The 56651-nt window shown below is 62.6% G+C and carries 51 protein-coding genes and 1 pseudogene (1 of these 52 running past the window's edge); 27 read left to right on the top strand and 25 right to left on the bottom strand.

Annotated elements, in window-relative coordinates:
* A partial coding sequence (locus tag ACSSV3_RS06240) for an ATP-binding protein (RefSeq protein WP_354323039.1) occupies positions 1–1070 on the top strand: 1070 nt, incomplete at its 5' end.
* A complete protein-coding gene (locus tag ACSSV3_RS06245; RefSeq protein WP_354323040.1) occupies positions 1067–2923 on the top strand; it encodes a hypothetical protein in 1857 nt (618 codons plus the stop codon). The genes ACSSV3_RS06240 and ACSSV3_RS06245, both read left to right, overlap by 4 nt.
* A gap of 235 nt (positions 2924–3158) precedes the next feature.
* Here the strand turns inward: ACSSV3_RS06245 and ACSSV3_RS06250 are convergent, their stop codons facing one another.
* The gene (locus ACSSV3_RS06250; RefSeq protein WP_354323042.1) at positions 3159–3515 is read right to left on the bottom strand and encodes an ArsR/SmtB family transcription factor; all 357 of its coding nucleotides are present in this window, start codon (positions 3513–3515) and stop codon (positions 3159–3161) included.
* The gene (locus ACSSV3_RS06255) at positions 3515–4165 is read right to left on the bottom strand and encodes a peroxiredoxin (RefSeq protein ID WP_354323043.1); all 651 of its coding nucleotides are present in this window, start codon (positions 4163–4165) and stop codon (positions 3515–3517) included. Before ACSSV3_RS06255 ends, ACSSV3_RS06250 begins: the two co-directional genes overlap by 1 nt.
* A 74-nt stretch (positions 4166–4239) precedes the next feature.
* Between ACSSV3_RS06255 and ACSSV3_RS06260 the strand changes: the two genes are divergently transcribed.
* From ACSSV3_RS06260 to ACSSV3_RS06310, 11 genes and pseudogenes are all read left to right on the top strand, one after another.
* On the top strand, positions 4240–5172 hold the full coding sequence (locus ACSSV3_RS06260; protein ID WP_354323045.1) for an MBL fold metallo-hydrolase: 933 nt from the start codon (positions 4240–4242) through the stop codon (positions 5170–5172).
* Complete coding sequence (locus ACSSV3_RS06265) at positions 5169–5633, top strand: YeeE/YedE family protein (protein ID WP_354323046.1); 465 nt, start codon at positions 5169–5171, stop codon at positions 5631–5633. The genes ACSSV3_RS06260 and ACSSV3_RS06265 overlap by 4 nt, the downstream gene beginning before the upstream one ends.
* Positions 5630–6049 (top strand): DUF6691 family protein, encoded by a 420-nt coding sequence (locus ACSSV3_RS06270; RefSeq protein WP_454184769.1) that lies wholly within the window; start codon positions 5630–5632, stop codon positions 6047–6049. The genes ACSSV3_RS06265 and ACSSV3_RS06270 overlap by 4 nt, the downstream gene beginning before the upstream one ends.
* Entirely contained in the window at positions 6046–6468 is a 423-nt protein-coding gene (locus tag ACSSV3_RS06275) for a TIGR01244 family sulfur transferase (protein ID WP_354323048.1), read from the top strand. Before ACSSV3_RS06270 ends, ACSSV3_RS06275 begins: the two co-directional genes overlap by 4 nt.
* Positions 6469–6492: 24 nt before the next feature.
* Complete coding sequence (locus ACSSV3_RS06280) at positions 6493–7719, top strand: NAD(P)/FAD-dependent oxidoreductase (protein ID WP_354323049.1); 1227 nt, start codon at positions 6493–6495, stop codon at positions 7717–7719.
* A 7-nt stretch (positions 7720–7726) separates the two neighbouring features.
* Positions 7727–9484: a SulP family inorganic anion transporter gene (locus ACSSV3_RS06285; protein WP_354323051.1), complete on the top strand. Its 1758-nt coding sequence runs from the start codon at positions 7727–7729 to the stop codon at positions 9482–9484.
* 187 nt (positions 9485–9671) lie between these two features.
* Positions 9672–10301 (top strand): peroxiredoxin, encoded by a 630-nt coding sequence (locus ACSSV3_RS06290; RefSeq protein WP_354323052.1) that lies wholly within the window; start codon positions 9672–9674, stop codon positions 10299–10301.
* Positions 10302–10427: 126 nt separating this feature from the next.
* A pseudogene (locus tag ACSSV3_RS06295) lies at positions 10428–10565 on the top strand (cytochrome ubiquinol oxidase subunit I); the annotation flags it as partial.
* 85 nt (positions 10566–10650) lie between these two features.
* Positions 10651–13023, top strand: coding sequence for a hypothetical protein (locus ACSSV3_RS06300; protein ID WP_354323054.1), 2373 nt, complete (start codon positions 10651–10653; stop codon positions 13021–13023).
* Between the two features lie 110 nt (positions 13024–13133).
* Positions 13134–14300, top strand: a complete 1167-nt coding sequence (locus ACSSV3_RS06305; RefSeq protein ID WP_354323055.1) for an alpha-hydroxy-acid oxidizing protein — start codon at positions 13134–13136, stop codon at positions 14298–14300.
* A 101-nt stretch (positions 14301–14401) separates the two neighbouring features.
* Complete coding sequence (locus ACSSV3_RS06310) at positions 14402–14557, top strand: hypothetical protein (RefSeq protein ID WP_354323056.1); 156 nt, start codon at positions 14402–14404, stop codon at positions 14555–14557.
* A 16-nt stretch (positions 14558–14573) separates the two neighbouring features.
* Here the strand turns inward: ACSSV3_RS06310 and ACSSV3_RS06315 are convergent, their stop codons facing one another.
* Positions 14574–16049: an NAD-dependent succinate-semialdehyde dehydrogenase gene (locus ACSSV3_RS06315; RefSeq protein ID WP_354323058.1), complete on the bottom strand. Its 1476-nt coding sequence runs from the start codon at positions 16047–16049 to the stop codon at positions 14574–14576.
* A 94-nt stretch (positions 16050–16143) separates the two neighbouring features.
* Between ACSSV3_RS06315 and ald the strand changes: the two genes are divergently transcribed.
* Positions 16144–17232: an alanine dehydrogenase gene (gene ald / locus ACSSV3_RS06320; protein WP_354323059.1), complete on the top strand. Its 1089-nt coding sequence runs from the start codon at positions 16144–16146 to the stop codon at positions 17230–17232.
* Positions 17233–17468: 236 nt separating this feature from the next.
* On the opposite strand, the gene ACSSV3_RS06325 is transcribed toward ald, so the two are convergent.
* The 9 genes from ACSSV3_RS06325 to tsaD all read right to left on the bottom strand — a co-directional run bounded on the left by ACSSV3_RS06325 (position 17469) and on the right by tsaD (position 26989).
* A complete protein-coding gene (locus ACSSV3_RS06325) occupies positions 17469–18479 on the bottom strand; it encodes a fumarylacetoacetate hydrolase family protein (protein WP_354323060.1) in 1011 nt (336 codons plus the stop codon).
* Entirely contained in the window at positions 18476–19147 is a 672-nt protein-coding gene (maiA, locus tag ACSSV3_RS06330; protein ID WP_354323062.1) for a maleylacetoacetate isomerase, read from the bottom strand. Before maiA ends, ACSSV3_RS06325 begins: the two co-directional genes overlap by 4 nt.
* 103 nt (positions 19148–19250) lie before the next feature.
* Positions 19251–20492, bottom strand: a complete 1242-nt coding sequence (locus ACSSV3_RS06335) for an acyl-CoA dehydrogenase (protein WP_354323064.1) — start codon at positions 20490–20492, stop codon at positions 19251–19253.
* 77 nt (positions 20493–20569) lie between these two features.
* Complete coding sequence (locus ACSSV3_RS06340; protein WP_354323065.1) at positions 20570–20926, bottom strand: response regulator; 357 nt, start codon at positions 20924–20926, stop codon at positions 20570–20572.
* Between the two features lie 76 nt (positions 20927–21002).
* On the bottom strand, positions 21003–21512 hold the full coding sequence (locus ACSSV3_RS06345; protein ID WP_354323067.1) for a hypothetical protein: 510 nt from the start codon (positions 21510–21512) through the stop codon (positions 21003–21005).
* Positions 21513–21606: 94 nt separating this feature from the next.
* Entirely contained in the window at positions 21607–23262 is a 1656-nt protein-coding gene (locus tag ACSSV3_RS06350) for a vWA domain-containing protein (protein ID WP_354323069.1), read from the bottom strand.
* 75 nt (positions 23263–23337) lie between these two features.
* On the bottom strand, positions 23338–24882 hold the full coding sequence (locus ACSSV3_RS06355) for a lipopolysaccharide biosynthesis protein (protein ID WP_354323071.1): 1545 nt from the start codon (positions 24880–24882) through the stop codon (positions 23338–23340).
* The gene (locus ACSSV3_RS06360; RefSeq protein ID WP_354323072.1) at positions 24879–25895 is read right to left on the bottom strand and encodes an NAD(P)H-dependent glycerol-3-phosphate dehydrogenase; all 1017 of its coding nucleotides are present in this window, start codon (positions 25893–25895) and stop codon (positions 24879–24881) included. Before ACSSV3_RS06360 ends, ACSSV3_RS06355 begins: the two co-directional genes overlap by 4 nt.
* The gene (tsaD, locus tag ACSSV3_RS06365; RefSeq protein WP_354323073.1) at positions 25892–26989 is read right to left on the bottom strand and encodes a tRNA (adenosine(37)-N6)-threonylcarbamoyltransferase complex transferase subunit TsaD; all 1098 of its coding nucleotides are present in this window, start codon (positions 26987–26989) and stop codon (positions 25892–25894) included. Before tsaD ends, ACSSV3_RS06360 begins: the two co-directional genes overlap by 4 nt.
* Positions 26990–27033: 44 nt before the next feature.
* On the opposite strand from tsaD, the gene hemC reads away from it, so the two are divergent.
* From hemC to ACSSV3_RS06380, 3 genes are read left to right on the top strand one after another with little or no spacing between them, the layout of a single operon-like run.
* The gene (gene hemC, locus ACSSV3_RS06370; protein ID WP_354323075.1) at positions 27034–27975 is read left to right on the top strand and encodes a hydroxymethylbilane synthase; all 942 of its coding nucleotides are present in this window, start codon (positions 27034–27036) and stop codon (positions 27973–27975) included.
* On the top strand, positions 27972–28688 hold the full coding sequence (locus ACSSV3_RS06375) for a uroporphyrinogen-III synthase (RefSeq protein ID WP_354323077.1): 717 nt from the start codon (positions 27972–27974) through the stop codon (positions 28686–28688). The genes hemC and ACSSV3_RS06375 overlap by 4 nt, the downstream gene beginning before the upstream one ends.
* Positions 28689–28737: 49 nt before the next feature.
* Positions 28738–29643 carry a hypothetical protein gene (locus tag ACSSV3_RS06380; RefSeq protein WP_354323079.1) on the top strand — a complete coding sequence of 302 codons (906 nt, stop codon included), beginning with the start codon at positions 28738–28740 and terminating at the stop codon, positions 29641–29643.
* On the opposite strand, the gene ACSSV3_RS06385 is transcribed toward ACSSV3_RS06380, so the two are convergent.
* The gene (locus ACSSV3_RS06385) at positions 29633–30799 is read right to left on the bottom strand and encodes an FAD-dependent monooxygenase (protein WP_454184779.1); all 1167 of its coding nucleotides are present in this window, start codon (positions 30797–30799) and stop codon (positions 29633–29635) included. The genes ACSSV3_RS06380 and ACSSV3_RS06385 overlap by 11 nt on opposite strands.
* Positions 30800–30983: 184 nt before the next feature.
* On the opposite strand from ACSSV3_RS06385, the gene ACSSV3_RS06390 reads away from it, so the two are divergent.
* The gene (locus tag ACSSV3_RS06390) at positions 30984–33020 is read left to right on the top strand and encodes a protein-disulfide reductase DsbD family protein (protein WP_354323083.1); all 2037 of its coding nucleotides are present in this window, start codon (positions 30984–30986) and stop codon (positions 33018–33020) included.
* Here the strand turns inward: ACSSV3_RS06390 and ACSSV3_RS06395 are convergent.
* From ACSSV3_RS06395 to uvrB, 7 genes are all read right to left on the bottom strand, one after another.
* Positions 32938–33507 carry a hypothetical protein gene (locus ACSSV3_RS06395; RefSeq protein ID WP_354323085.1) on the bottom strand — a complete coding sequence of 190 codons (570 nt, stop codon included), beginning with the start codon at positions 33505–33507 and terminating at the stop codon, positions 32938–32940. The genes ACSSV3_RS06390 and ACSSV3_RS06395 overlap by 83 nt on opposite strands.
* A complete protein-coding gene (locus ACSSV3_RS06400; RefSeq protein WP_354323087.1) occupies positions 33507–35018 on the bottom strand; it encodes a S10 family peptidase in 1512 nt (503 codons plus the stop codon). The genes ACSSV3_RS06395 and ACSSV3_RS06400 overlap by 1 nt, the downstream gene beginning before the upstream one ends.
* A 49-nt stretch (positions 35019–35067) precedes the next feature.
* Positions 35068–35358, bottom strand: a complete 291-nt coding sequence (locus ACSSV3_RS06405; protein WP_354323089.1) for an addiction module antidote protein — start codon at positions 35356–35358, stop codon at positions 35068–35070.
* Positions 35359–35361: 3 nt separating this feature from the next.
* The gene (locus ACSSV3_RS06410) at positions 35362–35583 is read right to left on the bottom strand and encodes a type II toxin-antitoxin system HicB family antitoxin (protein ID WP_354323091.1); all 222 of its coding nucleotides are present in this window, start codon (positions 35581–35583) and stop codon (positions 35362–35364) included.
* Complete coding sequence (locus tag ACSSV3_RS06415; protein ID WP_354323093.1) at positions 35583–35834, bottom strand: type II toxin-antitoxin system HicA family toxin; 252 nt, start codon at positions 35832–35834, stop codon at positions 35583–35585. The genes ACSSV3_RS06410 and ACSSV3_RS06415 overlap by 1 nt, the downstream gene beginning before the upstream one ends.
* A 74-nt stretch (positions 35835–35908) precedes the next feature.
* Positions 35909–36718 (bottom strand): hypothetical protein, encoded by an 810-nt coding sequence (locus ACSSV3_RS06420; RefSeq protein ID WP_354323095.1) that lies wholly within the window; start codon positions 36716–36718, stop codon positions 35909–35911.
* A 1-nt stretch (position 36719) separates the two neighbouring features.
* Positions 36720–38915: an excinuclease ABC subunit UvrB gene (gene uvrB / locus ACSSV3_RS06425; protein WP_354323096.1), complete on the bottom strand. Its 2196-nt coding sequence runs from the start codon at positions 38913–38915 to the stop codon at positions 36720–36722.
* Between the two features lie 163 nt (positions 38916–39078).
* On the opposite strand from uvrB, the gene ACSSV3_RS06430 reads away from it, so the two are divergent.
* The 6 genes from ACSSV3_RS06430 to ACSSV3_RS06455 all read left to right on the top strand — a co-directional run bounded on the left by ACSSV3_RS06430 (position 39079) and on the right by ACSSV3_RS06455 (position 44817).
* Entirely contained in the window at positions 39079–39885 is an 807-nt protein-coding gene (locus ACSSV3_RS06430; protein WP_354323097.1) for an esterase/lipase family protein, read from the top strand.
* A 117-nt stretch (positions 39886–40002) separates the two neighbouring features.
* Positions 40003–41433, top strand: coding sequence for a circularly permuted type 2 ATP-grasp protein (locus ACSSV3_RS06435; protein WP_354323099.1), 1431 nt, complete (start codon positions 40003–40005; stop codon positions 41431–41433).
* Positions 41434–41454: 21 nt separating this feature from the next.
* Complete coding sequence (locus ACSSV3_RS06440; protein ID WP_354323101.1) at positions 41455–42399, top strand: alpha-E domain-containing protein; 945 nt, start codon at positions 41455–41457, stop codon at positions 42397–42399.
* A 5-nt stretch (positions 42400–42404) separates the two neighbouring features.
* Entirely contained in the window at positions 42405–43244 is an 840-nt protein-coding gene (locus tag ACSSV3_RS06445) for a transglutaminase family protein (protein ID WP_454184780.1), read from the top strand.
* Between the two features lie 63 nt (positions 43245–43307).
* On the top strand, positions 43308–44054 hold the full coding sequence (locus ACSSV3_RS06450; RefSeq protein ID WP_354323104.1) for a proteasome-type protease: 747 nt from the start codon (positions 43308–43310) through the stop codon (positions 44052–44054).
* A gap of 142 nt (positions 44055–44196) precedes the next feature.
* Positions 44197–44817, top strand: coding sequence for a response regulator transcription factor (locus ACSSV3_RS06455; protein ID WP_354323105.1), 621 nt, complete (start codon positions 44197–44199; stop codon positions 44815–44817).
* 202 nt (positions 44818–45019) lie between these two features.
* On the opposite strand, the gene ACSSV3_RS06460 is transcribed toward ACSSV3_RS06455, so the two are convergent.
* The 3 genes from ACSSV3_RS06460 to typA all read right to left on the bottom strand — a co-directional run bounded on the left by ACSSV3_RS06460 (position 45020) and on the right by typA (position 49269).
* Positions 45020–45751, bottom strand: coding sequence for an extensin-like domain-containing protein (locus ACSSV3_RS06460; RefSeq protein WP_354323107.1), 732 nt, complete (start codon positions 45749–45751; stop codon positions 45020–45022).
* 101 nt (positions 45752–45852) lie between these two features.
* Positions 45853–47364, bottom strand: a complete 1512-nt coding sequence (gene putP / locus ACSSV3_RS06465; RefSeq protein WP_354323109.1) for a sodium/proline symporter PutP — start codon at positions 47362–47364, stop codon at positions 45853–45855.
* Positions 47365–47433: 69 nt separating this feature from the next.
* Entirely contained in the window at positions 47434–49269 is a 1836-nt protein-coding gene (gene typA, locus ACSSV3_RS06470; RefSeq protein ID WP_354323110.1) for a translational GTPase TypA, read from the bottom strand.
* Positions 49270–49684: 415 nt separating this feature from the next.
* Here typA and ACSSV3_RS06475 point away from each other — a divergent pair, with 415 nt between their 5' ends.
* On the top strand, positions 49685–52309 hold the full coding sequence (locus ACSSV3_RS06475) for a TonB-dependent receptor (RefSeq protein WP_354323111.1): 2625 nt from the start codon (positions 49685–49687) through the stop codon (positions 52307–52309).
* A gap of 140 nt (positions 52310–52449) precedes the next feature.
* On the top strand, positions 52450–52872 hold the full coding sequence (locus ACSSV3_RS06480; protein ID WP_354323113.1) for a DUF805 domain-containing protein: 423 nt from the start codon (positions 52450–52452) through the stop codon (positions 52870–52872).
* A 27-nt stretch (positions 52873–52899) separates the two neighbouring features.
* On the opposite strand, the gene ACSSV3_RS06485 is transcribed toward ACSSV3_RS06480, so the two are convergent.
* Positions 52900–55425, bottom strand: a complete 2526-nt coding sequence (locus ACSSV3_RS06485) for an ABC transporter permease (protein ID WP_354323114.1) — start codon at positions 55423–55425, stop codon at positions 52900–52902.
* Positions 55422–56129, bottom strand: coding sequence for an ABC transporter ATP-binding protein (locus tag ACSSV3_RS06490; protein ID WP_354323116.1), 708 nt, complete (start codon positions 56127–56129; stop codon positions 55422–55424). The genes ACSSV3_RS06485 and ACSSV3_RS06490 overlap by 4 nt, the downstream gene beginning before the upstream one ends.
* A gap of 60 nt (positions 56130–56189) precedes the next feature.
* Here ACSSV3_RS06490 and ACSSV3_RS06495 point away from each other — a divergent pair, with 60 nt between their 5' ends.
* On the top strand, positions 56190–56651 hold the 5' portion of the coding sequence (locus ACSSV3_RS06495) for an arylesterase (RefSeq protein WP_354323117.1). Its footprint extends 258 nt past the window's final position; only the first 462 of its 720 coding nucleotides appear in the window; it begins with the start codon at positions 56190–56192; its stop codon lies off the right edge, out of view.

Raw genomic sequence — 56651 nt, forward strand, 5'->3', positions numbered from 1 at the left:
CCGCCATTCGTATCTGGGCGGCATCAGCCCGCTCGCATTCGAAGCCAGGGTGGCATAGTGAGATCGGTGACCGGCGCAAAACCGTTACAAGTCCAGAGCACGTATTGATCGCGAAGCGACGCGTGGCAGTCCGATCCATCAACCTGCCTTTCCCGCCACAGCAGGATTTGAAGGACGCCCTCAACGAAGCCTGGTGCGGTGCCAATGATCTACGCGCCGCTGGCTGTCCTCAACCTATTGTTGCGGCTCTGGGCGAGAGCTTCATGGGGAAAACCTCGGCAGTCACCGGTCATGTTCAGGAGGTGACCCAAAGATATCTGTCCGTTGGAAAAACTTGCCCTGTGATCTACACCAAGGTTGATCCTGACGGCACCGTCGGATCCCTTGCTACTGACATCCTGAGGGCGATGGGAGAGCGACGGCCTGACAACCTTACGCCGGAGAAGCGTTGGAACAGGGCACGCCAAGCGATACGCGATCGAGGGATTTGTTTGCTCATTCTGGATGAGTTTCAAAGAGCCGGGCGCCGGCCAACCATCAGCCCTGTCATCGCCGGCAAGCTGCTCGATATCGCCGACAGTGGCGATTGCGCCTTGGCGTTCGTCGGGAAGCATTCCTCAGAGCAGGTGTTCAAATCGTGTCCTGACCTCAAAAACCGCCTAGACGCACCCGTCCGGATAAATCCGCTGAGGTGGGAAACGGACCACGCGGAATTCAGGGCCTTCGCAGATGGATTTGACCAAGCTTTGGTCGATGCAGGTATCATTCGCATAAAGGCCGGTTTTGCTGAGGTCAAAACGGCTCAACTCCTGCTCGAGGCTTCGCGGGGATCCATCGGCCAATTCAGCCGTATCATTGAGACAGCTGTCATCGCCATCACCCGTGACGGTCATGAGGTAATCACCAGGCAAGATCTGTCCGATGCCGTTGGGGACTGGTCCATCCCGAGCGGTCGGATCAGCTACAACCCCTTCGCCATCCGCGATAGCCGGTCACCGAAAGGTCATGGTGCTGGAACTCGCAACAGTGAAGTCGCTGATGCTGACGATGACTACGAGTCCGACCGATGACTGCGCAGCCAGATCAACATGGTGGCTTCGTTTTCTATCCGGACGAGTCTTTCAATGGTGCAGTAGCAAGGTGGGCGGATGAAACGTCGCTAGAACGAATGCTCGACATCACAAGAGTTGCTGGCGTCGAATGGGGCCATCGGCAGATGGCCTCATGCGCAGATGAAGCGCATATCCGGGAGCTAGCCGCCGAGATGGTGGTCGATGCGGAAGAACTGCTCGGACGCTCCCTGCCTATCATTCAGGACGGGGCAGGGAGCTCCCGCGTCCATCGATTTGGTGGCCTGTCGGTATCGACCGCCTTGCTCGAGAAAAGGATCAGAAGAGTTTCTCCAAGAGCGCTTCAGATTGCACCTTATCACCGTGCGCTATGGGATCTGCGACTATTTCCCTGCTGTCTTGAGACGGGAGACGTGCTTATCTCTGCGTGCGATAATCCGGAGTGTAACGGCAGACCACTCGGCTGGAGGCACACTCGCGGGATCGACGTCTGTGATCATTGCATGGGCGACTTGAAGCAAGTCCGAACGCCGCAGATCGCCCCCGAACTTGTCACGAAGCTCCGGACAATTGCACAGCTGTTTGATCTGAAGCAGCGCCCAAAGCTCTTGGCGACGCTTCCGCCCGGGATCGCGGCCAAAGAGGGGCAAGTCGCATTTGACCTGCTGAACCGCCTTCTGCCGGTGGTCGATCCAGACCTGAAGAACTTGTGGGCGAGGCTGCACCGAGCGGATGCTTTCAAACTCGCACAAGCACTGGATGCAGCCTGGGAACTCATGGCGGGATGGCCAGATAGCTTCGAGGCCTTTGCCAGTGAGCGCATCGCTGATCGCGAAGCGATTCATCTCGATGGTAACGAGGGTGAAACGGTCCGGTTTCTGACTGGAAAAAGGTTGGATGAAGCATCTTCTGAGGTTGCCGATCTTGCTCGCGATCTACGTGAAAAGATGGAGGGAGATGGAAAAAATGCTGAAGGCGCTAGCCAGAGAGCACTCGCAATCAAACCCACAGCACGGCTGCTAAGTTTGGGGACTGCGGAGGTGGCGCAACTGCGACGTGATGGCATCCTTCGCATCATGCCTGTCATCGACAAACAGGGGCGATTGCAGCCTATGTTTTGCCGACGCGAAGTCGAAGAGATTGCAGAAGGCATAGCAACCAGAATGGGCGTTGATCGGGTAGCCTCACAGTTCGGGATATCGCGGCACGGCGCAGAACAGCTTGCCGATTGGGGGCACCTTGCTCCTCTCGATCACCCGTTTTTCTTGGCGAGATACGGCATTCGCCAGGTCGACAGGGCTTCGGCCGAGCGCTTTCTGCAGGATCTCGAGCAGGCTCAAGCGAACGACCCTTTGGCTACGGAAGTGTCGCTGTCGATCGCTATCAAGATTGTCGGTGCAAGCTTGAAGCCGTGGGGCCATATGTTCAGCAAGCTCTCAGACGGCAGCATCCCATTTCGCCTCGAGGCGGGAGATGCACCATTGGTTCGGCGAATCTTCATCAGGCGTGAAGACGTGGCTCAAATCCCGGATCTCGAACGTCCGGCAAGCATGTCGGAAACGCAGATATCCAAAGGCGATGCATATGAGATCCTGAACCTTGGACCGAAAGAGGGCACACAACTGTTCACGGACACCCAGTCAGAGAAGGGTGGTAGGGCCAAATTGCTCTCGGTCAAAACCGTTCTGGAAATGGCACGCCGTCACATTAGCTCGATGGAACTTGCCCTCCGCCGAGGCGTGAGCACGCAGCGAGCCTACAACGATGCCTTGAAGGCGGGCGTGCCGCTCCTAAGCCCCGCAGGCTTTTGTCGGCAGTCAGCCGAAGCCGTTTTTCTCACATCAAGCAACTGATCGACTTATTATCGCGCCGTTGAGCCGGAGGGCCGTTTGGCTCTCCGGCATTTTTTATAGGCGCAAGGTGTGCAAAACTTGGGGGTAGATAGGCGTAAGCTTGTGCAAACATAGCGTTTGCAAATTTTGACCTCAGTGCGGAGAGAGGTGCAGGCTTAATGAGACCGCACAGTCCTTGAAAATCCCAGAAAATCAGCGAAGCACCTGAGGCCATCGGAGCTGATAGGGCCTGACCCTATGTGATTTTGGACAACCGGGCGAAATTGGCGACGCCGGGGGCGGGGGTGTGCTGCGCTTCGGGTTCTGGCGCGGGACGGCTTTCGGTCGATGCGAGCGCGCCCATCGCAGCAGTCACGCCCGCCAGCGCGCTTTCTGCCAGAGAATAGAACACCAGCTTTGCATCCTTGCGGGTATTGACCAGCCCTGCCTTGCGCAGCACGCCGAGTTGTTGAGACAGGCCCGGTTGACCGATCCCGGTCGCGTGTTCGATCTCGCCGACATTGCGTTCGCCCGCCGCGATCGTCGCAAGAATGCGCCAGCGCAGCGGGTGGGCAAGGGCTTTGAGCGCCTCGATGAGATCATCTTCGGCCATCAACGCTGTTCCCCGGAATTGCGCAGGAACCAACTGGTCGGATCTTCGGCCGCGAACACCTCATCCAGGTCATTGGTCGGCGGGCTGAGCAGCGGTTCGCCTGGCTGCCAGTTGGCCGGCGCCAATGCCGCGTTCGCATCGATGGCCTGAAGTCCATCAAGGATGCGCAGCATTTCGGGCACCGAACGGCCAAGGTTGGCCGGGTAACAGGTCATCGCCCGGATCACACCACGCGGATCAATGAAGAAGGTGGTGCGCACGGTCGCGCTGTCATTGTCCTGCGCCGACACCATGCCGAACGCCCGCCCGATCACCAGAGTGGGATCTTCGACAATCGGGAACCGCACTTCGATGCCAAAGCGGTCGCGGATCATGCGCAGCCATGCGAAATGCGAAAACAGGCTGTCGACCGATAGTGCCATCAATGCACAGTCGCGCTTTTCAAAGGCAGCCGCTTCGCTGGCGAGTACAACGAATTCGGTGGTGCAGACGGGGGTGAAGTCCGCCGGATGCGAAAACAGCACCAGCCAGCGTTTGCGAAAGTTCGACAACCGGACCGGGCCGATGGTGCTGCGTGCCTCGAAATCCGGGGCGACGTCACCAATCCGCAGGCCAGCGCAGGGCGGAGGAGTGTGGGTGTGATCATTCATGGCGTCCGTATAGCACTTGACACGGCCATTGCAAGTCATATACATAATTTATGAAATTGAATTGGAGAATGGATATGCCCAGCAACGATTCGGCGCTGCAGATGGCGACAGAACAGGTGCTTCGCGCAAGAGGTGACAGCGCGCTGCGTCCTGGAATCGCCGGCTTCTTCGACGCCGCGACATTTACCGTCACTTACGTGGTTCACGATCCCGCGACGGGTGAAGCGGCGATTGTCGATTCGGTGCTGGATTTTGATTCCAGCTCTGGGCGCACCGCCACGACGTCTGCCGATGCTGTGATCGATTACGTCACTTCGCATAATCTCAAAGTGACTTGGCTGCTCGAAACCCATGCCCATGCCGATCACCTTTCTGCCGCGCCCTATCTCCAGCAGAAGCTTGGCGGGAAGATCGTGATTGGTGAACACATCACCACGGTGCAGCAGGTGTTCGGCAAGCTGTTCAACGCCGGAACCGAATTTGAACGCGACGGTTCGCAGTTCGATGCCTTGTTCAAAGATGGCGACACATTCACGATCGGCAACTTGCCGGTAACAGTGATGCACGTTCCCGGCCATACGCCGGCATGTCTGGCTTATGTGGTCGGTGAGGCGGTGTTCGTCGGTGATACGATGTTCATGCCCGATTATGGCACCGCGCGTGCCGATTTCCCCGGCGGCGATGCGCGCGCTCTGTTCCGTTCGCTGCGGCGCATTCTGGCGCTGCCACCTGAAACCCGGCTGTTCATGTGCCACGATTATCTGCCCAAGGGTCGTAGCGAATATGTCTGGGAAACCACCGTCGCCGCTGAGCGTGAGGGCAATATCCATGCGCATGACGGCATCACCGAAGATGAATTTGTCGCCATGCGCGAAGCACGCGATGCGACGCTCGATATGCCGCGGCTGATCCTGCCTTCGGTGCAGGTCAATATGCGCGCCGGACACCTGCCTCCGCCCGATGACAACGGCATCACTTACCTCAAACTGCCGGTCAACGCGGTATGAGCCTGCTGGCTATCAGCCTGCCGGGCTTCCCCGATGCCGCCCCGGTCGCAGGGCTTGCAGGCGGGGTGTTGATCGGGCTCGCAGCGGCGTTGATGCTGCTGGGGGCAGGGCGGATTGCCGGGGTTTCCGGCATTGCTGCGCGGGCTTTCGGGATTGGCGCAGGATCGATGCCGCGGCGCGGCGCATGGGCATTCCTGATCGGCCTGCCGCTGGGCGCGCTGATTGTGATGGGCATGACTGGCGCGGCAGAACCAAGCTTTGCCGGGCCGGTGCCGCTGATCATTGCCGGGTTGATCGTCGGTATCGGAACCCGTCTTGGCGGTGGCTGCACCAGCGGCCACGGGGTGTGCGGGATGAGCCGCCTGTCGCAGCGGTCACTGGTGGCAACCGCGACCTTTATCGCCACGGGCATTGCCACGGTGGCTATCATGAACGGGCTGGGAATCGAGGTACTGCTGTGATCAGGGCCATTCTAATCCCGCTCGCGTCGGGCACGATTTTCGGCGCCGGGTTGGCGCTGGGCGGGATGACCGACCCGGCGCGGGTGCGCGGTTTCCTTGATCTGTTCGGCGCATGGGATCCGACGCTTGCCTTTGTGATGGGCGGCGCGGTGCTGGTGATGGCGGCGGCGTGGCTGGTGCAGGGCAAGCTGCTGCGCCCCTGGTTCGCCGAAGGCTTCGCGCTACCCGACCGCAGCGACATTACGCTGCGCCTTGTCGGCGGATCGGCTCTGTTCGGGATCGGATGGGGGATCGCTGGACTGTGTCCGGGGCCGGGCTTTGCCGCGCTGGCGATTGAACCAGTATCGGCAGCCGTGTTCGTCGCTGCGATGCTCGCCGGGATGTTGATGGTGCGCTTGATCGAAGGACAAGCATGATGGAAATTCGTAAAGTGGATGATAGCTTCGCGGTCGCGCCGCAGCTGCAGCCTGACGAACTGGCGGCGCTGGCTGCCGAAGGCTTCTCCGCCGTGATCTGCAACCGCCCCGATGGCGAAGAGCCGGGGCAGCCCGCGCAGGATGATATGCGCCGCGCCGCGCAGGACGCGGGGCTGGCCTTTCACCACATTCCGGTTGCAGGCGGCCTGTTCCCATCCGCCGCCGTCGCCGCCTTTGCTGCAATCCGGCGCGGCACGCCGGGCAAAGTGCTCGCCTATTGCCGCACTGGCACGCGTTCAATCACGCTCGATGCGCTCGCCAATATTGGCGGCCTTTCCACCGAAGAACGCATCGCCCGCGCGCAGGCCGCCGGCTATGATCTGACGGCAATCGCCGAACGGATGGAAACTGGCGGATAACGCCGCACCACGCAGGGGATCACCATGAATAATTCATCACACACGGTCGTTGTCATCGGCGGCGGCGCGGCAGGGATTGCCGCTGCGGCTTCGATGCTGAGGCGTAGGCCGGGGCTCGACATCGCGATTGTCGAGCCGACTGACACCCATGCCTACCAGCCCGGTTGGACGATGGTTGGCGGCGGGGTTTTCGATCTCGCCTCAACGATACGTCCGATGAAAAGCGTAATCCCAAAGGGTGCGGTCTGGATCAAGCAGGCTGCGGCCAGTTTCCAGCCAGACGATAATCAGGTGACGCTCGCTGACGGCAGCACCTTGACCTACGACGTGCTGATCGTCGCCCCCGGCATTCGCCTTGCGTGGGAGAAGATCGCAGGGCTTGAACAGACGCTCGGCCAGAACGGTGTCACGTCCAATTACCGCGGCGATCTTTCGCCTTATACTTGGGAACTGGTGCAGGGGTTGAAGGCGGGCCGTGCGATTTTCAGTCAGCCGCCCATGCCGATCAAATGCGCGGGCGCGCCGCAAAAGGTGATGTATCTCGCCTGCGATCATTGGCGGCGGACCGGCGTGCTGGGCGACATCGCGGTCGAGTTCCGCAATGCGGGCGGTGTGCTGTTCGGGGTGGCCGATTATGTTCCGGCGCTGATGGAATATGTCGGGAAATACGGCATCAATCTTGAACTGGGCAATAACCTCGTCGCGGTCGATGGCCCCGCGCAGCAGGCGACTTTCGCTGCGGCAGACGGCGAGGTGACGGTCGATTTCGATATGCTACATGTCGTGCCCCCACAGGTCGCGCCGCAATTTCTTGCCGACAGCCCCTTGGCGGCGGCAAGCGGGTTTACCGATGTTGATCAGCATACCTTGCAGCACGTGCGTTACCCCAATGTGTTTGGCCTTGGGGATGCAGGGTCGATGCCCAATGCCAAAACCGCCGCTGCTGCGCGCAAGCAGGCACCGGTGGTGGCGGTCAACGCGCTGCGGCAGCTCGATTGCAAGGGGCCGACGGCGGGGTATGACGGTTATGGTTCGTGTCCCTTGACGGTGGAGCGCGGCAAGATTGTGCTTGCTGAATTCGGCTATGGCGGAAAACTGGCACCCAGCTTTCCCACATGGCTGGTCGACGGGACAAAGCCCACGCGCCTGTCATGGATGCTCAAGGCCGATCTGCTGCCGTGGATTTACTGGAACGGGATGCTCAAGGGGCGCGAATGGCTGGCTGGCCCCGGCGGTCTGATCGCGCAATAGGCCCGCCATGTTGCAACGCTATTTCCCGATCCTGACGTGGGCGCGCAGCTATGATCGGGGCGTCCTGACCAGTGATCTGATGGCGGCGGTGATCGTCACCATCATGCTGATCCCGCAAAGCCTTGCCTATGCGATGCTGGCGGGATTGCCGCCGGTGGTCGGCCTTTATGCCTCGATCCTGCCGCTGTTTGCCTATGCCGTGTTCGGCACCAGCCGAACGTTGGCAGTTGGCCCGGTGGCGGTGGTTTCGTTGATGACGGCGAGCGCGGTGGGCGCGATCGCTACGCCGGGAACGACTGAATATTGGGAGGCGGCGGTCACGCTCGCCGCGCTGTCAGGGGTGATGCTGGCAGTGCTGGGCCTGCTGCGGCTTGGGTTCCTGGCCAACCTGCTGTCGCATCCGGTGATCAGCGGGTTCATTTCGGCCTCTGGCATCCTGATTGCCACCAGCCAGTTGAAACACATTCTGGGTGTGAAGGCCGGGGGTGAGACTTGGCCGGAGATGCTATCCGGGCTGGCAGGTGCGCTAGGCAGCACCAACCTTGCCACCCTCGCCATCGGTGTTCCGGCGACGCTGTTCCTGTTCTGGGTGCGCAAGGGGTTGAAGCCTGCGCTGCAACGCTTTGGCATGCCTGCGCGCGCTGCCGATATGACGGCCAAGGCCGGGCCGGTGGCGGCGGTGGCGGTGACGATCCTTGCCGTGATCGGATTTGGGCTGGAGGCGAGCGGCGTATCCGTGGTGGGCGCTATCCCGCAAGGCCTGCCACCGTTTACCCTGCCTTCGACCGAATTTGCACTGATTCAGGCTTTGTGGGTGCCCGCGCTGCTGATTTCGGTGATCGGGTTCGTCGAAAGTGTCTCGGTCGCGCAGACGCTCGCGGCCAAGCGGCGTCAGCGGATTGCGCCCGATCAGGAATTGATTGGCCTTGGTGCATCGAACATCGCTTCGGCGCTGTCGGGCGGCTATCCGGTTACAGGCGGCTTTGCACGGTCGGTGGTGAATTTTGATGCGGGTGCGCAGACCCCGGCTGCGGGCGCCTTCACGGCGGTGGGCATTGCGCTCGCCAGCCTGTTTCTCACTCCGCTATTGTTCCACCTGCCAAACGCGACGCTCGCAGCAACCATCATCGTGGCGGTGCTGAGCCTTGTCGATTTCAAGACACCCCGGCTGCTTTGGGCCTATTCCAAGGCCGATTTCGCCGCCCATGCCGCGACCATCGCCATCACTCTGCTTGCCGGGGTGGAGTTGGGGGTGATCGCCGGGGTGGCGGTGGGCCTGCTGCTGTATCTGTGGCGCGCCAGTCGTCCCCACGCGGCGATCGTCGGACGGGTGCCGGGCACCGAGCATTTCCGCAATGTCGAACGCCACAAGGTGCTGACCCTGCCGCATCTGCTGTCGATCCGCATCGATGAAAGCCTGACCTATCTCAATGCCCGCTGGCTGGAGGAATATGTGCTGGAACAGGTCGCGGATCGCCCGCCGCTGCGGCACGTGGTGCTGATGTGCAGCGCGGTCAACGCCATCGATGCCTCGGGTCTGGAAAGCCTTGAGGCGATCAACCACCGGCTGGCCGACGGGGGTGTGAAACTGCACCTGTCGGAAGTGAAAGGCCCGGTGATGGATCGGCTGGGGCGCGCGCACTTTCTTGATGATCTGTCGGGCCGGGTGTTTCTGTCGCAGGACAGCGCCTTTGCTGAACTGGCGCTCGATACTGGTGAGGAGCCGGGGTCTGACGATCCATTGGACGCGCGCGGGATGATCTGACGAACACTCCAATATCAAAAATCTGTATGCGAAATACGTCGAAATCTGTGGAACTTGCCAGAATCTCGCGCAGGCACCACTCATTAGCACTGAATTAAAAAATCGATTTCATAAAATGAGTAATTGAGTTAAACGCGAATCGCATCTCCTGCTAAAGCGGTTGCATCAACGCAAAGGAGTATACGTAATGAGCCTTCACATCGGCGATACCGCCCCCGACTTCACCGTCGCCACCACCACCGGCGAAATCAGCCTGCACGATTGGGCAGGCGACAGCTGGGTGTTCTTTTTCAGCCATCCGGCCGATTTCACCCCGGTTTGCACCACCGAAATGGGTATGACCGCGCGCCTTGCCGCCGAATTTGACAAGCGCAACACCAAACCGCTCGGCCTGTCGACCGACACGGTTGAAGAACACCTCACCTGGGTCAAGGATGTCGACGAAACGCAGGGCGTCACACTGACATTCCCGATCGTGGCTGACGCTGATCTGGAAATCGCCAAGCTTTATGACATGATCCACCCCGATCAGAGCGAGACGGCGGCGGTGCGTTCGGTGTTCATCATCGATCCGAAGAAGAAAATCCGCCTGACCATGACCTATCCGATGAGCGTGGGACGCAATTTCGATGAGATTCTGCGCGTGATCGACAGCTTGCAGCTGGCCGACCGCATGACCATCGCCACCCCCGCCGATTGGCGTCCGGGCGACAAGGTCATCATCCCGCCGTCAATCCCCGATGCCAAGGCGAACGAAATGTTCCCGCAGGGCTTCGAAACCATCAAGCCTTACCTGAGGTTGGTGGACGTCGCGTAGGCGGCCCCGCCACAACCTGCACCGCCGGACACCCCCCGTCCGGCGGTGCAACCTTCTGCCGCAAAACCGTATATCAGGTGCAGTGATCGCAATTGATTGCAGCTCCGACGGGAGTAGTTCCTGACCATGTTCGAAAACCTCGACGCCCTGCTGCTCGCGCGAATCCAGTTCGCTTTCACGATCAGCTTTCACTTCTTCTTCCCGGCGTTTTCAATCGGGCTGGCGAGCTATCTCGCGGTGCTTGAAGGGCTGTGGCTCAAGACCGATTGTGGCTTGGCAGAGCGTTGGGATTGTTGGAATGGTGCGGCAAAGGGGATCATATGATCACATCCGCCAAGACAATTGCCCGATGACGCTATCCGAAACGCTCGCCCGCGCCCGCACCGAGGAAGACGTCAAGGACGCCTATATCAAGGCGCTTGGGCTGAAAGGCGTGTTCAAGGGGCTGGTCGATATCCAGACCCCGGAGATCTGGTTCGAGGCGAAGGAATCGCCAACTGCGCCGCTGCTGATGTTCGCGCAGCTGCTCACCTACGTCCGCGCCGCGCGCAAACGCGGCGAGGCGATCCCCGGCTTCCTGTGCGTGATCGACCGCGAAAAAGCCGCGCTGATGGCGACCGATCACGCCCTGCCGCTGCTGGATGACAAGGCGATTGTCTGGCCCAAATCCGGCTCGGCGGCGGACAAGGCGCTGGCAGCGCAGATTGCTCCCACCATCGAAACCCATTTCATCCTCTATCAGATTGACGGATACGAGGCCGAGTTCATCAAGGCCGCCCGCGATGCGGTGCGCGAAGGGCGGATCATCCGCACCCCGATCACGCCGAACAACCTGCGGCAGGTGTTCGACAAGTGGGTGGCGATGGTGGGCGTCGAATTGGGCGTAAAGCGCGAGGCGGATTACGCCGTGCTGTTCTTTGCCGACATCATGCATGACGGGCGCAACGAAGCGATGCGCAACCTGCCCGCGCGCCTGCTGTTCAGCGGTGACAAGCCGGTGTTCATCATCGGGGGCGATCAATACGAACTCGCCAGCGAGCGCGGCTATCGCAATTTCTGGAACATCTACCACCGCCCGCCGGAACAGAAACACCGGCACTACCTGCTCGAACGGCGCGACAGCCTGCTGCCGATGGACGATCAGAAGTTCAAGGGCGCGTTCTACACCCCGCTGCACATCGTCGATAAAGCCTATGACCAGCTTAATGCTACTCTCGGCGCGGACTGGCAGCAGAAATATATTGTCTGGGATATGTGCGCAGGCGTCGGCAATCTGGAGGCCAAGCATTCCAACCTGCGCAATGTCTTCATGTCCACGCTCGATGCCGAGGACGTGACGATCATGCGCAGCAACCCGGCCTTCGCCGGGGCCGAGATTTTTCAATATGATTATCTCAATGATGATGTGACCGATTTCGGCGAGATTGATTACAGCCTTTCGGATAAGCTGCCACAGGCGCTGCGTCAGGCGATTGCCGATGCGCGTGAGGGCAAGAAGGGCGCGAAGCCGATTCTGGTGCTGATAAATCCGCCTTATGGCGAGGCCGCGAACTCACAGGGAAATGCTGGAAAAACGGGTATTGCAGCCACGAGAATTAGTCATGGAATGAACGATCTTGGATACGCTGCTCGCGAACTTTTCGTGCAATTCCTGCATCGCATCATGCTCGAACTACCCACTGCAAAACTTGCGATGTTTAGCACACTCAAATACATCAATGCACCAAATTTTTCAGCTTTTCGAGAGCGTTGGCAGGCGGCCTATCTCGATGGGTTTGTCGTGCACAGCAAGGCGTTTGATGGCCTAAATGGCCACTTTCCTATCGGGTTTCTCATGTGGAACCTAGCTCAACGTGAACCGGCTGAAGAGGTCAACACTATTGCGGTTGATCGGTTCGGAAAAATTGTCGGCGAGAAAAAATTCATAGATGCACCAAACAGCCGGATGCTTAGTCAGTGGCTTCCTAGGCTCCCTGCAAAGACGCAAGCAATACCATTAAAAAATGCCATCGTGCCCCAGAATGGATATGCGAAAGTATCGAGCTGGCACGATGGTGCCATTGCTCACATGCTATCCAACAGCAATGATATTCAAAATGCAGGGACGCTAACAGCATTATTCTCGTCCGTTTATAGTGCTGGCAATGGCTATTACGTCACCCCCGAAAACCTCTGGCAAGCCGCCATCGTCTTTTCCGTCCGTCGCCTGATCAAGCCCACATGGCTCAACGACCGCGACCAGTTCCTGCAACCCTCGCAGCCGCTCTCGGATGAATTCAAGTCCGATTGCCTCGTCTGGATGCTGTTCAACGGCAGCAACCTCACCGCAGGGGCAGACGGCTTGCGCTGGAATGATCGCGACTGGAGCCTCACCAACCACTTCATCCCCTTCACGGAAAGCCAAGTCGGGGCCAAGGCGCGCTTCGAGAGTGATTTTCTCGTGCGTTACATGCAGGGGATGGCGTTCTCACCAGAGGCGCAGGCCGTGATGGATGAAGGGCGCAAGCTGTTCGCCCGCTTCCACGCCACCCGCTTCCCCAACAAGATCAGGGAAGAATACAAGCTGAACCGCGCCGATGCCGGATGGTATCAGGTGCGCCGCGCGCTCGAAGCTTACGGCGATATCGAACTCACCGATTTCGATCCGTTCAAATCCGCCTACGCCGCGCTGACCGCCAAGCTGCGCCCGATGGTCTATGAACTCGGCTTCCTGCCCGAATAAAGCCCCCTAACGCTTCTGACCCCAAACGCCTGTTTGCTCAAAAATCGCTTGCCCCGTGCCGCTGCATGGTCTGAATCCCTCCTCATAGAGAAGCGGGAGAGACCAAGGCCATGACCAATTTCGGCGCAATGCAGAATGAAATCTACAATGCCGGGTTAAGCGGTGTTCTGCCCACCTGGCCGGTCGATTTCGCCACGCTGGAAAAACGCGCGCACGAAGCGTTGGGGCCAAGCCTGACCAATTATGTCGCGGGCGGGTGCGGGGATGAACACACGCAGGATCAGAACGCCGCCGCGTTCCACCATTGGGGCATGGTGCCGCGCATGATGGTCGATTGCGCGACGCGCGATCTGTCGATCGAACTGTTCGGCCACACCTATCCCACCCCGCTGTTCATGGCCCCGGTTGGTGTCAACGGCGAAGCCTCGCAAGACCGCCACGGCGACATGGCAGCAGCGCGGGCATCGGCGCTGACCGGGGTGCCGTTCTGCGCTTCGACGCTGGCGAATGATCCGCTGGAGGATGTGAAGGCGGCCTGCGGGGACACGCCAGCGTGGTTTCAGCTTTACACCCCGCGCAACCGCGAACTGGCGACCAGCCTGATCCGCCGGACCGAAGATGCGGGCTATACGGCGCTGGTGGTGACGCTCGACACCTGGGTAACAGGCTGGCGCCCGCGCGATCTCAACGCGTCAAACTTCCCGCAGCTGCGCGGCAAGGTGCTCCAGAATTACTTCACCGATCCGGTGTTCCGCGCGATGCTGGCGAAACCGCCCGAAGAAGACCTTGGCGCGGCGATTTTTACGTGGGCGGCGACCTTTGGGCAGGTGCTGACGTGGGATGACATGGCGTGGTTCAAATCGGTGACGAAGCTGCCGATTGTGCTCAAAGGCATCTGCCACCCCGACGATGCGCGCCGTGCGGTCGATAGCGGGGCGGATGCGGTCTATTGTTCAAACCATGGCGGCCGGCAGGCCAACGGCGGGATCGCCACCATCGATCTGCTGGGCGAGGTCGTGCAGGCGGCGGGCGATACCCCGGTGCTGTTTGACAGCGGAATCCGATCCGGCACCGACGCGGTCAAGGCGCTGGCGATGGGTGCCCGCGCGGTCGGCGTTGGGCGGCCCTATACTTATGGACTCGCATTAGGCGGGGCCGAGGGCGCGGCGTGGGTGTTACGATCCATCCTTGCCGAAGCTGATCTTTTGATGGCCGTTAACGGTTATCCGACCCTTGCCGATGTGCGTTCTGCCGGGGTGAGACGCACGAATCGGTGAAGTGTGGCAGAGGTAAGCCCGTTAACTATGTTTAGTTTGTGTTTTCCACAGATTTGCTGTTAACTTGCTCAATACCAAATAAGCGAATCGGGAAGCGATCAATGGCAAGACCAACAATCTGGTCCAGCGGGCCAGATCCCATGCACCGCACTGTCTGCATTCAGGACGAATATTCGCGCCGCGCGCGCTATGGCCGGATTCAGCCGATGCAAACCCGCCAATCGCTGCTTTCGCGAATTGTCCACCTGATCGCGTAAACCAGACCGGCGCGGCCTACCCGCCCGCTTTCGCCATGATCACCAGCTTGGTGTCGGTGAAGGCGAGGTAGCCCTCTTCGCCCCCTTCCGATCCGAACCCGCTATCGCCCACTCCGCCAAACGGGGTTTCGGGCGATGATACGATCAATTGGTTGATCCCCACCATGCCCGCGCGCAAGGCCCGACCAAGGTAATGCGCTTCGTCGAGGTCGCCCGAAAAGGCATAGGCGGCCAATCCATAGCGCAAGCTATTGGCGATCCGCACCGCGTCCTCGATAGCATCGAACGGGACGATCCCGGCAATCGGGCCGAAGGGTTCCTCGGTCATGAAGCGGCTGTCGGGGGCGGGGTTGGCGATCACCGTGGGCTGAAAGAAGAACCCGCTGCCTGCGATGACTGATCCTCCGGTGACAACCTCACCGCGATTGCCTGTCCCCAAGCTGCCAACATTGGCAACCACCGCCTCCATCGCCGCGATCCGCCGTCCGTGGGCGAGCGGCCCCATGTCGACGCTGTCATCCGCCCCCGGATCGCCGACCTTCATCTTGCCCGCGCGCGCGGCGAATTCGGCAACGAAGCGGTCATAGACCTCGCGCGCCACCAGAAACCGCGTGGGCGAAACGCAGACCTGCCCGGCATTACGAAACTTGGTCGCCGCGCAGGCCGCCACCGCGCGGTCAAGATCGGCGTGTTTGCTGACAATCACCGGGGCATGGCCGCCCAGTTCCGGGGTAAAACGCTTCATGTGCGAAGCCGCCAGCGCGCCCAGATGCTTGCCCACCGCGGTCGATCCGGTGAAGCTGACTTTGCGCACCGCAGGCGCTGCGATCAGGTGTTCGGACACCGGGCCGGGATCGCCGTAAACGAGGTTCAGCACCCCCTTGGGTACGCCCGCATCGACAAAGCATTCGACCAGCAATTGCGCCGATGCGGGGGTGTTTTCGGCAGGCTTCAGGATCGCGGTGCACCCCGCCGCCAGCGCGCCTGCGATCTTCTTGGCGGGCAGATTGACGGGAAAATTCCACGGGGTCAGCAGCACACTCGGCCCGACCGGTTCGTGGGTCACGGTCTGGGCGATCACGCTATCGCTGCGGGCAGGGATCAATCGTCCGCCGCGCCGCTTGGCCTCTTCACCAAGGAAGTCGATCATGTCGCCCGAAGCGGTGATTTCGCCCACGGCCTGCGCGCGCGGTTTGCCCATTTCGGCGGTGACGGTGTGGGCGATGGCAGGCGCACGTTCGCGCAGCAGTTCGGCGGCGCGGCGCAGGATGGCGTAACGCTGTGCGCCGGGCGTTTTGCTCCACGTAACGAAGGCTTCGTCGGCGGCGGCGATTGCGGCGTCGAGCTGCGCGGGTGACGCCTTGGGGCATTGCCCGATCACCTGCCCGGTGGCCGGGTTCACCACGTCCATCGCGCCGGCTTCTCCTGCGGCGATCCATTCGCCGTTGATGAGCATTTTGACGGTGGGATATTGGGGGGGATGGGCGGTCATGGGCGGCTCCTGGCTTGCAATCGACCTTGCGCGAACTTGTAATTTTATTACGCCTACACTAGCGACGTTTCCGCTGCATCGCGAGGAGAGAATCATGCTGGTCGGCGTTCCCAAGGAAATCAAGCCGAGCGAGTTCCGCGTCGGTCTCACCCCCGAAGCGGTGCGCGAATATGCGTCTGCCGGGCATCGGGTGATCGTTGAAACCGGCGCTGGGCTGGGCATCGACAAGGATGATGACACCTACCGCAAGGCCGGGGCCGAAGTGGTCGATAGCGCCGCCGAAGTCTTCGCCCGCGCGGACATGATCGTGAAGGTCAAGGAACCGCAACCCGGCGAATGGGTGCAATTGCGCGAAGGGCAGATCCTGTTCACCTACCTGCACCTAGCCCCCGATCCCGATCAGGCGCGCGGCCTGATGCAATCGGGCGTTTCGGCGGTTGCCTATGAAACCGTCACCGGCCCCGGCGGCGGCTTGCCCTTGCTCGCTCCGATGAGCGAAGTGGCAGGCAGGCTCGCGATTGAGGCGGGGGCGCTCGCCTTGCGGGCCAATACCGGCGGGCGCGGCACTTTGATGGGCGGGGTGCCCGGCGTGATCCCGGCGCGCGTGGTGGTGCTCGGCGGCGGGGTGGTCGGCACTCAGGCGGCGCGCATGGCGGTGGGGCTGGGGGCGACAGTGGAGATTTTCGACCGTTCGCTGCCGCGCCTGCGCCAGCTTGACGAGATGTTCCAGGGCCGCGCCATCACCCGCTTTTCCACCGCCGGAACAATCGAACAGGCGGTCGCCCAGGCCGACGTTGTGATCGGCGCAGTGTTGATCCCGGGGGCGAGCGCGCCGCACCTGATTACCCGCGCGATGCTGCCTGATATGAAGCGCCGTGCGGTGCTGGTGGATGTGGCGATTGATCAGGGCGGGTGCTTTGAAACTTCGCACCCCACCACCCACGAAAACCCGACTTACGAGGTTGACGGGATCATCCATTATTGTGTCGCCAATATGCCCGGCGCGGTGCCGCTGACGAGTTCCTATGCGCTTAACAATGCTACCCTACCGTTTGGGCTGGCGCTGGCGAACAAGGGGATCGCGGCTTGCAAAGATGACCCGCATCTCGCCCCCGGCCTCAATGTGCACAGGGGCCGGATTGTCAACGCGGCGGTGGCGGAGAGTCTGGGGTTTGATGCCTGATGTTTCACGTGAAACATTGGCCAAGACCAGCCTAGAGGGGGTCTAAGGGGGGTCTAGAGGGGGTCTAAACCACCCCAAGCCCCCCAATCAGCCCACCAACCGTTCGTCCTGAGCTTGTCGAAGGACTGCACTTCTGCATCCGGCACCGCGCTTGAAGTGAAGGACAACCCTTCGACAAGCGCAGGGTGAACGGGCCTTCGACAAGCTCAGGGTGAACGGGAGAAGAGGGGGAAACTTTAGACCTCCACCACGTCCTGTTCAATCGCGCCAAAGATCGAACGGCCTGCCGCATCGCGCATTTCGATCCGCACGCTGTCGCCGGCCTGCATGAACGGCGTCACTGCCGCGCCGCCAGCAATGGTTTCGATCATGCGGATTTCGGCAATGCACGAATATCCCGCACCCCCTGCCGAAACCGGGGTGCCCGCGCCGCCATCGGCCCCCTTGTTCGATACCGTGCCGCTGCCGATCACAGTGCCCGCGCCAAGGTTGCGGGTTTTCGCCGCGTGGGCGACCAGTTGCGCCAGATTGAAGGTCGCATCCTGCCCGGCGTTCGCGCGCCCGAATGGCGCACCGTTCAAATCCACCATCAACGGCAGATGGATCAGGCTGTCGGCCCATGCTTCGCCCAATTCGTCAGGCGTTACCGCCACCGGAGAAAACGCGCTGGCGGGCTTGGACTGGAAGAAGCCGAAACCCTTTTCCAGTTCTGCCGGGATCAACCCGCGAAGGCTCACGTCATTCACCAGCATCAGCAGCTTGATGTGCCCTGCCGCGTCGTCCGCCGAAACGCCCATCGGCACATCATCGGTGATAACCGCAATCTCGCCCTCCATGTCGCAGCCCCACGCGGGATCGGCCAAGGGTATCGGCCCACGCGGCGGTAGGAAAGCGTCCGATCCGCCCTGATACATCAGCGGGTCGGTGTAGAAGCTGTCGGGAACCTTGCTCCCGCGTGCCTTCCGGACGAGTTCGACATGGTTGATATAGGCGCTGCCATCGGCCCATTGGTAGGCGCGCGGCAGCGGCGAATGCGCCTGCCTTTCGTGGAAGCGTTCGCACGGCACGGTTTCATGCTCGACATCGCGGGCCAGCACTTCCAGTTGCGGCGCGATCCGTTCCCAATCATCCAGCGCGGCTTGCAGGGTGGGGGCGATATATCCTGCCGCGCAGCAGCGGGTGAGGTCTTTGGATACCACCACCAATTTGCCATCGCGGGTGCCGTTGTTGATCGTTGCGAGTTTCATGTCTGGCCTCTTTCCGGGGAATCGATCTGGTTATCGGGATGCGCGTTGATGAACGCGGGCAGGGCAAGGCAGGCGGCCTCGATCCGGGTCATGTGCGGGCTGGCTGACAGGTCGTAATCGAACCGCCGCGCATTGGCGAGTTGCGGGATCAGCACCACTTCAAACAGGCCGGGCGCGTCGCCGTGGAGGAAATCGCCGGTCGTGAGCTGCGCCAACCGCGCCTCCACCGGCTTGAGCGTGCGCGCCAGCCAGTGGCGATACCACACGTTGATTTCATCCTGCGTGTGGCCGAGCGGGTCTTTGAGATATTTGAGCACCGGCAGGTTGTTGATCGCGTGAATCTCGGTCGCGATGCCGTAGGTCAACTCGCGCACCGTGTAGCGGGATTCGATGTCTTTCGGCAGCAACGCAGGCTCAGGATAGGCTTCGTCGAGCCATTCGAGCAGCGCCATCGACTGCGCCCGGTCACGCCCGTCAGCCTCCAGCATGGGGAGCGATCCGAACGGGTTGCGCGCCGTAAAGGCGGCGTCCTTGTTTGCGCCCGTGACGAGGTTCACCGGAATATTCTCGAACGCCAGCCCTTTGAGGTTCAGCGCGATCCTCAGGCGGTAGGAGGTCGAGGAGCGGAAGTAGCCGTAGAGTTTGATAGGTGAACCCTCCTTCGTCATTGCGAGCCTGCCAAGCGGGCGCGGCAATCCAGCATCCGCCGGTTCCGGTCTTGCGCCGCTCTTGATTGCCGCACGGCTGCGCCGCTCGCAATGACGAACATCATCAGAACGCTGCAATCCCGGTGATGGCGCGGCCCAGAATCAGCGCGTGGACATCATGTGTGCCTTCGTAGGTGTTGACCGTTTCCAGGTTCACCATGTGGCGGATCACCTGATATTCTTCGGAAATGCCGTTGCCGCCATGCATATCACGCGCCGCGCGGGCGATATCCAATGCCTTGCCGACATTGTTGCGTTTAACGATCGAAATCATGTCGGGGGCGAACCGGCCTTCGTCGATCAAGCGGCCAACGCGCAAGGATGCTTGCAGGCCCAGCGCAATATCGCTCATCATGTCAGCGAGTTTTTTCTGGAACAATTGCGTCGCGGCAAGCGGGCGCCCGAACTGCTGGCGATCCAGCCCATATTGGCGCGCCGCGGCAAGGCAGAACTCGGCCGCGCCCATCGCGCCCCACGAAATGCCGTAACGCGCGCGGTTGAGGCAGCCGAACGGGCCTTTCAACCCTTCGACATTGGGTAGCAGCGCGGATGCCGGCACGCGCACGTCTTCCATCACGATCATCCCGGTGGTGGAGGCACGAAGGCTGATCTTGCCCTTGATCTTGGGCGCGGAAAGCCCCGCCATGCCCTTTTCCAGCACAAACCCGCGGATCGCGCCGCCGTGGGTATCGGATTTAGCCCAGACCACGAACACATCGGCAAATGGCGCGTTGGAAATCCAGGTCTTGCTGCCGGAAATGACGTAATCATCACCGTCGCGCCTCGCGTGGGTTTTCATGCCGCCGGGATCGCTGCCCGCATCGGGTTCGGTCAGACCAAAACAGCCGATCAATTCGCCGCTGGCGAGGCCGGGCAGATATTGGCGGCGCTGTTCGTCCGATCCATAGGCATAGATCGGATGCATCACGAGGCTGGATTGCACGCTCGCCATCGAACGGTATCCGCTGTCCACCCGCTCAATCTCGCGCGCGATCAGCCCGTAGGCGACATAGCTTGCGCCCGCGCCGCCAAGTTCTTCGGGCAGGGTCGCGCCGAGCAGCCCGGCCTTGCCCATCAGCGGGAAAAGTTCGGGCGCGTCTGTTTCCTCGCGGAAGGCGTCGATCACGCGCGGTTGCAGTTCACTTTGGGCGAAACCGTGGGCGGCGTCGCGGATCATCCGCTCTTCCTCGGTCAGCTGGCTTTCAAGGTCGAAGGGGTCTTGCCAGTTGAACGCGGAAAGGCGCGAAGTGGGCGGTTGCGAAGTGTCTGGCGAGGTGCCGTGCACGGGGATGCTCCTGCTGTTCATGCTTCACAGCCATTGCAGGCTTCAAGCTGCGGGGCAAGGGGGGCAGCGGGGCGGAAGAGCGCGCCGCACAGTGCCGGTCAGGCGGGCGCGAGCAGGCGGCAGGCGGCATCGAGCAGATCGGCCGGGGGGCAGGGTTTGTGGACGGTTACGGCGCGCGGGAAGCGGGCGGCGAGTTCGCGCGATTCATCGTGTCCGGAATACAGGATTACCGGCACATCATCGTCAATCAGGGTTTGCGCCAGTTCGTAAGTCAGCCCGTCGGCCAGCTCAATATCGAGGATGGCGAGATCGGGTTTGTGTTTCTGGCAGGCGAGCAGCGCGGCAGAAATGCCCGCGTGCGGCCCTTCGATCTCGTAGCCCGCTTCCTCGAAGGTATCGCACAGGTCGACAGCGGTGATGAATTCATCCTCAGCCACCAATATCCGCAAGCCCATCCACCCTCTCCCCGCGTCAGCGACTCCCCCGAAGAGCGGGAATGTAACACGGATTGGGGGTCAGGCTTGCGGAATATTATCCATTCCTGCCAAATTTGTCAGTGAAGGCCGCTTCGTCGCCCGCTGCGAGCAGTTTGGCCTGTTCGATCCACTGGTCGCGGGTGATGCGGCCCTTGAACCGGCCCAGCTCGGCATCAATGCGTTCGACATCCGCATCGCTCCACGCGGCGATCTGCGCGTAGGAGGTGATGCCAAGTTCGCCCAGCAGCGTCACCAGCTTGGGGCCGACGCCTTTGATGCGGGTGAGATCGTCGGCGACAGCAGGCGTGGGTGCGGGGGCAGGCATGGGCATGGGAACCGGGACAGGCTCCGCCATCACCTTTACCGCCGCCGGAGCCGCATCGATCAACGCCTGATTACGGCGCGCTTTTTCAGCGCCTTCGTCCAGCACGTCGCGGGCGAGGGCGCTGCCATCTTCGACCACCTTCGCCTTGCGGTTGCGGCGGGTAAGCAGCCACACCGCCACGACGAGCAGCGCAAGGCCCAGCAGGATCAGCGGCAGGGCGGTAGAAAAATCAAGGGACATGGCGCGGTAATCTCCGGCAAAAGGGAATCAATCGCTGCGACCTTAGCAGGCGCACCCGCTTGCGCCCAAGCCCCTTGACGCCCCTTGACGCGCCTCAGCCGCCCTTCATGCTGCCAGCGAGTGCGTTCAACCGCAGGAATTCCTGCCGCCAGAAATTGTCCTGCCCACCTGCGAGCGTGCCGATATCGCTGAAGCCAAAGCCGTTCATCAATTCATCCCCGCGCAGCACCTGGCCGTAGGCGGCGACCGCTGCGGCGAAGGCGAAATCGCCTTGCGGGGCGGCGGCGGCTTTGAACGCGCTGGACGCCACCACCTGTTCGATCAGTTTCGAGGTGTCGCTTGTCGGCAATTTGTAGCGCAGCTTGACGGTCGCGGCCTCGGCCAGCTTGGCCTGCGCGGCGGCGGCGGGCGCATCTTCATACTTGCGCGGCGCGATCCAGCCCTTGCTGCCAACGGGGACGACTTCGTAAATCGCTGTCACCTGATGGCCCGCGCCAATGTCACCCGCATCGACCCGGTCATTGTCGAAATCTTCCTCGCGAAGCGCGCGGTTCTCATACCCGACCAGCCGGTATTGCGCGATCACGGCGGGGTTGAATTCGACCTGGATTTTCACATCCTTGGCGATGGTGAACAGCGTGCTCGACATTTCTTCGCCCAGCACCTTTTTCGCTTCGAGCGCAGAATCGATATAGGCGTAGTTGCCGTTACCCTTGTTGGCGACCTGCTCCATCATCGCTTCGTTGTAATTGCCCTGCCCAAAGCCCAATGTGGTCAGCGTGATGCCGCTGTCGCGCTTGGTCTCGATCAGTTCGATCAGCGCCTTGGTGCTGGAGACGCCGACATTGAAATCGCCGTCGGTGGCAAGGATCACGCGGTTGACCCCACCACGCACGAAATTGTCCTCGGCAACCCGATACGCCAGTTCGATCCCCGCGCCGCCTGCGGTAGAGCCGCCCGCGCTCAGGCTGTCGAGCGCGCGGCGGATTGTGGCGGTGTCATTGGTGGGTTCGAGCACAAGGCCCGCGGCCCCTGCATAGACCACGATCGAAACCCTGTCCTGCGGCGACAATTCGCCCGCAAGGCCAGCCAGCGCGGTTTTGACCAGCGGCAGCTTATCCGGGCTGTTCATTGATCCCGATACGTCCATCAGGAACACGAGGTTGGCGGGCGGGCGTTCTTCGCTGTCGATATCATACCCGCGCAGCCCGATCCGCATCAGGTAGGAACTAGCATTCCACGGGCTTTTCGCGACATCGGTGGTGACGGTAAACGGCTGGCTGCGATCTTTGGGCTTGGCATAATCATAGCGGAAATAGTTGATCATCTCCTCGGTGCGCACCGCGTCCTTGGGCGGCATCATGCCTTGGGTCAGGAACCGCCGGGCATTGGCATAGGCCCCGGTATCGACATCGACCGAGAAGGTGGACACGGGTTCAATCACGGTCAGTTTGACGGGGGATACTTCCTTGCCGTCATATTGCTCACGCCCCGGATCGGTGGCGACGATGACCGGCGGCACAAAATAACTGCGCTCTGCGGCAACTGCATCGCCGCGCACCCGCGAACCTGTGACCACCACCATCTCTTGCGGCGCATAGGCGACGGTCGGCAGCGGCGGCGGTGGAGGCGGCGGAGCGACCACCGGCGGCGGCGGCGGAGCCTTTGCCAGTTCTTCGGGCGCTTTGCTGGCGCAACCTGCAATCACAGCGCACAGCGCCGCCATTCCTACCAACCGAACTGCGCGCATCAATTTTCTCCCCACAACCTGAGCGATGCCCGAAAATCACGCCGCAGCCGTGAATAGCGACTGAACGTGCGCGGGTTACGGCAGGTCGTTTACGGGATCGGGGACAACCTGCTTGCGGAACAACACCTTGTCCTCCTCACCAAACCCGCGCCGCCAGATGACGAAGGCATAGGTGGCCAGCACCGCCGGAACGCCGAACAGCAGCTCGATCCATTCGGGCACGAAGGTGAAGGCATAGCCCACTACCACCGCAGGCGCAGCGGCATAGACCAGCGCCCAGCGCCAGTTCGAAACCGGGGCCTTGAGCAGATGTTTGAGCATCAGCGCCTTGATCAGGCTGGATACCGCCAGCGCAATCAACAACGCGCCCGCTGCGCTGGCCGCCTCGTAGCCTGCGCCCAGTCCGTAACGCCCGGCCAGCTGGATCAGCACGATGGTCAGCGCCGCTTGCAACGCGATGATCCCGACCGAAATCGCCAGATTGCGTTTGCGCGCGATATAGACCAGCACGCTTTCCGACACGACCGCCATCGATGCCGCGACCTCGGCCGCCAGCAGCAACGACAGCGCCGCCGTGCCCGCGACATAATCCGGCCCCCACAGGCCCATTACCGCTTCGCCCGGCATGCCCAGCACCAGCGCGATGCCCAATTGCACCGCGATGATCCAGAACCCCACCTGCCGCACCTGCGCAGCAATCGCGCCCATATTGCCGATCCGCAGGTTCTTGGTGATGACCGGCGACAGGATCGGTTCAAAACTGGTTTTCAGCTTTTGCGGCAGGCTGGCGATTTGCTGGGCGGCGTAATAGATGCCGACCGCCGATGGCGGGGCGAACAGGCCGAGGATGAAGATATCGAGCAACCGTGTGCCGCGCTCAATCGCATCGGCCCCCACCAGCGGGAAAGCGCGGCTCGACATCGCCAGCATCGCGCGGCCCTGCGGCTGCCAGCCTTTGGGCAGGCCATAGCTGCGCAGGAACGGCCATAATGCGGTCAGCAACCCGGCATAGATCGACGCGATATACGCCAGCGCCAGCCCCGCATCGCGGGTGGCGGGGATGAAAAAGAACACCCCGGCGGCAATCGAAATCGTCCACGGTTCGACAATCGCGCGCGCGCGCACCGTGGTGGCGATATCGAACCGGTAAGCCTGCGCGGCGAGCAAAATCTCGGTCACGGCAAAGGCGGGGATGGCGGCGATCAGCCAGATATCCAGCGGGCTGTTCATGCCGTTGGGGAACATCGGTTCAGGAAAGGCCAGCAGCAGCAGCGCGGCGACGGTTGAATAGGCCAGCGCCAGCACAATGCCATCATAGACCAGATTGGTTTCGGCAGCGCGGTTGTCACCCGCGCCCACCGATAGCCGCTGCGCCAGCCCGCGTTTTTCGCCGAGCGAACAGATCAGCGCGATAATCTCGATCAGCACCAATGCCGATGCAAAGCGGCCCAGCGTCTCGGCCCCATAAAGGCGCGTTGCGATCACCAGAAACGGGATGCGCGCTACCAGCCGGATGGCGAAACCCATGGTATTGGTGCGCCCGCCCTTGGCCAGCGTGGCCAGATCATCGCCGCCCTTGTCAGGCGCGGCGGCGGGCGCGTCGGCGGGCGGCGTGCTCACGCCTCGATATCCTTCGCGTCGCTTTCCAGTTCAGCGCGCAAGGGGCGGGCGAGCAGTTCGGCCACCACTGCGCGCGCGCTTTCCCCGGTCAGGATCGCATCGACCGCGGCAACAATCGGCATCGCGATCCCGCGTTCGGCTGCGATTGCGGCGAGCACAGGGGCGGTGTGCGCGCCTTCGGCCACGGTGCGGCGGTCAGCCATCAGGGCGGCGGGGTTGGCACCTTCGCCAAGCGCTTTGCCCAGCGAAAAATTGCGGCTGGCTGTGGATGAACAGGTCAGCACCAGATCGCCCAGCCCGCACAGGCCCGCAAGCGTTTCGCCCTGCGCGCCCAGCGCCTCACCAAAGCGCAGCATTTCGGCATAGCCGCGGGCGATCAGCGCGGCGCGGGCGTTCTGGCCCAAGGCCAGCCCGTCCACCACTCCGCAGGCGATGGCGAGCACATTCTTGACCGCGCCGCCAATCTCCGCGCCGGTCACATCGTCGCTGTAATAGGGGCGGAACGCGGGCCGTGCGATGGCGGGGGCGATCCGTTCCCACTGCTCGCCGCCGCCGCTGCACGCCAGCGTCACGGCGGTGGGCAGGCCAGCGGCGACTTCATGCGCAAAGGTTGGCCCGGACAGCACGGCGATGGCGCTGCCGGGGCAGGCCGCGCGCGCGACATCGTTCATCAACCGGCCGCTGCCCGCCTCGATCCCCTTGGAACACAGCACCAGATCGCGCGGTGGGCGGGGGAGGCCCGCCAGAACCCGGCCCAGCACCTGCGCTGGAGTAACAACCAGCACGGTATCGATCGCGGCGAAATCCGCCAGATTGCCGGTGGCGCGGATGGTGGGGGCAAGGCTGGCCGATGGCAGATACAGCGGGTTGCGATGATCGGTATTGATCGCGGCGACCACTTCCGGCTCGAACGCCCAGACCAGCACCTTGCGCCCGTCGCTCGCCAACATCTGCGCGAGCGCAGTGCCCCATGCGCCTGCGCCGATGACGCCGATAGTTTCGCGCCCAATCATGCCTTTACCCCCGCTCCGCGCGCTGTTTCTGCCTGCGTATCAAGCGGCCAGCGCGGGCGCGCGACGAAATCGAGTGGGTCGCCGGTGAAGTTTGCGCCAGCGCCCCATTTCTCTGCCGCCAGCCGCTCGCACCCCGCCCAGGCGATCATCGCGGCATTATCGGTGCACAGTGCCAGCGGCGGCGCGGTAAAGCGCATCGCGTGCCGGTGCGCGAAGGTTTCAAGCGCGGCGCGCACGGTCTGGTTGGCCGCCACCCCGCCCGCCACCACCAGCGCCGGAAACGGCCCTGCGCGGGTCAGGGCATAGTCCAGCCGATCAATCAGGCAATCGACGGCGGCCGCTTGAAAACTCGCGGCGATATCGGCGGGGTCATGCGCGCCGCTTTCTACCGCCCGCAGCACCGCGCTTTTCAGGCCCGCGAAGGAGAAATGCGGTTCGCTCGATCCCTTCAGCGGGCGCGGCAGGGGAACCGCCTTGGGGTCGCCCGCGCGCGCCAGCCGTTCCACCGCAGGCCCGCCCGGATAGCCGAGGCCGAGCAGCTTGGCGGTCTTGTCAAACGCTTCGCCCAGCGCATCGTCAATCGTGGTGGCAAGGCGGCGATATTTCCCGACCCCGTCCACCGCCAGGATCTGGCAATGCCCGCCCGATACCAGCAGCAGCAGATAGGGGAACGCAAGGCCCGCGTCCGCCAGCCTTGGGGACAGCGCGTGGCCTTCCAGATGGTTGATCGCCAGCAGCGGCTTGCCCGATGCCATCGCCAGCGCCTTGGCGCTCACCAGACCGATCATCACCCCGCCGATCAACCCCGGCCCGGCGGTGGCGGCAATCGCATCGACATCATCCAGCGTCAGCCCCGCTTGCCCCATCACGGCTTCGATCATGGGCGCGACCCGTTCGGCGTGGGCGCGCGCGGCGATTTCGGGGACGACCCCGCCATAGGGCGCGTGTTCGGCTTCCTGACTCGCGATGGCTTGCGCAATGATCGTGCGATCTGCGCGCACCAGTGCCACGGCGGTTTCATCGCAGCTCGATTCGATCCCGAGCACGATTGGCCCGAGGCCTGTGGCGTCAGAGGTGTGCGTTGCCGATCCCATCCCGCTTCCATCTAGACTTTGTGAAGGCTAGAGCAAGTAAAGCTATGAACGAAGCACCCCAAACCGCCCCTCGCCTGCGACTGGGCACCCGCAATTCCCCGCTTGCGATGGCGCAGGCGGTTGAAGCGCGCGCGCGGCTGTGCGCTGCCCACGGTTGGGGAGAGGACGCGGTTGAACTCGTCCCCGTGCTGGCGAGCGGCGACAAGGTGCTCGACCGGCCGCTGTCTGAAATCGGCGGAAAGGCGCTGTGGACCAAGGAACTCGATCAATGGCTCGGCGAAGGGCGGATCGACTTGTCGGTGCATTCGGCCAAGGATGTCGAAACGATCCGGCCCGATGCGTTCCATTTCGCAGCGCTCCTGCCGCGCGCTGACCGGCGCGATAGCCTGGTGGGGGCAGCCAGCATTGCCGCGATCCCTGAAGGCGCGACTGTCGGCACCAGCGCCCCGCGCCGCGCCGCGCAATTGCTCAACCTGCGGCCCGATTGCCGGGTGGTGACGTTGCGCGGCAATGTCGCGACGCGGCTGGCGAAATTGCAGGCGGGGGAGGTCGACGTGACCTTCCTTGCCGCCGCCGGATTGGAACGGCTGGGGCAGAGCAGTGTCGGCCACCCGCTTAGCCAAGGCGAATGGATCCCCGCCGCAGCCCAAGGCGTGATTGCGATTGAATGCCGCACCGATGATGCGGCCACCACCGCGCTGCTCGCCGCGATTGACGATGCGCCGACGCGCGCGGAACTGGAGGCCGAACGCGCGTTGCTGGCGCAGCTGGGCGGCACCTGCCATTCGCCGGTCGCGGTGCTGTGCGAAACGGCGCGCGGCGCGCTCGCGATGCGCGCCGCGCTGTTCAGCCCTGATGGGGCCGAGCGGATAGAAGGCACCGCCACCTTTGCGCCCGGCGATCATGCGCCGATCCGCGCGCTCGCTGCTGATCTGCTGGCGCGCGCCACGCCGGGGATTGCCCCGCATTTCCGCAAGCACCAATGACCGCGCACAGCCTCGCGCTGCGGCCTGAACCGGGCCTTTCCGCGACGCTCGACAAAGCCCGCGCGATGGGCCTCGCGATCACCGGCCACGCGTTGTCGCAAATCCGGCCCGTGGGCTGGGATTGTCCCGATCCTGCGGGGATCGACGGCTTGCTGATCGGCAGCGCCAATGCGTTTCTGCATGGCGGGCCGAACCTCGCGCGGCTGACCGGCAAGCCGGTGTTTGCCGTGGGGGAGGCCACCGCCGATGCCGCGCGCGCGGCGGGCTTTGTCGTGGCGATGGTGGGCAGCGGCGGGTTGCAAGGCGTGCTCGATGCGGTACCCGCACCCCGCCACCTGCTGCGCATCGCGGGTGAGGAGCGCGTTGCGCTGACCGCGCCCGCTGGCGTGACCTTTGACGAAGTGATTGCCTATCGCAGCGTGCCCCTGCCGCTTGATCCGGCGGCACCGCTGCTGCGGGCAGGCGGCACGCTGGTGCTGCTCCATTCCGCCGCCACCGCGCGGCATTTCGCGGCGGAATGCGACCGGCTCGGCCTCGCCCGCAGCGCCGTTACGCTCGCCGCGCTTGGGCCGCGGATTGCGGCGGCAGCGGGGGGAGGCTGGGCCGCTGTCCACACCGCCGCCCACCCGGATGAAGCCGCGTTGCTGGAAATGGTGTTTGACTTGTGCAACAAGCCGCGCTCCATTCCCGTTTCCCCGCCCTGCAAGCCGTAATCGCGGCGGCGGCGCGGCAATAGCAATCAGGGTCGCAGAACGGATCAAAATGGCACCGGACTACGCAAGCCTCCGAAGGCCGCCTTCGGGCAGAGGCATCATCATTGCTGCACTGGCCGCGTTTATCGCGGGCGGGCTGCTGGTGGGCTATATGATGTGGAACAATTTCCAGCCGGAGCGCGCCGATGTGCCGAATGCTTCGCCCCCCGTCGCAGCCGATCCGGCACCCACCGCTGCGCCAAGCGCTGCGTTGCCGGGGAGACTTGCCGCGCTGGAGGATGCAACCAAGGCTGAACAGGCCGTTGAACGCGTCGCCGAACAGCAAGGCGGGCTGAATCAGCGGCTGGCGGCGGCGGAACAGCGCCTGACCCAGCTTGATCTGCAAGCGCAGGCGGCGGCAGGCAATGCCGCGCGCGCCGAAAGCCTGCTGATCGCCTTTGCCACCCGCCGCGCGGTCGAACGCGGGGCGGAACTGGGATACCTTTCCGATCAGTTACGGCTGCGGTTTGGCGATCAATGGCCCAATGCGGTGGCCACCATTATCGAATTTTCGCGCAATCCAATCCGGCTGGATGGGCTGGTCGCTCGGCTAGAAGGGTTGGGGCCGCAGCTGCGCGAAAGCAGCGATGGGCCATCATGGGCCTCGTTCCAGCGCGAGCTGAGCCAGTTGTTCGTGTTCCGGCGTGAAAGCACCCCATCGCCAGAACCGAAACGGCGGCTGGAACGCGCGCGCTGGGCGCTGGAACAGGGTCGCTATCAGAACGCGATTGATGAAGTGAAGGGGATGCCCGGCGCGGACAAGGCCGAAACCTGGATCGCCGATGCTGAACGTTTTCGCAAGGCGATGGAAGCGCTGGAGGTGATCGAAACCGCCGCCGTGCTCGATCAGCGCGGCCTGCGCGACGGGGCGGGCAACCCGGTGCGGCAATTGAGCAGCCCGCTGGTTATGCCCTGAGGATCGCAGGCAAATCGCCCGCCACCCCGCGCGCTTCGTCCATGAAAAAGCTCTTGAGCATGGGCGTGCGCTGCACCGCTGCCATGCCCAGCCGCCGCACCGCCGATGCGGTCTTGCCCCGCACCCCGAACAGCCGGGTTAGCCCATCGGTCGCCAGCGCCACCATGAAGCTATCAAGCCCGCGCCAGTTCTCATACCGCTTGAGCAATTCGGGATCGCCCGAATCAAGGCCGAGCCGCGCGCCTTCGCCCAGCACTTCGGCCAGCGCGCCCACGTCTCTCAGGCCAAGGTTCAGCCCCTGTCCCGCAATCGGGTGAATGCCATGCGCCGCATCGCCGATCAGCGCGAGCCGTTGTGCCGTGATCTTGGCGGTGTGGTGGAAGCCGAGCGGGTAGGATGAGCGCGCACCGACGCTGAGCACCTTGCCCAGCACCCCGCCCATGCGTTTTTCCACCTCGGCCAGAAACGCCCGGTCGCCCAGCTTCATCACGCCCGCGCCGTCGGCCTCGGACACCGTCCACACCAGCGATGATCGGTGGGTGCCGTCGGCGTCATCGCGCATTGGCAGCAGCGCAAACGGCCCGGCGGGGTAGAAGATTTCCCACGCGACATTGTCATGCGGCTTTTCGTGCGTCAGCCCGGTGATGATCGCACGGTGTTTGTAATCCCACTTGGCGATGGTGATGCCCGCCTGATCCCGCGTCGGCGATTGGCGGCCCTCGGCAGCGATCATCAACCGGCCTTTGAGCTTGCGCTCATCAGCCAACACGGCGGCGACGCCATATTCGCTGCGCTGGCGTTCGGTGACGTTGGCCTTGGCGGTCCAGTGGATCAGCGGTTCCTTGGCCGCAGCTTCAAACAATGCGAGCCTGAGCCGCCGGTTGGGCAGCATCCGCCCCAGCGTGCCGCCTTCGGGGCCGGGTTCGAAATCCAGCCTTCCGGGCTTGTTCTGATCGGTCACTGCGATGCTGGCGATGTCGCAGGCGAATTGGTCAAGACCATCGGCGATCCCGATATTTTCAAACAGGTGCCAACTGGCGGTGGAAATCGCGGTGGCGCGGTCGTCAAACCCTTCGGCGGTCAGTTCCGCCGGGTCGGCGCGGTCGATCACGTGGCTCGACAAGCCCTTTGTCGCGGCGGCGAGCGCCATCGTCATCCCGCCCAAGCCTCCACCAAGGATCACGAGGTCGCGGGTTTCATTTTCAGGCTTGGTCACGGGTTCGCTCCGATTGCGAAGATTGCGCGCGCAGCCTAGAGGGTTGGCTGTGTCCCGCGCAAGAACCTTCCCGCTTTTGGTCCGTCAATTCGCTGCATGCTGGCTTGCACTGATCGCAAGTGTAATGCTGGCCGCGGCGGCCCATGCGCAGGAACCGGAGCGCCGGGCGCTCTATGGCGATCAGAATATCGCGGTGACGTTGTTTGCCGATGGCGCGCCTGAGGCGGGCAGGGAATGGATGCTGGCGCTGCGTTTCACGCCCAGCGCGCACGAATGGCACGGATATTGGTCCAACCCCGGTGATGCGGGGCAGGGGATGAAGCTGACTCTTGATCTGCCCGCAGGCTGGCAGGTGGGTGAGGCGCGCTATCCGGTGCCGCAGCGGCTGACCATCAGCGGGCTGATGAATCACATTTATGAAGGCACTTACGCCGTTCTGGTGCCGGTAATTGTGCCGCCGGGCGCGGGTGTTGGCGCGCTGCCGCGCATCACCGGTCATGTCGAATACCTCGCCTGCACCGACAAGATTTGCGTGCCGCAGGATGCGCTGCTCGACGCGCGCCAAGGCGGTGATTTCGCGCGCTGGCGGGCGCAGGTGACGCCGCCGCTTAGCGCCGCGGCGGATTTCGCGATCACGCGCAGCGCCTTGCGACTGGCGATCCCCTTGCCCGCCAGCGTGACGCTCAACGATCCGCACGTGTTCATCAGCAACGCCAATCTGGTCGATTACGCCGCCCCGCAGACCTTCCGCCGTGCGGGCGATGTGCTGACGGTGGAGATTCCGCTGGCCGACTACCGCCCCGATACGCCGAGCGCGGTCGGCGGGATTCTGGCGTTTGATGCGGGCGCGGGGGTGGAATTTGGCGCGATCCCCGGCGACGTGCCGAACGGGGGCGATCTGGTCGCCGGGCCGCAGGGCGCGCTGATCCCGCCACTGTGGACGCTGGTGCTGGGCGCGCTGGCGGGCGGCCTGCTGCTCAACATCATGCCCTGCGTGTTCCCGATCCTGAGCCTCAAGGCGCTGAGCCTCGTGCGTGCAGGTGGCAGTGAGGCGCACGCGCGCGCCGAGGGGCTGGCCTATACCGCAGGCGTGGTGATCGCGAGCCTTGCCTTGGGCGCGGTGATGCTGGCCTTGCGCGCGGCGGGTGAGCAGGTGGGCTGGGCGTTTCAATTGCAGGAACCGGGCGTGGTGGTGGCGCTGTTGGTTCTGGCGGCGGTGATCACCGCGAACTTTGCCGGGGTGTTTGAACTGCCCGCATTGCCCATCACCAGCGGGGGTCAGCCATCGGGCGCATTTGCCACCGGGTTGCTCGCCGCTTTCGTCGCCACCCCCTGCACCGGCCCGTTCATGGCGGCGGCACTGGGCGCGGCGCTGATGCTGCCCGTGCCGCAAGCCTTGCTGCTGTTCGCATTGCTGGGGCTGGGGCTGGCACTGCCGTTTCTGGCGCTCGGCTTTATTCCCGCACTGCGGCGGATGCTGCCGAGGCCGGGGCCGTGGATGGAGCGGTTCCGCCGGATCATGGCGATCCCGATGGGGCTGACCGCGCTGGCGCTGGTGTGGCTGACCGCGCAGGTTGGCGGGCGACCATTCGCGCTGATCGCGCTGTTGCTGGTGCTGGGCGTGATGATCGCGCTGTCGGTGGTCGGGCGGCTCCAGCGCAGCGGCAAGATGGCATGGCCCGCATTCGGCCTGATCGCCGCGCCGTTCCTGGTGGTGGCCGCGATTGCCCTGCCATCGACCTACGCGGTGAAGGGCAAGGAGGTGGCAGCAAGCATCCACAACCCCGCCGCCTTCCGCCGCGCGGCGCTCTCCGAAGCGCGCGCCAGCGGTAAGCCGGTGTTCGTGTGGTTCACCGCCGATTGGTGCGTCACCTGCAAGGTCAATGAAAGCGTCGCGATCGAACGCGAGGCGGTGCGCGATGCCTTTGCCGCAGCGGGCGTGGTGACGATGGTGGGCGATTGGACAGTGCGCGACGAAGCGATCACCGCCTTCCTGACCGAGCAGGGCGTGGCGGGCGTGCCGCTGTACCTGTGGTATGCACCGGGCGCCTCAGCGCCGCAGCAATTGCCGCAGGTGTTTACGCAGGATCTGCTGATTGATCTGGCCGACCAATCCCCCGGCACACCTCCACCAGCGCCAGCGGCAGCGGGCTCGGATTAAGCCGCACCAGCCCCGCGCCGGGAACGGTGGCGGTGGCTTCACGCGGGCCTTTGAAGGCGTCCCATCCGGGCGCGCTTGCGGGCACATCGCCCTGCCACATCAGCCTGTCCCCGCGCGGTGTCGCATCGACGGGGAAGCGCCCGATCCGGCCGTTGCCGATCAGCGCCAGCAGCGCCCCCGCGCCGCTATCAGCCGGGGCATGGCGGGTGATCCTGAGCGTGGCAGCAGCGGGCGTTTCGGCTCCGATGCATTCAATCGCCAGCAGCACCGGCTCACCCGGAGCGCCGTAAACCAGCCGCAGCGGGCCACCGCTCTGCGCCCATACCGCATCCGTGGTATCGGGGGAGGGCAGCGGGGTGGATGGCCCACCCGCATCTGGCATGATCGCCGCGCGCGCCACCGCCGCATCGGTCGGCGGCGGCTTGCACGCGGGCAGTGCCAGCGCAGCGATCAGCGCGGCGGCCAAGGCAGGTGTGCGCACCCCCATCACCGCGCCCGGATAAAGGAGCGGATATCGGCAGACAGCTTCGCGCGGTCTTCATCGCGAATATACATCATGTGCCCCGCATCATAGTAAGCCCAGGTGATCCGATCCTGCGGAATCCCGGTGCGTTTCAGCGAATATTCCGCGCCAAAAAACGGCGTGGCGAAATCATACCAGCCCTGCGCGTTGAACAGGCGCAACCCGCTGTTCTGCCGCATCGCCCGCCCGATCAGCGGGGCGACATTCAAATAGGCCTCACGCCCCTGACCGCCAAGGCTCCAATCCCAATGCCGCCCCGGTTCACGCCCGATCGACTGGTATTCGCGGGCCGTCTGATAGCCGAGGCTCTCACGCGCCCAGACATTGATCGCGGCGGTGTAGCCGGCATCAATCCCGTAAAAGCTGGGGTCATTATCGGGGCGTTCTCCGGCACTGTCGTAATCCACGCCGGTATAGCGCGAATCCAGCCGTCCGATGGTCTGCCCCCGGTCGCGCAGCAGTTCCTTGTAGAACCGCTGATCGGTGACGCGCAGGTTTGCCTGTTCCAGATAGGTTTCGGACAGCCCGGTGAGCCGCGCGAGTTCGCGGCGCACGGCGGCGCGTTCGTCGGCGGGCAGATCCTGCCCTTTCAGCAGCGCGCTGGCGAACGGGCCGATGGCGAACTGGCGCGCTTCTTCGGCGATGGCTGCGGCTGATGGCGCCTGCACCTTGCCATGGAAATAAGCCGCCGTCGCCATGCTGGGCAGGGTGACGATATAGGCCATTTCGTTGCCCGGTGTCGGTTCCCGCCCGGCAAAATCGAGGATGGTGGAGATCAGGATCAATCCGTTGAGGCCGACATCATTGAAGGTGCCGCCTTCCAATTCATCCACCACCATCGCGGTGCGGCTGGTGCCATAGCTTTCCCCGCCGATATATTTGGGGCTGTTCCAGCGGCCATTATCATTGAGCCAGCGGCGGATCACCTCAGCCACCGCGCGGCCATCCTGTTTCAACCCGTAATATTTCTTGGGATCGGTGCCCTCGGTCAGATAGCTGAACCCCGTGCCCGGCGGATCGATGAACACCAGATCGGCAACATCGAGCAGGCTGTCAGGGTTATCGAGCAGCGGATAGGGCGGCGCGCCATCATCGCGCGCGTCAGACGGGATCGCCACCCGCTTTGGCCCGAACGCGCCCATCTGCAACCACACCGATCCCGAACCCGGCCCGCCGTTGTAGATAAAGAACACCGGGCGCGATGGGTCAGCGGGGGTTTTGGCGTAGGACGTGGTGACGATCACCGCTTCGGGTTTGCCGTCATCGCTGGTCAGGATCGTGTCGGCAATGGTCGCGCGATAGGCAACGCGCTGCCCGCCGAAGGTGCCCGAAAGATCGCGGGTTTTGATTTGCGCGACCGGCGCGGCGGGCGTGGCAGCCTCAGATTTGGCGGCAGGCGCATCCTGCGCAGCGGCGGGCAGGGCAACAGCGGCGAGCGTGAGCGCGGCGAGGCGCAAGGGAAGCGAATGTTTCATGGCCGCAAGGAGTGGCAGGCTTGGCCGCGCGGTTCAAGTGCGCGGGTGATCAGGCGGCGCGGGGTTGCACAGTCAACTGCAACCCCAACGCGTCAAGCACGCCGAGGAGCGTTTCCAACGTCGGATTGCCGTCTTCCGACAACGCCCGATAGAGCGCCTGCCGTCCGAGACCGGATTTCTTGGCGATCTCGCTCATGCCTTTGGAGCGCGCAACATCGCCCAATGCGCGGGCGATATGTTTGGGGTCATTCCCCTCCATCGCCGCCTCGAGATAATAGAGGATATCTTCCTCCGTCTCGAGGTAGTTGGCGTGGTCAAAAACGTATGTCTTGAGCGGCACAGATCACGCAGCGGCATAAATCGCTGGACGGTAACGCGCTTTCGGGATCGTAAGGTTCCCAGCGCGCGCCGATTCCAGCCAAGCATCGACGGCCAATCGCGCCTCTGCGATTGCTTCTTCGGGGGTATCACCAAAGGCGGAGCATGATTTCAGATCAGGCACGTCCGCGACCCAGCATTCGTCACGCTGAGACCAGAACACATTAATATGGTAGCGGTGATTCATCACTTGCTCATTTCAAGGCCGAACTCTTCGACCATATCAAGAAACTGGTCGATTTGGTAGGGCTTCGCTTGGCCGCCACGCGGCTGAATGCTGAGGCGACGCGGAACAGCCGCGTGCTTGTAGATGTGGTGGCTTCCGTTGATGCGGTCAAGCTCAAACCCAAAGGCCGTGAGGATGCGCTCGAAATCGGCGAATCGCATGGCGGCGCGGGACTGGACGAGGCGCGTGTAGAGTTTTTCGAGTTGGGTCATTTTTCTTCAACCGTTGGATGATCGCCGCGCTTTATCACACGCTTGCGACCGAATGAATCAACCCAATCATGGTATTAGCGAGGCCGATTGACCGATTGCGGGGGACACCACCAAACGCGGATTGCTGACATTGCAAGGCTCTCCACTCTCGACTGCACATTAAATTCTGAGATGGTTTCATCAGAGTCATCAACTGCGGCAGCAGAGAAACAAGAGATTGCTTTCCATGGGAGATCTGGTGAAAGGTTTGGCTTATGCGGATTGTCCAGAGTTCCTTTTTGGTAACCGTCTCTGCGAAAGAAGGTGATCTGATCCGCAAGGCAAAGTGCGACAGCTACTGAAATCTTCGGTGTAGCTGCGGGAATAGCATCGTATTCGATTGCGCCAAAACGGGCCGATAGATTGTCTCCAGCTTCAATGGCTCCTGTTAAGTAGGAGAGGGCTTCGTCGAAGGCGTCGATGGTTTGCGCGTTCGTCGTCCCCTTGGGCAAAGAAACCCCCAACGAAGCAAGAAAAATCCGTGTGAAGTGGATTTTGAAGCGAATGAGGCGGTTTCCACCAATAATTTGTCGAAGCGGATGGCTAAGCTTTTTGGGGGCCTTCAGAAGCTTCCGATCGTTCTTGCGACGTGCAATGACCTTGCTGTCGTAGTCCCAATCGTACGTCCTCCAAGCCTCACATGACCTGACCGTCAAGTTGCGGATCAGGAAAAAATCAGTTTCATTATTTTGAGACCAATCAGGCCCCGCCCACTTTGCAAGTTCAAGGACAGCTTCGTGATATCTTTCCGGGATCGCAGCTGTGGCCGGCGGACGCCATAGTGGCGTCACTCCTTTAAAAAAATCGCTGTCTATAGCCTCTGGAATTGGTGGGTGTCGTCCCATCTCAAGCCTTCCCGCCCCTCCACTTCGCCCGCACCTTCCCATACCGCGTCTTGCGCGTCCCCGGTTTCCCCTCGTTGCTCCGACCCACAATCGGAGCGCGCTTCTCGCCGTCCGGAATCCCCAACTCGTCCGCTTCCAGCCGCCGGATTTCGTCGCGCAACCGGCCTGCTTCTTCGAATTCAAGGTTCGCCGCCGCGTCGCGCATCCGTTTTTCGAGGTCTTCGATGTAGCTGCGCAGGTTGTGGCCGACGAGGTTGTTGCGCGCATCATCGCCGGTATCCACCAGCACGCTATCCTGCGCCGCCGTATGCGCGACGATGTCGTGGATGTTGCGCTTGATCGACAGCGGCGTGATGCCGTGTTCCTTGTTGAACTCTTCCTGCTTGGAACGGCGCCGGTCAGTCTCTGCCAGCGCCCGCTCCATGCTGCCGGTCACGCGGTCGGCATAGAGGATCACCCGGCCATCGACATTGCGCGCGGCGCGGCCGATGGTCTGGATCAGGCTCGTCTCGCTGCGCAAAAACCCTTCCTTGTCCGCGTCAAGGATCGCCACCAGCCCGCATTCGGGGATGTCCAGCCCTTCGCGCAGCAGGTTGATCCCGATCAGCACGTCATAAACGCCGAGCCTGAGGTCACGGATCAGCTCGATGCGTTCGAGCGTTTCGACGTCCGAGTGCATATAGCGCACCCGCACGCCCGCCTCGTGCATGAATTCGGTGAGGTCTTCGGCCATACGCTTGGTCAGGGTAGTGACGAGCGTGCGATAACCCTTGGCTGCGGTGGCTTTGCATTCGACGATGCAATCCTGCACCTGATCTTCGACCGGGCGGATTTCCACCGGCGGATCGATCAACCCGGTGGGGCGGATCACCTGTTCGGCGAACACCCCGCCGGTCTGCTCCATTTCCCAATGCCCCGGCGTGGCGGAGACGGCAAAGGTTTGCGGACGCATCGCGTCCCATTCGTTGAAGCGCAAGGGGCGGTTGTCGATGCAGGATGGCAGGCGGAAGCCATATTCGGCCAGCGTCAGCTTGCGGCGATGATCGCCCTTCGCCATCGCGCCGATCTGCGGCACGGTCTGGTGACTTTCATCGACGAATAGCAGCGCGTTTTCAGGCAGATATTCGAACAAGGTTGGCGGGGGTTCACCGGGGAGCCGCCCGGTGAGGAAGCGGCTGTAATTCTCGATCCCCGCGCAGCTTCCTGTCGCCGCGATCATTTCCAGATCGAAATGCGTGCGCTGTTCCAGCCGCTGGCGTTCGAGCAGTTTGCCTTCGGCCTCCAGTTCTTTGAGCCGTTCTTCCAGCTCGAATTTGATCGCGGCGGCGGCCTGCTTCATCGTCGGCCCCGGTGTGACGTAGTGCGAATTGGCATAGACCCGCACCTTCTCAAGGCTCGCGCCCTTGCTGCCGGTCAACGGGTCAAACTCGGCAATATCCTCGATCTCGTCGCCGAAGAAACTGATGCGCCACGCCATGTCTTCATAGTGCGACGGGAAGACTTCGAGGTTGTCGCCGCGCACGCGGAAGGTGCCGCGCGTGAACGCCGCGTCGTTGCGCTTGTATTGCAGCGCCACCAGCTTGCGGATCAATTCGCGCTGATCGACCGTTTCGCCCGCCTTGATGTCGAAAATCATCGCTGAGTAAGTTTCGACCGAGCCGATGCCATAGAGGCACGATACCGAGGCAACGATGATCACGTCATCGCGTTCGAGCAAGCTACGGGTGGCCGAATGGCGCATCCGGTCGATCGCTTCGTTTACCGAGGATTCCTTCTCGATATAGGTGTCAGACCGCGGCACGTAGGCTTCGGGCTGGTAATAATCGTAGTAGGAAACGAAATATTCGACCGCGTTTTCGGGAAAGAAGCTTTTGAATTCGCCATATAACTGCGCGGCGAGGATTTTGTTGGGCGCAAGGATCAATGCGGGGCGTTGCAGCGTTTCGATCACCTTGGCCATGGTGAAGGTCTTGCCCGATCCGGTCACGCCCAGCAGCACCTGCGTTTTCTCGCCCGCCAGCGCGCTTTGCGTCAATTCGGCAATCGCGGTCGGTTGATCGCCTGCGGGTTCGTATTCGGACACCAGTTTGAACGGGATGCCGCCCATCGACTTGTCGGGGCGGGCAGGGCGGTGGGGGGTGAAGTCCGCGCCCGTGTCGGGCTCGTCCAACCCCCTGCGGATCACGAGTTCGGCCATGCATCGCCATATGCGGCGTCGCGCGGCGGTTGTGAAGGGCCGCGAGGCTGGCCGGATGCGCAATTTTGCAGGGTCGGCGCGGATGAATTGTGACATTTCAGCGAAGGTTCATCCGCTGCGTGGCTTAGAGGCGCATATGGCTCCGTTGCGCTCCGTTCCTGAAATGCCTCGCCTGCCCGGCCCGTGGATGGCAGCCGCCGTTGCGGCCGGGGCTGGCGCGCGGCAGGCCTATGCGGCCAGCGCCTTTGCACGGCGCGTGGCGCTGGCGCGTGAAGTCATCCCTGAAGAACACGAAGCGGGCAAGCCCCGGCTGGTACGGATGCTGGCAGAGGCTGACATCCTGCTCGAACCGCTGCGCCGCCCCCGCCGCACACTGGAAATCGCGCCCAGCGCCAACCCGCAGACGGCGATGATTCTGCCCGGTTTTGGCACGCGCCCGGGCCGGATGCGCTATCTCGCGCGGCAGCTTGAGGCGGCGGGCCATGTTGCCAAACGCTGGGGGCAGGGCCGCAACTGGGGGCCGGATCAACAGCGATTTGAATTGTTGGAGGCGCGGCTGCTCGATCTGCACGCGCGCCACGGGCGCAAGGTGGTGCTGATCGGCTGGAGCCTGGGCGGGCTTTATGCGCGCGAACTGGCCAAACGTCAGCCGCACGCGGTGGCCAAGGTAATCACCATGGGATCGCCGTTTTCGGGCAGCCCGCGCGCCAATAATGTCTGGCGCGCCTATCAGTTCATCACCGGCCATTCGGTCGATGCGCCGCCGATCGAGGCGGAACTGGCGGTCAAGCCTCCGGTGGAAACGGTCGCTTTGTGGAGCGCCAATGACGGCGCGATTGCCCCGCGCTGCGCGGCAGGCCGACCGGGCGAGCGCGACCGCGCGATTGCGGTGCGCTGCACCCACATGGGCTTTACCTATGAACCGCAGGTGATCCATGCCGTGCTGAGCGAGCTTGAAATTACCCGCTAAGCCGCGCTGGCGCAGCAAAGTTGCAGGTGGTCAAGCAACCGCTTTCCTTTTGTGAAACCGCGGTTACATTGCTGCAGTGCACATATTTGCGCACACACGGCGAACTAGCGGGGGTCAATGCACGCAAGCAGCGGCAATTTTGACGAGATGTTCGATGGCGGCGGCCATACAAGGCCGGCCTATGCCGAATACTGCCGTTGGTATGATGAGCAGCCCGGCGAATTCCTGCGCCGCAAAAACCGTGAGGCGGATGACGCCTTCCGCCGCACCGGGATCACCTTCAATGTCTATGGCGAGAACGAGGCGGAAGAACGCCTGATCCCGTTCGACATGGTGCCGCGCATCATCACTGCGGCCGAATGGCGCAAGCTGTCGCGCGGGATCGAACAGCGGGTGCGCGCGCTCAATTCGTTCCTGTATGATCTCTATCATCGGCAGGAAATCGTGCGCGCGGGCCGTCTGCCCGAACGCTTGCTGCGCGGCAATGATGCGTGGCTGGCGAACATGGTTGGCTTCACCCCGCCGGGCGGGATTTACACCCACATTGTCGGCATCGATCTGGTGCGCACCGGGCCGGACGAGTTTTTCGTGCTCGAAGACAACGCGCGCACGCCTTCGGGCGTGTCCTATATGCTCGAAAACCGCGAAACGATGATGGGGATGTTCCCCGATCTGTTCAGCCGGATCGCGGTGGAAAGCGTGTCGAACTATCCGCGCCGCCTCGCGCGCAGCCTGGCCGCCTGCGCGCCGCCCGCTTTTGCCGGGGGTAAGCCCACGGTCGCGGTGCTGACGCCGGGGATTTATAACTCGGCCTATTTCGAACACGCCTTTCTGGCCGATCAGATGGGGGCCGAACTGGTCGAAGGCAGCGACCTGCGGGTGGTCGGGGGCAGGGTGCAGATGCGCACCACGCTGGGATACAAGCCGATCGACGTGCTCTACCGCCGGGTCGATGATGATTACCTCGATCCGCTGACCTTCAATCCCGATTCTGCGCTGGGCGTGCCGGGGATCATGGATGTGTACCGCGCGGGCGGGATCACCATCGCCAATGCGCCGGGGACGGGCGTGGCCGATGACAAGGCGATTTACAGCTTCATGCCCGAAATCGTCGAATTCTATACCGGCGAAAAGCCGCTGCTGCCCAATGTCCAGACCTGGCGTTGCGCGGACAAGGATGCGCTTGCCTATGTGCTCGACAACCTTGCCGAACTGGTGGTGAAGGAAGTTCACGGATCGGGCGGATACGGGATGCTGATCGGGCCGACATCATCGAAGCGTGAAATCGCCGCCTTCCGTGAAAAGCTGATCGCGCGGCCCGATAACTACATCGCGCAGCCGACATTGGCGCTGTCGACCTGCCCGATTTACACAGCCAAGGGCCTGTCACCGCGCCATCTTGATCTGCGCCCCTTCGTGCTGGTTTCGCCCGAAGGGATCGACATTACGCCCGGCGGGCTGACGCGGGTGGCGTTGAAAAAGGGATCGCTGGTGGTCAACTCCTCGCAAGGGGGCGGCACCAAGGATACCTGGGTGCTGAAGGACTGACATGGAGGACAACCCCGCCCCATGCTAGGCCGCACCGCCAACAGCCTGTTCTGGATGTTCCGCTATCTTGAGCGGGCAGAGAACACCGCGCGCCTGCTCGACGCGGCATTGCGCATGGCGCTGACCCGCGATCTGACCACGGCCGAGGCGGAATGGCGATCGGTGATCGCGACGCTCGGCCTGCAAGCGGCCTATGAGGCAGTGCATGATGGCTATGACGGGTTGCAAGTGTGGAACTTTGTGCTGCGCGGGGGCTCCAACCCCGGCAATATCCGCGCAATGTTCGGCGCGGTGCGCAGCAATGCGCGCACGGCCCGCACCAATATTTCTTCCGATGTCTGGGAAGCGGTCAATGATAACTGGATGAAGCTCGATGCCATGCTCGCCCGCCCGGTCGGGCAGACCGCTGTGGGCGAGGTGCTGGGCGCAATCCGGCGCGCTGGCACGCAGGTGCACGGCGCGTTCGAAGGTTCGATCCTGCGCGACGAAGGCTATCATTTTGCGCGTGCCGGCACCTTCATCGAACGCGCAGACAGCACTGCGCGCATTCTCGACATGAAGTATTTCCTGCTGCTGCCATCGCTGTCTTACGTGGGTTCCAGCCTCGATACCGGGCAGTGGGAACAGGTGCTGCGATCGGTCGCGGGCGCGCGGGTCTATAGCTGGCTCAACGCCGGGCAGATCGAAGCGCGCGGGATTGTCGAATTTGTGGTGCTGGATGATCGATTCCCGCGCAGCCTTGCGTTTTGCCGCAATGCGCTGCGCGAAACCTTGGCCGCGCTGGCGCGGATGCATGGGGCAGACGGGCAATGCAATGCCTTGATGCGCGATGCCGATACCCGCATCAGCCACCTTACCGTCGATCAGATATTCGAGGCCGGGCTGCACGAATTTCTGATCGATTTCCTCGCCCGCAACGCCGCCATCGCGCACGCGATTGCACAGGATTACCGGTTCCACGCATGAGCAGTATGACCCTCTCGATCCGGCACACCACGCATTACGCCTTTGCGCAGCCGGTGGTGCACGCATTGCAGCGGTTGCGGCTGACGCCCAAGGAAACGCAGGGGCAGCGGATCATCGATTGGTCGATGGCGCTGGAAAACGCCCATGCCGAACTTGAATATGACGATCAGCATTTCAACCACGTCACGCTGATCGCGCTGGACCCCGGCGCGCGTGAGGTGACGGTGACCTGCGCGGGCACGGTTGAGACGGATGATAATGCCGGGGTGATCGGCCGCCATTCGGGTCATCTGCCGTTGTGGAGTTTCGTGCGCCAGACCGCGCTGACCCGACCGGGTGCAAAGCTGCGAGCCTTGCTGCGCGAGGTGTCGGGGCCGATAGATGATGCGCCGCTCGATTTCCTCCACGCATTGTCGGGCCTGATCCGTGACCGCGTTGCTTACGAGGCCGGGCGCACCCATTCGGCCACCACCGCCGAAGAAGCGATGCAGCATGGTTACGGCGTGTGTCAGGACCATGCGCATATCTTCATCGGCGCGGCGCGGGCGGCCGGTATCCCGGCGCGCTATATCAGCGGTTATCTGATGATGGATGACCGGATCGAACAGGAAGCCACCCACGCCTGGGCCGAAGCCCATGTCGAAGGGTTGGGCTGGGTCGGGTTCGATGTGTCGAACGGCATTTGCCCCGATCCGCGTTACGTCCGCGTGGCGACCGGCAGCGATTACCGCGATGCCGCCCCGATCACCGGGATCAGCATTGGCGCGACCGCAGAAGTGCTGACCGTGGGCGTAGCAGTGGAATCGCGCCCAACGGGGCAGCAGCAAGATCAATCATCGCAATAGACCGCCTTTGCCTAGGCGCGCGCTTCGGTATAGGGGCACCGCGCTGCTGAAAAAGGATATGGCATGACCTATTGCGTTGGCATGGTGCTGGATAAGGGGCTGGTGCTGATGAGCGACACCCGCACCAATTCGGGCGTCGACAACATCTCCACCTTCCGCAAGCTGTTCCACTGGAACGTGCCGGGCGAACGCATGATCGCGGTGATGACCGCGGGCAACCTTGCCACCACGCAGGCGGTGATCAGCCAGCTTGAAGAACGCACCAAGGCGCCGGAGGAACGTGACAACGCGCTGCTTAAAGGGCCGACGATGTTTCAGGTCGTCACTGAAATCGGCCGCTTGCTGCGCGCCACCATCGAAGCCGCGCAAAGCGGCAATGGAGATAGCGGCAAGGGGCGCTTTACCGCCACCATGATCGTGGCCGGGCAGATCGCCGGTATGCAGCCCCGCCTGTTCATGATCTATCCCGAGGGCAATTTCATCGAAGCCAGCTGGGACACGCCGTTTTTCCAGATTGGCGAAACCAAATATGGCCGCCCGATCCTGATCCGCGGCTATGATCGCGACATGAGTTTTGAAGATGCGGTGAAATTGCTGATGGTGAGTTTCGATTCCACCCTCAAGGCGAACCTGTCGGTCGGCCTGCCGCTGGATCTGCTGGTGATCGACAAGGATGGGTTCGCGCCTGCCCATGAACACCGGATTACCGCCGATGATCCATATTTCGAAACGATCTCATCGGGTTGGGGAAATGCGCTGCGATCCGCGTTCCATTCGCTTCCACCTTACCAATTTGCCGACAAGGGTTGAATCTTTACCATAATCAAACTCCGATATGGAGGAGAATATCGAAGCAATTTCAATGGTAAGATGCTTTCCCGGTGTGGTGAATGCTCCAGATCGGCGGCGCTACTGCGTGTATCCCTTAAGGGATTGCCGCAAGCCTGTGCCCATGACACGAAAAGCCACGCTCCACTTCATCGATTCCTGTAGCCGCCAACGTGCCGAACTGGCCCGGATAGGCTTCGCGCTGGGCCATCATTGCGAAGTGTATGGCGATCTGTCCGAATTGGCGGCTCACCCGCCGCGCGAAGGCATCATCATCGCCCGCGATACTGCCGAAGATGGTGGGGTCGGCATGATCCTCGATCGGCTTGGGCGGCTGGGCATCTGGCTCCCGCTGATCGCGGTCGATGAGCAGCCGCGCCCCAATCGCATTGTCGAAGCGATCAAGGCCGGGGCCCTTGATTATCTCGCACTGCCGTTTGATCCTGAACGTTTCACCCGCTGCCTCGACCGTATCGAGAAAGAGGCCGAGCAATTCGGCGTGGCGCGCCGCCGGATGATCGAAGCGCGTGACCGGATTTCCACTTTGTCGACGCGCGAACGCGAAGTGCTCGATTGGCTGGCGATGGGCAGCAGCAACAAAGCGATAGCGCGCGAACTTGAAATCAGCCCGCGCACGGTCGAAATCCACCGCGCCAACATGATGACAAAGCTGGGCGCACGCCATGCGGCTGAAGCGGTGCGGCTGAAAATGGAAGCCAAGCTGGAGCCGAAGCTGACAGCATAGAGCATCGTGCTGAAAAGTGGGAACCGGTTTCCAGCTTTTTACGATGCGACAACAAAGGATGGAGCGGGCGACCTGCGTCAGATTTAACGCAGCCCGCTCATAGACCGATTGCGGCCTGCCATCGCGGCGGAGTGGGGAAGGCGCAGCGACCGGTGTTCGTGCCAGCTCTCGCTTAACCCGACCGGATGGGGTTTGGCTCTGCTCAACGGCAGAAGGTCGCGCCGGTGCCTTCGAGATGGAAGTGGTCTTTGTGCGCGGCGTTGTATTCGGGGCCAAGCACGGTGCCAAACCGCTTGCACGCGCTTTTGTGCACCACCCGCAGGAATTCGCGCGTGGCCGCATCGCCGCCGTCCCAGTCGCGCTGCAACACGATCCGGCGGCCATCGGCCAGCACAAAGCCTGAAACGTCGATCGCTTCGGCGCGGGCGTGGGCGGAGCGGCGTTCAGTCCCGGCGACATTGCGGCAGGAATAGCTGCCCATCGTTTCGATCCGCGCGACCGGGCTGCCAAGGATCTGGCGCGCGGCGCGGTCAACGCCAAACCGCGCCCAGTCATTGAAAGCCTTGGCGGTGCCGCAGCGCACTGCGCCGATATTGCTGACGTTCAGCGGTGCACGGTCGCCCGCCAGCGCCATCAGTTGCACCGTGCCCAGCTTGTTGCATCCGGGCGCGGCGTAGGCATCGGGCAGGGCATCGAACCGCGCACCGCTGGCGCCAAGATCAGCTAGGCAGCTCGCATCTTCGGGGCGCGGGACATAGGATTGCGGGGCGGAACTGACGCGGGTGGCCGGGCGGGCCGCAGGTGTGCGGTCTGATGTACTGACGGAACCGGGCGCAGCCCCGCTGCCGCCGCCGGGGATCAACGAGCCGCATCCCGCCAGCGCCAGCGTGGCTGCAATCAGCGTCGTTACGCGAATCTTGCCTGTGCCTGTCATAGCTAAGGACTATTAAACAATAATGGTTAACAGACCGGAAACGAATGCGGATAGGTGATGGTTTTAAGTGGGGTAGGTAAAAGGCGCGAGGTGCCCCGCGCTTAGGTAATCCCCGGTTTCGGCCGGGTGAACTTGCTCACCACGATGATCGCCGCCATCGCTGCGGCAAAGCCGGGGACTATTTCGTAAAGGCCGGGGCCGCCGCCCAGCGCGGCTGGTAACTGCGCGTTCCAGCCCAGCGCGATCCATCCGGCCACCACGCCCGCGCCGGTCACCAGCCCGGCCACTGCGCCCGCCCCGGTCATGCCCGTGCCATCCTTGCCCGTCCCATCCTTGCCATGCCACATCAGCGCCAGCAGGATCAGCGGGCCGAACGCCGCGCCAAACCCAGCCCAGGCATTGGCGACCAGGCCCAGCACCTGGCTGTTCGGATCAGCCGCAATCACGATCGCGGCGATGGCGACCAGTGCGACCGCGATGCGCGAGACATTGACTGCCTCACGCTCGCTGGCGTTTCGGCGCAGGAACAGGCGGTAGAAATCCTCGGTCAAAGAGCTCGAACTGACCAGCAACTGCGATGAAATCGTGCTCATGATCGCGGCCAGCAGCGCGGCGTATAGAAACCCTGTTACCGCCGGGTGGAACAGCAATTGCGCCAGCACGATGAAGATCGTTTCGGGATCGTCCACCACCAGCCCGTTGCGTTCCGCATAGGCCCGCCCCGCGATGCCCAGCCCGATCGAGCCAAGCAGCGCAATGCCCATCCATCCCATCCCGAACGCCGCCGCGCGGCGCACGTTTTCCACCCGGTTGATCGCCATGAAGCGCACGATGATATGCGGCTGGCCGAAATAGCCCAGCCCCCATGTCACCGCGCTGATAAAGCCGATGGCGGTGAGGCCGTAAGTGAGGTCGAGAAAGCCTTCGATCGGCACTTCGGTCAGGCTCCCGCCCGCCGATCCGCCGGGGCCGAACATCACCACCAGCGGCATGATGACCAGCGCCCCCATCATGATCAACCCCTGCACGAAATCGGTCAGGCTGACCGCCAGAAACCCGCCAACCATGGTGTAGGCCAGCACGATCCCGGCAGTGATGACGATGCCGAGCATATAGTCGCTCAGCCCGGTGTTCGGGAGGATTCCGGCAAAGGCGGTTTCAAACAGCTTACCCCCGCCGACGAGGCCGGCTGCGGTATAGACGGTGAAGAAGGCGACGATGATGATTGCCGATGTCACCCGCAGCGCGGTGCCGCGTTCGGGGAAGCGGTTGGCGAGGAATTGCGGGATGGTGAGCGCGTTGCCGATCCGCTCGGTCTGTTCGCGCAGTCGCGGCGCAACCAGCACCCAATTGGCGAGCGCGCCGATGAATAGCCCAATCCCGATCCACGCTTCGACCAGTCCGGTGGCATACAGCGCGCCGGGCAGGCCCAGCAGCAGCCATCCCGACATATCGGATGCGCCTGCGCTCAGCGCCGCGACCGACGGCGGCAGGTTGCGCCCTGCCAGCAGATAGCCGGCAGAATCCCCGGTCGATCTGCGCCAGGCGTAAAGCCCGATGGCGAGCATCAGGATGAAATAGGCGGCGAGGGAAGCGAGAGTGGCACTGTTCATGGCGCGGTGGGTAACAAGCGCGCGGGCGCTTGGCCACCGCTAGCCGGGATTTTTTCCCGCCTGCGCCGATCAGCCGTCCTTGCGGCGGCGTGCTTTCTTGCGTTCGTTGGGATCGAGGATCGCCTTGCGCAGACGGATCGATTGCGGGGTCACTTCGACCATTTCATCGTCGTCGATATAGGCGATGGATTGTTCCAGGCTCATCCGGCGCGGCGGGGTCAGGCGGATCGCTTCGTCCTTGCCCGATGATCGCACGTTGGAAAGCTGCTTGGCCTTCATCGGGTTGACTTCGAGATCGTCGGGCTTGGCGTTTTCGCCGATGATCATGCCTTCATACAGCTTCATCTGCGGGGCGACGAACAGTTCGCCGCGTTCTTCGAGCATATTGAGCGCATAGGCATTGGCTTCGCCATCGCCGTTCGAGATCAGCACGCCGTTCTGCCGCCCTTCGATCGAGCCCTTGTAGGGGCCGTATTTCTCGAACAAGCGGTTCATGATCCCGGTGCCGCGCGTGTCGGACAGGAATTCACCGTGATAGCCGATCAGCCCGCGTGACGGGGCGGAAAAGGTGATGCGGGTCTTGCCCACGCCCGACGGGCGCATTTCGGTGAGGTCTGCCTTGCGGCGCTGCATCTTTTCCACGACCGTGCCCGAATGTTCGTCATCCACGTCGATGACGACGGTTTCGTATGGCTCCATGCGCTTGCCATCTTCCTCGCGGAACAGCACGCGCGGGCGGCTGATGCCGAGCTCGAACCCTTCGCGGCGCATCGTTTCGATCAGCACGCCCAACTGCAATTCGCCGCGCCCGGCGACTTCGAAGGCGTCCTTGTCCTCGGATTCGGTGACGCGGATGGCGACGTTGGTTTCGGCCTCGCGCAGCAACCGGTCGCGGATGATGCGGCTGGTCACCTTGGTGCCTTCGCGCCCAGCCATCGGGCTGTCATTGACCGAGAAACGCATCGCCAGCGTCGGCGGATCAATCGGCTGGGCGGCGATCGGTTCGGATACCGAAGGATCGCAGATGGTGTTGGCCACGGTGGCCTTTTCAAGGCCCGCCAGAGCAATGATGTCGCCCGCCTGTGCGGTTTCCACCGGCACGCGTTCCAGCCCATCAAAGCTCATCAGCTTGGTGGCGCGGCCCACTTCGATCACCTTGCCGTCCATATCGATAGCGTGGATCGGATCATTGACCTTGATCGTGCCCGACTGCACCCGCCCGGTAATCACGCGGCCCATGAAGTTGTCACGATCAAGCAGCGTGGCAAGGAAGCTGAACTTCGCGTTCGGGTCGAGGCCGGGGGCGGGGACGTGTTCGATGATCTTTTCGAACAGCGGGGCCAGGCTGCCTTCGCGGCGATCCTGATCTTCGCTGGCATAGCCATCGCGGCCCGATGCATAGAGCACCGGGAATTCGAGCTGATCGTCGGCAGCATCAAGGCTGACGAACAGATCGAACACTTCGTCCAGCACTTCCTGCGGGCGGCCATCGGGACGGTCGATCTTGTTGACGACGACAATCGGGCGCAGACCCAGTGCCAGTGCCTTGCCGGTCACGAACTTGGTCTGCGGCATCGCACCTTCGGCACTGTCGACCAACAGGATCACGCCGTCCACCATGCTGAGGATACGTTCCACCTCGGCGCCGAAATCGGCGTGACCGGGGGTGTCGACGATATTGATGCGCGTGGTGGTGCCATCTGCGCCATGCCATTCGACGCTGGTGCACTTGGCAAGGATCGTGATCCCGCGTTCCTTTTCCAGATCGCCCGAATCCATTGCGCGTTCTTCGACCCGCTGGTTTTCGCGGAAGGTGCCCGATTGGCGGAACAACTGATCAACCAACGTGGTCTTTCCGTGGTCAACGTGGGCGATAATCGCGATATTTCTCAGGGCAGACGACATTCGGGAAACTTCCGGTAAAAAAGCCGGTCGCGGGGCGTCCGGTGCATGAAATACGGGCAGCGCGCGCCGGGCACGATGCGTTAGGCGGTGTTTGTGGCGAGTTAGCGACAGACCTTGACGCTACGGCATGGGCCGCAGACGCGCCGGAGTGCTGCGATGCAACATTGCCGCGCCGCCTAGCGCAAGCGCGCGCGCGGGGCAAGCGCAGGGCTTTACGAAGCGATGGGCCGTAGGCGTGGCAGTGTGACTCTTGCGCAACAATCTGCCGTTTTGCCTTGGAAAAGCGTGGTTCTGCGGCTTGTCGCTGGCGCAACACTCGCTTATCACCGCCGCTGCACGACCACGGGAGAGAACGCATCTTGAGATGCGGGCCCTAACCGGCGCCGGGGTCGCGGGATTTAGGAGAGGAGCTTCCATGCGTTCGACCACCACCGGCTTTGCCGGATCATACCGATTGACCCTGCTCGCTGGTGCAGCGGCTTTTGCCTTGGGCGCACCGGGTGTCGCTTTTGCGCAAGATGAGGCGCCCGAAGTCGATGCCCCTCAAAGCAGCAACGTCATTATCGTGACCGCGTCCAAGCGCGAGCAGACGCTGCAGGAAACGCCGATCTCGGTTTCGGTGACCAGCGGTGAAACGCTTGAGCGGGCAGAAATTCGTGACGTGCTCGATCTGCAAACCGTGGTGCCATCGCTTCGCGTGAGCCAGTTGCAGACGTCATCTGCAACGACCTTCATCATCCGCGGCTTCGGTAACGGCGACAACAATTTCGGGATCGAACCTTCGGTCGGTGTGTTTATCGACGGTGTGTTCCGGTCACGCTCAGCCTCATCACTGTCCGATCTCAACATGATTCAGCGCATCGAAGTGCTGAGCGGGCCGCAATCGACCTTGTTCGGCAAGAATGCGAGCGCGGGTGTGATTTCGGTTGTGACCAAGGAACCGCAATACGAATTCGGCGGTCAGGTTTCAGCGACTTATGGCAATTTCGACCAGATTTTCCTGCGCGGTGAATTGACCGGCCCGATCACAGACAATATCGCCTTTTCGGTCGACGGATCCTATCAGGAACGCGACGGGATTGGCCGGATCGTCAACCTCGACAACGCGGAAATCAATGATCGTGACCGCTGGTCGGTCCGTGGCAACCTGTTGATTGAGCCGACGGCTGACATCAAAATCCGTCTGATCGGCGATTATTCGAAAATCGAAGAAGTGTGCTGCCAGACCAGCAACCTTGTTGTCGGCCCGATAACCGCGGGTGCCATTGGCGCAGTCGGCGGGCAATTCCCGACCGACTTCTTCAGCTTTGACAATTTCCTCAACGTGATTCCGGAGAATGACAACGAGAACTACGGCTTTTCGGGCCAGATTGACTGGTCGTTTGGTAATTTTACCGTCACTTCAATCACGGCCTATCGCGAGCTGAACAATTCGTTCTTGCAGGACGTTGACTTTACCAGCGCCGATCTCGTCAATGAATCGCGCGATCAAGGAGTGGATACATTTACGCAGGAACTGCGCATTGCATCAGACTTTGACGGCCCGATCAACTTTCTGCTGGGCGGCTTTTATTTTGACGAAGAAATCGAACAAGACAGCTTCCTGACTGTAGGCGCCGACTTCCGCGATTTTGCCGCGTTCCAGGCAGCACCCGCTGCGCTGCTGCCACCCAACCCGACTGGTGCCCAGCGTATCGCTGTCGGCAACGCGGTGCTCGGGCAAGCCGAAGCCGGGCTCGGCCTGCCGAACGGCAGCATCTTTGGTGGTGACCTCCTGACCAGCGAAACCTTCACGGTCGACAACAAGTCATGGTCGATCTTTGGCACCGTTGATTTTGAACCGCTCGATGGCCTCGTGTTCACCGCCGGTTTCAACTACACCGACGATGAAAAGGACTTCACGTCTGATTTCAACGCACTCGATCCGTTGGCGAATATCAATCTGGTGGACGCGTTCATTATCGGCGCGACCGGTGGAGCTGTCACCAACCGGGCACAATTCCAGGCTCTGCCGACCGCAAATCAGCAAGGACTGCTTGCTGCTGCTACCAATCCGGCCGTGAACCCGCTGCTTGGTCTGAGGGCGTTGCAATTCCAGACACCGTTCCCGGACGTGCCCAACGCGGTTGAAGACGGGCGCACGCGCGATGACGATTTTTCGTACTTGCTGCGCGTGGCGTACCAGGTGTCGAACGAGGTCAACGTTTACGCCAGCTACGCGACAGGCTTCAAGGCGAGCTCCGTCAACCTGTCGCGTGACAGCCGCCCACTACTGACTGACTTTACCCCGGGCCCGGGCGTGTCGACCTTTGCTGCCCCATCATCGCCGATCATCGATGCGGGGCTGGCGACACCGAACCTGACCACTGGCACACGCTTTGCCGGTCCTGAAGAGGCAGAGGTTTACGAACTTGGGGTCAAGGCGCAGTGGGATGGCGTCGGCTTTAACCTGGCAGTGTTCGATCAGTCCATCGACGGCTTCCAGAGCCTTGCGTTCACCGGTCTTGGCTTTGCGTTGCAAAATGCGGGCAAGCAATCTGTTCAGGGCTTTGAATTCGATGCGACGGTATCGCCAGCCGAAAGCCTGGTGCTGACTTTTGCTGCGACCTACCTCGATTCAAAGTTCGACAGTTTCCCGGGCAGTGTGCTGGGCGATCTTTCGGGGCAGTCTGTTGGCGGGGTTCCTGATTTGAGCCTTGTTGCCTCGGCAACCCATACCCACGAATTTGGAGCCAGCGGCAACCGTTTGATCACGCGCGTTGATTTCAACCATGAAAGCAGCACGCCGATCAATAACGGCCTGCCGACATTCAATAGAGGATTGGGCAACACCCAGATATTCAACCGCGAAGTCAATCTGGTAAACACCTCGATGACACTGGCGCTGGACAACGGGCTTGAAGTCGGGGCGTTTGCGCGCAACCTGTTCGACGATAAGTACATCATCACGGTGTTTGATGGCGTCGCGCAGGCCGGAACGGTTTCGGGCTATCCCAACCAGCCGCGCACCTATGGCGGGGTGGTGCGCTTCAAGTTCTGAGCCCACGCTAAGGCTGACAAGCAAAAGAGAAGGCCCCGCGCAGTTGATGCGCGGGGCTTTTTTTATGTTTGCGTTGCGGGCACGATTGTGTTGATTTGCCGAGGCTTCTTGAGTGCAAGGACGATCACATTATGCGATGGATGATTTTGCCGTTTAAACGGTATGCCGATTTTCATGGGCGTTCGCGGCGAATGGAATACTGGATGTTTCAGCTCCTCAATTCGGTGGTGACGCTGGTGCTGATAACACCGTTCATCTACACGATCGTGAGTGTGACGATGGCACTACCTGATGATCCGAACATATTAGCTGCCGCATACTTGGAAATAACTACAGACTGGATGAGCCTTCCTATGATCTGTCTGGCCCTCCTCGGTCTGTATATATTAGCCTCCTTCATTCCCTTGCTAGCGGTAACTGTGCGGCGGATGCATGATCGCAACATGTCAGGCTGGTTATATCTTGTCGCCGGTTTGGTGCCGTTGATGTTGCCGGGAACGGTAGGCCCCAACCGCTATGGCCCTGATCCCAAAGACTCATACGGCGGATACGTTTTCGCCTGAGGCCGCCCGCGCGGGCGCTGCCGGGGGTTACAGCTCCCGCAGCGCCTGCGCCGGTTTCGCCCGCAGCAGCGGCAGCGATCCGGCGAGGGCGAAGGCGAGAACCAGCGCCACGCCAAATCCGAGAACGCCGAGCACCTGGCCCCAATCGGGCAGCCAGTCAAAGCTGAACAGCTGGGTGATTACCACCCACGCCAGCGCCGATCCCAGCCCCAGTGCAACCACCGCCAGCACGCCTGCGATCAGGCCATATTCGGCCAGTTGCAGCAGCAATATCTGCCGCCGGCTCGCCCCTAGCACCCGCAGCATCACCGTGTCATAGGTGCGCGCCGCGCGCGCCGCAGCAATCGCGCCCATCAGCACTGCAAGCCCCGCCAGCACTGTCACCGCCGCCGCCGCCAGCGTCGCCAGGCTCACCTGATCGAGGATAGTGCGCGCCTCGTCCAGAATGCTGCCGACCTCGATCACCGAACTCGACGGCATTTCCCTTACCAATGCGCGCAGCAGCCGTCCGCGCGCGTCGCTATCCGCGCCTGCGGGCAGATCAATCGTGGCCGAAAGATTGTGCGGAGCATCGCTGATCGCATTGCGGCTGAACACCAGCAGGAAGTTGAACCCCATGCTTTCCCAGTCAATCTCACGCAAGGAAGCGATCCGCGCGGTGCGTTCCACGCCGAGGATGCCGACGGTGATGTAATCGCCCACCTCCAGCCCGGCGGCCTTGGCCAGATCAACGTCCATCGACACCAGCGGCTCGCCATCGTGCATCGGGCTCCACCATTCGCCCGCCACTACGCGGTTGCCCTGCGGCAGCGTGTCCGAATAGGTCAGCCCGCGTTCGCCGCGCAGGCCCCACGCGCCGTCGGGAATCTGATCCAGATCGGCAACCCGCACCATCGCGTCCTTAGGCCCGAAAGCCAGCACCGCGCCGCGCATGGTCGGCACGGTGCGGATCGCGGCCTTGGGGAAATCCTGCTGGATCAGATCGAAGAACCGCGGCTCTTTATCGCGCGGCACGTCCAGCACGAAGTAATCGGGCGCATCGCGCGGCACGCGGCTTTGGATATTGCCGTCAATCGCGCTTTGCACGGCGGCCAGCAGCACAAATGCGGCAAGGCCAAACCCCAGCGCCGTGACCAGCGCCCCGGTCGGCGCGCCGGGGCGGTGGATGTTCGACAATGCGCTGCGCAACAAGGGATTGGCCGGACGCGGCACGCGGCGGGCGAGTTGCTGGATGCCCCAGCCAAGCCCCGCCAACAGCGCCAGCGCGCCGCCTGCACCGATCAGGAACCCGCCCGAAAGGCGCGGCTGCGCGGTGGTCAGCAGCGCCAGCGCGCAGATCGCGGCGATCCCCAGACCGGTGGCAATCAGCGCGCGCCTGTCACGCCCCAGCGGCACAATCCCCGACCGCATCAGCGCCATCGCCGGATAGCTGCGCGCGCGCAGCAAGGGCGCAGCGGCGAATGCAAAGGCGACCAGCAAGCCATAGGCCGCCGCCAGCGCTAGCGGGGCCGGGGCGATGATAAACCCGCTTTCCACCGGCAGCAGCCCCTGCAACGCCGCGCCCAGCACGGGGGTGATCAACACGCCCGTGGCCAGCCCGGCAAGGCTCCCCACCAGCGCCGCAACCCCGATCTGCATTGCATAGATGTGCACGATATCGCCCGATGTCGCGCCCAGCACTTTCAGAGTGGCGATGCTGGTGCGGCGTTGATCGAGATAGGACGACACCCCGCCCGCAATCCCGATGCCCGCGATCACCAGCGCAGCCAGCCCCACCAGCGTGAGGAAATCGCTCATCTGCCGCACGAACCGGTCGGTGCTGGGCGATGCGCGGTCGCGGGTGCGGATATCGAACCCGGCATTGGGGAAGGCGTCTGTCAACGCCTCCTCAACCGCCTTGGGATCGCGCGCGGGATTGGCGAAGGCGACGCGGTGTTTGCTTTGATAGAGCGCGCCGGGCTGTAGCAATCCGGCGGCGGCAGGCACACCTTGCGCGACGATCACCGTCGGGCCAAGCTGGAACCCTTCTGACAGGCGATCAGGCTCGTCCTTGATCACGCCAGCGGCTGTCAGGGTGGCGGTGCCGACGGTGAAACTGTCACCCACTGCGATGCCGAGCCGGTCTATCGCGGTTTGCGCAATCCATGCGTTGTTGCCCGAAGGCGCGCCGACTTTGCGCCCGTCAGCCAGCACCAGCGCGCCGAACATCGGCCATTTGGCGTCCACGGCCTTTAGTTCAATCGGCGCGGCGGCTTGCGGCGTGCTGGCCATCGCCTGCAACCGGAATCCGCTCGAAACCTCGCCATATTCCTCCAGCGCGGCGCGTTGATCGGGGGCAAGGTCGCGCTGCCAGATTTCGACTTCGAGATCGCCGCCGAGCAGCTCCTGCCCGGATGAAGCCAATTCGCGTTCGATCGCCGATGTCAGCGTGCCGATCGCGGCGAGCGCGGCGGTGCCGAGGAAGATGCACACCAACAGCAAGCGCAAGCCCCGGAACCGGGCGTTGAGATCGCGCCGGGCAATGCGCCACGCCGTCTTGAGCGGCAGGCTCATGCTGCGTCGGCTGCGCTTGGCGCTGTGTCCGATACGATCACCCCGTCGGCCATCGTCAACACCCGCTCGCAGCGCGCGGCGAGACTGGCATCGTGGGTGATGATCAGCAACGTTGCCCCCGTTTCGGCGCGGCGGGCGAATAACAGGTTGATGATCTCTTCCCCGGTGGCGGCGTCAAGATTGCCGGTCGGTTCATCAGCGAAGATCAGATCAGGGCGCGGCGCGGTGGCGCGGGCGATGGCGACGCGTTGCTGTTCGCCGCCCGAAAGCTGGGTGGGGTAATGCCCGGTGCGGTGGCCAAGGCCGACAGCGGCAAGTTCCGCCTGCGCGCGCGGCGCGGCGTCGGCCATCCTGGCGAGTTCCATCGGGGTGGCGACGTTTTCGGCTGCTGTCATCGTGGGGAGCAGGTGGAACGCCTGAAGCACAATTCCGATCCGCCCCCGGCGCGCTTCAGCAAGGCCATCTTCGGACAAGGCGGCGAAATCCGCGCCCGCCACCGTCACGCTGCCGCCGCTGGCGCGTTCAAGCCCCGACAGCACCGCCATCAGCGAGCTCTTGCCCGAACCCGATGGGCCAAGCAGCGCCACCACCTCACCGCGCGCAATGTCCAGATCAATCCCGCGCAGGATCGTGACCGGCGCGGCAATGCTGCCGAGGGTGAGGGTAAGGTTGCGGGCGCTGATTGCGAGAGAGGGACTTGTCACAGGTTTCCGATGGCATAGTTGGTGGGGTGCGGGCAAGTTACTCGCAGGGGAGGTTCACGGATGCACAAGCGCGGTTGGTCGAATATTGCAGGGTTTGGCGCGTTTGCGCTGGTGTTGACAGCGTGCAGCGACAGCGCGGGCGAGGATGCGACCCGCGCTCCCGCAGCGGCTGCGGCGGGGGAAGCAGCCCTGCCAGCGATCCCGGTGATGGGGCCGGAACGGCGGATCATCGCCTTTGGGGATAGCCTGTTTGCCGGATACGGCCTCGATCCGGCGCAAAGCTACCCGGCGCGGCTGGAAGCGGCCCTGCGGGTGAAAGGCATCAACGCCGCGATCACCAATGCCGGGATTTCGGGCGATACGACCGCCGCGGGCCTGCAACGGCTGGCCTTCACGCTCGATGCGCAGGATCACAAGCCCGATCTGTTTATCCTTGAACTGGGCGGGAATGATCTGTTGCGCGGATTGTCGCCGGATGAAACCAAGGCCAATCTGGCCAAGATGCTCGATGAATTGCGCGCC

Source organism: Porphyrobacter sp. MBR-49 (genome assembly GCF_053628655.1).

Excerpts from the sequence above, each read along its gene's own strand:
- ACSSV3_RS06420 (WP_354323095.1), bottom strand. The coding sequence starts at position 36,718 with ATGGGACGACACCCACCAATTCCAGAGGCTATAGACAGCGATTTTTTT.
- ACSSV3_RS06285 (WP_354323051.1), top strand. The coding sequence starts at position 7,727 with ATGTTGCAACGCTATTTCCCGATCCTGACGTGGGCGCGCAGCTATGAT.
- hemC (WP_354323075.1), top strand. The coding sequence starts at position 27,034 with ATGAACGAAGCACCCCAAACCGCCCCTCGCCTGCGACTGGGCACCCGC.
- ACSSV3_RS06250 (WP_354323042.1), bottom strand. The coding sequence starts at position 3,515 with ATGGCCGAAGATGATCTCATCGAGGCGCTCAAAGCCCTTGCCCACCCG.
- ACSSV3_RS06345 (WP_354323067.1), bottom strand. The coding sequence starts at position 21,512 with ATGTCCCTTGATTTTTCTACCGCCCTGCCGCTGATCCTGCTGGGCCTT.
- typA (WP_354323110.1), bottom strand. The coding sequence starts at position 49,269 with ATGTCGTCTGCCCTGAGAAATATCGCGATTATCGCCCACGTTGACCAC.
- ACSSV3_RS06290 (WP_354323052.1), top strand. The coding sequence starts at position 9,672 with ATGAGCCTTCACATCGGCGATACCGCCCCCGACTTCACCGTCGCCACC.
- ACSSV3_RS06315 (WP_354323058.1), bottom strand. The coding sequence starts at position 16,049 with ATGACCGCCCATCCCCCCCAATATCCCACCGTCAAAATGCTCATCAAC.
- ACSSV3_RS06360 (WP_354323072.1), bottom strand. The coding sequence starts at position 25,895 with ATGATTGGGCGCGAAACTATCGGCGTCATCGGCGCAGGCGCATGGGGC.
- ACSSV3_RS06390 (WP_354323083.1), top strand. The coding sequence starts at position 30,984 with ATGCTGGCCGCGGCGGCCCATGCGCAGGAACCGGAGCGCCGGGCGCTC.
- ACSSV3_RS06255 (WP_354323043.1), bottom strand. The coding sequence starts at position 4,165 with ATGAATGATCACACCCACACTCCTCCGCCCTGCGCTGGCCTGCGGATT.
- ACSSV3_RS06325 (WP_354323060.1), bottom strand. The coding sequence starts at position 18,479 with ATGAAACTCGCAACGATCAACAACGGCACCCGCGATGGCAAATTGGTG.
- ACSSV3_RS06395 (WP_354323085.1), bottom strand. The coding sequence starts at position 33,507 with ATGGGGGTGCGCACACCTGCCTTGGCCGCCGCGCTGATCGCTGCGCTG.
- ACSSV3_RS06485 (WP_354323114.1), bottom strand. The coding sequence starts at position 55,425 with ATGAGCCTGCCGCTCAAGACGGCGTGGCGCATTGCCCGGCGCGATCTC.
- ACSSV3_RS06385 (WP_454184779.1), bottom strand. The coding sequence starts at position 30,799 with ATGACGATGGCGCTCGCCGCCGCGACAAAGGGCTTGTCGAGCCACGTG.
- ACSSV3_RS06245 (WP_354323040.1), top strand. The coding sequence starts at position 1,067 with ATGACTGCGCAGCCAGATCAACATGGTGGCTTCGTTTTCTATCCGGAC.
- ACSSV3_RS06300 (WP_354323054.1), top strand. The coding sequence starts at position 10,651 with ATGACGCTATCCGAAACGCTCGCCCGCGCCCGCACCGAGGAAGACGTC.
- ACSSV3_RS06265 (WP_354323046.1), top strand. The coding sequence starts at position 5,169 with ATGAGCCTGCTGGCTATCAGCCTGCCGGGCTTCCCCGATGCCGCCCCG.
- ACSSV3_RS06415 (WP_354323093.1), bottom strand. The coding sequence starts at position 35,834 with ATGACCCAACTCGAAAAACTCTACACGCGCCTCGTCCAGTCCCGCGCC.
- ACSSV3_RS06460 (WP_354323107.1), bottom strand. The coding sequence starts at position 45,751 with ATGACAGGCACAGGCAAGATTCGCGTAACGACGCTGATTGCAGCCACG.
- ACSSV3_RS06455 (WP_354323105.1), top strand. The coding sequence starts at position 44,197 with ATGACACGAAAAGCCACGCTCCACTTCATCGATTCCTGTAGCCGCCAA.
- ACSSV3_RS06440 (WP_354323101.1), top strand. The coding sequence starts at position 41,455 with ATGCTAGGCCGCACCGCCAACAGCCTGTTCTGGATGTTCCGCTATCTT.
- ACSSV3_RS06340 (WP_354323065.1), bottom strand. The coding sequence starts at position 20,926 with ATGGGCTTGCGGATATTGGTGGCTGAGGATGAATTCATCACCGCTGTC.
- ACSSV3_RS06435 (WP_354323099.1), top strand. The coding sequence starts at position 40,003 with ATGCACGCAAGCAGCGGCAATTTTGACGAGATGTTCGATGGCGGCGGC.
- maiA (WP_354323062.1), bottom strand. The coding sequence starts at position 19,147 with ATGACGAAGGAGGGTTCACCTATCAAACTCTACGGCTACTTCCGCTCC.
- ACSSV3_RS06305 (WP_354323055.1), top strand. The coding sequence starts at position 13,134 with ATGACCAATTTCGGCGCAATGCAGAATGAAATCTACAATGCCGGGTTA.
- tsaD (WP_354323073.1), bottom strand. The coding sequence starts at position 26,989 with ATGGGATCGGCAACGCACACCTCTGACGCCACAGGCCTCGGGCCAATC.
- ACSSV3_RS06335 (WP_354323064.1), bottom strand. The coding sequence starts at position 20,492 with ATGAACAGCAGGAGCATCCCCGTGCACGGCACCTCGCCAGACACTTCG.
- ACSSV3_RS06310 (WP_354323056.1), top strand. The coding sequence starts at position 14,402 with ATGGCAAGACCAACAATCTGGTCCAGCGGGCCAGATCCCATGCACCGC.
- ACSSV3_RS06260 (WP_354323045.1), top strand. The coding sequence starts at position 4,240 with ATGCCCAGCAACGATTCGGCGCTGCAGATGGCGACAGAACAGGTGCTT.
- ACSSV3_RS06475 (WP_354323111.1), top strand. The coding sequence starts at position 49,685 with ATGCGTTCGACCACCACCGGCTTTGCCGGATCATACCGATTGACCCTG.
- ACSSV3_RS06430 (WP_354323097.1), top strand. The coding sequence starts at position 39,079 with ATGCCTCGCCTGCCCGGCCCGTGGATGGCAGCCGCCGTTGCGGCCGGG.
- ACSSV3_RS06280 (WP_354323049.1), top strand. The coding sequence starts at position 6,493 with ATGAATAATTCATCACACACGGTCGTTGTCATCGGCGGCGGCGCGGCA.
- ACSSV3_RS06450 (WP_354323104.1), top strand. The coding sequence starts at position 43,308 with ATGACCTATTGCGTTGGCATGGTGCTGGATAAGGGGCTGGTGCTGATG.
- ACSSV3_RS06445 (WP_454184780.1), top strand. The coding sequence starts at position 42,405 with ATGACCCTCTCGATCCGGCACACCACGCATTACGCCTTTGCGCAGCCG.
- putP (WP_354323109.1), bottom strand. The coding sequence starts at position 47,364 with ATGAACAGTGCCACTCTCGCTTCCCTCGCCGCCTATTTCATCCTGATG.
- ACSSV3_RS06350 (WP_354323069.1), bottom strand. The coding sequence starts at position 23,262 with ATGCGCGCAGTTCGGTTGGTAGGAATGGCGGCGCTGTGCGCTGTGATT.
- ACSSV3_RS06400 (WP_354323087.1), bottom strand. The coding sequence starts at position 35,018 with ATGAAACATTCGCTTCCCTTGCGCCTCGCCGCGCTCACGCTCGCCGCT.
- ACSSV3_RS06275 (WP_354323048.1), top strand. The coding sequence starts at position 6,046 with ATGATGGAAATTCGTAAAGTGGATGATAGCTTCGCGGTCGCGCCGCAG.
- ACSSV3_RS06480 (WP_354323113.1), top strand. The coding sequence starts at position 52,450 with ATGATTTTGCCGTTTAAACGGTATGCCGATTTTCATGGGCGTTCGCGG.
- ald (WP_354323059.1), top strand. The coding sequence starts at position 16,144 with ATGCTGGTCGGCGTTCCCAAGGAAATCAAGCCGAGCGAGTTCCGCGTC.
- uvrB (WP_354323096.1), bottom strand. The coding sequence starts at position 38,915 with ATGGCCGAACTCGTGATCCGCAGGGGGTTGGACGAGCCCGACACGGGC.
- ACSSV3_RS06375 (WP_354323077.1), top strand. The coding sequence starts at position 27,972 with ATGACCGCGCACAGCCTCGCGCTGCGGCCTGAACCGGGCCTTTCCGCG.
- ACSSV3_RS06380 (WP_354323079.1), top strand. The coding sequence starts at position 28,738 with ATGGCACCGGACTACGCAAGCCTCCGAAGGCCGCCTTCGGGCAGAGGC.
- ACSSV3_RS06410 (WP_354323091.1), bottom strand. The coding sequence starts at position 35,583 with ATGAATCACCGCTACCATATTAATGTGTTCTGGTCTCAGCGTGACGAA.